Annotated in this window: 49 protein-coding genes (1 of these 49 running past the window's edge); 28 read left to right on the forward strand and 21 right to left on the reverse strand. The window is 68.2% G+C overall.

Annotation, left to right across the window (positions count from 1 at the left end):
• Window positions 1-759: 759 nt before the first annotated feature.
• The 3 genes from ACTU3I_RS04595 to ACTU3I_RS04605 are packed head-to-tail and all read right to left on the reverse strand — an operon-like array spanning window position 760 to window position 3,452.
• Entirely contained in the window at window positions 760-1,230 is a 471-nt protein-coding gene (locus ACTU3I_RS04595) for an HtaA domain-containing protein (protein WP_442924454.1), read from the reverse strand.
• A 39-nt stretch (window positions 1,231-1,269) separates the two neighbouring features.
• The gene (locus ACTU3I_RS04600; protein ID WP_442924455.1) at window positions 1,270-2,259 is read right to left on the reverse strand and encodes a PDR/VanB family oxidoreductase; all 990 of its coding nucleotides are present in this window, start codon (window positions 2,257-2,259) and stop codon (window positions 1,270-1,272) included.
• Window positions 2,256-3,452: a cytochrome P450 gene (locus ACTU3I_RS04605; RefSeq protein ID WP_442924456.1), complete on the reverse strand. Its 1,197-nt coding sequence runs from the start codon at window positions 3,450-3,452 to the stop codon at window positions 2,256-2,258. The genes ACTU3I_RS04600 and ACTU3I_RS04605 overlap by 4 nt, the downstream gene beginning before the upstream one ends.
• Window positions 3,453-3,754: 302 nt before the next feature.
• On the opposite strand from ACTU3I_RS04605, the gene ACTU3I_RS04610 reads away from it, so the two are divergent.
• From ACTU3I_RS04610 to ACTU3I_RS04620, 3 genes are read left to right on the forward strand one after another with little or no spacing between them, the layout of a single operon-like run.
• A complete protein-coding gene (locus tag ACTU3I_RS04610) occupies window positions 3,755-4,888 on the forward strand; it encodes an NAD(P)-dependent alcohol dehydrogenase (protein ID WP_442924457.1) in 1,134 nt (377 codons plus the stop codon).
• A 24-nt stretch (window positions 4,889-4,912) separates the two neighbouring features.
• Entirely contained in the window at window positions 4,913-6,373 is a 1,461-nt protein-coding gene (locus ACTU3I_RS04615; RefSeq protein WP_442924458.1) for an aldehyde dehydrogenase family protein, read from the forward strand.
• Window positions 6,374-6,405: 32 nt separating this feature from the next.
• Entirely contained in the window at window positions 6,406-7,389 is a 984-nt protein-coding gene (locus ACTU3I_RS04620) for an amidohydrolase family protein (protein ID WP_442924459.1), read from the forward strand.
• 17 nt (window positions 7,390-7,406) lie between these two features.
• On the opposite strand, the gene ACTU3I_RS04625 is transcribed toward ACTU3I_RS04620, so the two are convergent.
• Together ACTU3I_RS04625 and ACTU3I_RS04630 are read right to left on the reverse strand one after the other, a co-directional pair.
• Window positions 7,407-8,195, reverse strand: coding sequence for an IclR family transcriptional regulator (locus ACTU3I_RS04625; RefSeq protein WP_442924460.1), 789 nt, complete (start codon window positions 8,193-8,195; stop codon window positions 7,407-7,409).
• Window positions 8,196-8,274: 79 nt separating this feature from the next.
• The gene (locus tag ACTU3I_RS04630) at window positions 8,275-10,353 is read right to left on the reverse strand and encodes an alpha/beta hydrolase fold domain-containing protein (RefSeq protein ID WP_442924461.1); all 2,079 of its coding nucleotides are present in this window, start codon (window positions 10,351-10,353) and stop codon (window positions 8,275-8,277) included.
• 166 nt (window positions 10,354-10,519) lie between these two features.
• On the opposite strand from ACTU3I_RS04630, the gene ACTU3I_RS04635 reads away from it, so the two are divergent.
• Both ACTU3I_RS04635 and ACTU3I_RS04640 read left to right on the forward strand, forming a co-directional pair.
• A complete protein-coding gene (locus tag ACTU3I_RS04635; protein ID WP_442924462.1) occupies window positions 10,520-11,266 on the forward strand; it encodes a FadR/GntR family transcriptional regulator in 747 nt (248 codons plus the stop codon).
• 43 nt (window positions 11,267-11,309) lie between these two features.
• A complete protein-coding gene (locus ACTU3I_RS04640) occupies window positions 11,310-12,335 on the forward strand; it encodes a zinc-dependent alcohol dehydrogenase (protein WP_442924463.1) in 1,026 nt (341 codons plus the stop codon).
• A 19-nt stretch (window positions 12,336-12,354) separates the two neighbouring features.
• On the opposite strand, the gene ACTU3I_RS04645 is transcribed toward ACTU3I_RS04640, so the two are convergent.
• From ACTU3I_RS04645 to ACTU3I_RS04660, 4 genes are read right to left on the reverse strand one after another with little or no spacing between them, the layout of a single operon-like run.
• Window positions 12,355-14,160 (reverse strand): thiamine pyrophosphate-binding protein, encoded by a 1,806-nt coding sequence (locus ACTU3I_RS04645; protein ID WP_442924464.1) that lies wholly within the window; start codon window positions 14,158-14,160, stop codon window positions 12,355-12,357.
• On the reverse strand, window positions 14,157-15,056 hold the full coding sequence (locus ACTU3I_RS04650) for a fumarylacetoacetate hydrolase family protein (protein ID WP_442924465.1): 900 nt from the start codon (window positions 15,054-15,056) through the stop codon (window positions 14,157-14,159). The genes ACTU3I_RS04645 and ACTU3I_RS04650 overlap by 4 nt, the downstream gene beginning before the upstream one ends.
• 31 nt (window positions 15,057-15,087) lie before the next feature.
• Entirely contained in the window at window positions 15,088-15,867 is a 780-nt protein-coding gene (locus tag ACTU3I_RS04655; protein ID WP_442924466.1) for a cupin domain-containing protein, read from the reverse strand.
• Entirely contained in the window at window positions 15,864-17,108 is a 1,245-nt protein-coding gene (locus ACTU3I_RS04660) for a DUF3500 domain-containing protein (protein WP_442924467.1), read from the reverse strand. The genes ACTU3I_RS04655 and ACTU3I_RS04660 overlap by 4 nt, the downstream gene beginning before the upstream one ends.
• A 187-nt stretch (window positions 17,109-17,295) precedes the next feature.
• Here ACTU3I_RS04660 and ACTU3I_RS04665 point away from each other — a divergent pair, with 187 nt between their 5' ends.
• Both ACTU3I_RS04665 and ACTU3I_RS04670 read left to right on the forward strand, forming a co-directional pair.
• Window positions 17,296-19,425 (forward strand): alpha/beta hydrolase fold domain-containing protein, encoded by a 2,130-nt coding sequence (locus ACTU3I_RS04665; protein ID WP_442924468.1) that lies wholly within the window; start codon window positions 17,296-17,298, stop codon window positions 19,423-19,425.
• 167 nt (window positions 19,426-19,592) lie between these two features.
• Window positions 19,593-20,909 (forward strand): MFS transporter, encoded by a 1,317-nt coding sequence (locus ACTU3I_RS04670; protein ID WP_442924469.1) that lies wholly within the window; start codon window positions 19,593-19,595, stop codon window positions 20,907-20,909.
• A gap of 75 nt (window positions 20,910-20,984) precedes the next feature.
• On the opposite strand, the gene ACTU3I_RS04675 is transcribed toward ACTU3I_RS04670, so the two are convergent.
• Window positions 20,985-21,794 carry an alpha/beta fold hydrolase gene (locus ACTU3I_RS04675; RefSeq protein WP_442924470.1) on the reverse strand — a complete coding sequence of 270 codons (810 nt, stop codon included), beginning with the start codon at window positions 21,792-21,794 and terminating at the stop codon, window positions 20,985-20,987.
• A gap of 416 nt (window positions 21,795-22,210) precedes the next feature.
• Here ACTU3I_RS04675 and ACTU3I_RS04680 point away from each other — a divergent pair, with 416 nt between their 5' ends.
• The gene (locus tag ACTU3I_RS04680; protein WP_442924471.1) at window positions 22,211-22,582 is read left to right on the forward strand and encodes a hypothetical protein; all 372 of its coding nucleotides are present in this window, start codon (window positions 22,211-22,213) and stop codon (window positions 22,580-22,582) included.
• A 192-nt stretch (window positions 22,583-22,774) separates the two neighbouring features.
• On the opposite strand, the gene ACTU3I_RS04685 is transcribed toward ACTU3I_RS04680, so the two are convergent.
• Genes ACTU3I_RS04685 through ACTU3I_RS04695 form a run of 3 tightly spaced genes read right to left on the reverse strand, consistent with a single transcriptional unit; the run spans window position 22,775 to window position 25,407 of the window.
• Complete coding sequence (locus ACTU3I_RS04685) at window positions 22,775-23,815, reverse strand: FAD-binding oxidoreductase (RefSeq protein ID WP_442924472.1); 1,041 nt, start codon at window positions 23,813-23,815, stop codon at window positions 22,775-22,777.
• The gene (locus ACTU3I_RS04690; RefSeq protein ID WP_442924473.1) at window positions 23,812-24,738 is read right to left on the reverse strand and encodes an ABC transporter substrate-binding protein; all 927 of its coding nucleotides are present in this window, start codon (window positions 24,736-24,738) and stop codon (window positions 23,812-23,814) included. The genes ACTU3I_RS04685 and ACTU3I_RS04690 overlap by 4 nt, the downstream gene beginning before the upstream one ends.
• A 21-nt stretch (window positions 24,739-24,759) precedes the next feature.
• On the reverse strand, window positions 24,760-25,407 hold the full coding sequence (locus tag ACTU3I_RS04695; protein ID WP_442924474.1) for an NAD(P)-dependent oxidoreductase: 648 nt from the start codon (window positions 25,405-25,407) through the stop codon (window positions 24,760-24,762).
• Window positions 25,408-25,498: 91 nt separating this feature from the next.
• On the opposite strand from ACTU3I_RS04695, the gene ACTU3I_RS04700 reads away from it, so the two are divergent.
• Both ACTU3I_RS04700 and ACTU3I_RS04705 read left to right on the forward strand, forming a co-directional pair.
• Entirely contained in the window at window positions 25,499-25,888 is a 390-nt protein-coding gene (locus ACTU3I_RS04700; RefSeq protein WP_442924475.1) for a winged helix-turn-helix transcriptional regulator, read from the forward strand.
• A 50-nt stretch (window positions 25,889-25,938) separates the two neighbouring features.
• A complete protein-coding gene (locus ACTU3I_RS04705; RefSeq protein WP_442924476.1) occupies window positions 25,939-26,535 on the forward strand; it encodes a TetR/AcrR family transcriptional regulator in 597 nt (198 codons plus the stop codon).
• Here the strand turns inward: ACTU3I_RS04705 and ACTU3I_RS04710 are convergent.
• From ACTU3I_RS04710 to ACTU3I_RS04730, 5 genes are all read right to left on the reverse strand, one after another.
• Entirely contained in the window at window positions 26,528-27,316 is a 789-nt protein-coding gene (locus tag ACTU3I_RS04710; protein ID WP_442924477.1) for an HpcH/HpaI aldolase/citrate lyase family protein, read from the reverse strand. The genes ACTU3I_RS04705 and ACTU3I_RS04710 overlap by 8 nt on opposite strands.
• Window positions 27,316-27,813 (reverse strand): MaoC family dehydratase, encoded by a 498-nt coding sequence (locus ACTU3I_RS04715; protein ID WP_442924478.1) that lies wholly within the window; start codon window positions 27,811-27,813, stop codon window positions 27,316-27,318. Before ACTU3I_RS04715 ends, ACTU3I_RS04710 begins: the two co-directional genes overlap by 1 nt.
• Window positions 27,810-29,825, reverse strand: a complete 2,016-nt coding sequence (locus ACTU3I_RS04720; protein WP_442924479.1) for an acetyl/propionyl/methylcrotonyl-CoA carboxylase subunit alpha — start codon at window positions 29,823-29,825, stop codon at window positions 27,810-27,812. Before ACTU3I_RS04720 ends, ACTU3I_RS04715 begins: the two co-directional genes overlap by 4 nt.
• 5 nt (window positions 29,826-29,830) lie before the next feature.
• Window positions 29,831-31,396 (reverse strand): carboxyl transferase domain-containing protein, encoded by a 1,566-nt coding sequence (locus ACTU3I_RS04725; protein WP_442924480.1) that lies wholly within the window; start codon window positions 31,394-31,396, stop codon window positions 29,831-29,833.
• Window positions 31,397-31,512: 116 nt separating this feature from the next.
• Window positions 31,513-32,568 (reverse strand): alpha/beta fold hydrolase, encoded by a 1,056-nt coding sequence (locus ACTU3I_RS04730; protein ID WP_442924481.1) that lies wholly within the window; start codon window positions 32,566-32,568, stop codon window positions 31,513-31,515.
• Window positions 32,569-32,802: 234 nt separating this feature from the next.
• Between ACTU3I_RS04730 and ACTU3I_RS04735 the strand changes: the two genes are divergently transcribed.
• A complete protein-coding gene (locus tag ACTU3I_RS04735; protein ID WP_442924482.1) occupies window positions 32,803-34,014 on the forward strand; it encodes a sugar ABC transporter substrate-binding protein in 1,212 nt (403 codons plus the stop codon).
• 77 nt (window positions 34,015-34,091) lie between these two features.
• Here the strand turns inward: ACTU3I_RS04735 and ACTU3I_RS04740 are convergent, their stop codons facing one another.
• Window positions 34,092-35,438, reverse strand: a complete 1,347-nt coding sequence (locus ACTU3I_RS04740) for an amidohydrolase family protein (RefSeq protein WP_442924483.1) — start codon at window positions 35,436-35,438, stop codon at window positions 34,092-34,094.
• Window positions 35,435-37,192 (reverse strand): CocE/NonD family hydrolase, encoded by a 1,758-nt coding sequence (locus tag ACTU3I_RS04745; protein ID WP_442924484.1) that lies wholly within the window; start codon window positions 37,190-37,192, stop codon window positions 35,435-35,437. Before ACTU3I_RS04745 ends, ACTU3I_RS04740 begins: the two co-directional genes overlap by 4 nt.
• A gap of 159 nt (window positions 37,193-37,351) precedes the next feature.
• On the opposite strand from ACTU3I_RS04745, the gene ACTU3I_RS04750 reads away from it, so the two are divergent.
• From ACTU3I_RS04750 to ACTU3I_RS04830, 17 genes are all read left to right on the forward strand, one after another.
• A complete protein-coding gene (locus ACTU3I_RS04750) occupies window positions 37,352-39,280 on the forward strand; it encodes a helix-turn-helix domain-containing protein (RefSeq protein ID WP_442924485.1) in 1,929 nt (642 codons plus the stop codon).
• A 94-nt stretch (window positions 39,281-39,374) separates the two neighbouring features.
• A complete protein-coding gene (locus tag ACTU3I_RS04755; protein ID WP_442924486.1) occupies window positions 39,375-41,069 on the forward strand; it encodes a class I adenylate-forming enzyme family protein in 1,695 nt (564 codons plus the stop codon).
• Window positions 41,066-42,622, forward strand: coding sequence for a sugar ABC transporter ATP-binding protein (locus ACTU3I_RS04760; RefSeq protein ID WP_442924488.1), 1,557 nt, complete (start codon window positions 41,066-41,068; stop codon window positions 42,620-42,622). The genes ACTU3I_RS04755 and ACTU3I_RS04760 overlap by 4 nt, the downstream gene beginning before the upstream one ends.
• A complete protein-coding gene (locus ACTU3I_RS04765) occupies window positions 42,622-43,746 on the forward strand; it encodes an ABC transporter permease (protein WP_442924489.1) in 1,125 nt (374 codons plus the stop codon). Before ACTU3I_RS04760 ends, ACTU3I_RS04765 begins: the two co-directional genes overlap by 1 nt.
• Window positions 43,743-44,753 (forward strand): zinc-dependent alcohol dehydrogenase, encoded by a 1,011-nt coding sequence (locus ACTU3I_RS04770; protein ID WP_442924490.1) that lies wholly within the window; start codon window positions 43,743-43,745, stop codon window positions 44,751-44,753. Before ACTU3I_RS04765 ends, ACTU3I_RS04770 begins: the two co-directional genes overlap by 4 nt.
• Window positions 44,754-44,772: 19 nt before the next feature.
• The gene (locus ACTU3I_RS04775) at window positions 44,773-45,834 is read left to right on the forward strand and encodes a zinc-binding dehydrogenase (protein WP_442924491.1); all 1,062 of its coding nucleotides are present in this window, start codon (window positions 44,773-44,775) and stop codon (window positions 45,832-45,834) included.
• A complete protein-coding gene (locus ACTU3I_RS04780; RefSeq protein ID WP_442924492.1) occupies window positions 45,831-46,634 on the forward strand; it encodes an enoyl-CoA hydratase/isomerase family protein in 804 nt (267 codons plus the stop codon). Before ACTU3I_RS04775 ends, ACTU3I_RS04780 begins: the two co-directional genes overlap by 4 nt.
• Complete coding sequence (locus ACTU3I_RS04785) at window positions 46,631-46,927, forward strand: Dabb family protein (protein ID WP_442924493.1); 297 nt, start codon at window positions 46,631-46,633, stop codon at window positions 46,925-46,927. The genes ACTU3I_RS04780 and ACTU3I_RS04785 overlap by 4 nt, the downstream gene beginning before the upstream one ends.
• Before the next feature lie 16 nt (window positions 46,928-46,943).
• Window positions 46,944-47,984, forward strand: coding sequence for a ketopantoate reductase family protein (locus ACTU3I_RS04790; protein ID WP_442924494.1), 1,041 nt, complete (start codon window positions 46,944-46,946; stop codon window positions 47,982-47,984).
• Between the two features lie 18 nt (window positions 47,985-48,002).
• Window positions 48,003-48,905, forward strand: coding sequence for an NAD(P)-dependent oxidoreductase (locus ACTU3I_RS04795; protein WP_442924495.1), 903 nt, complete (start codon window positions 48,003-48,005; stop codon window positions 48,903-48,905).
• The gene (locus ACTU3I_RS04800; RefSeq protein ID WP_442924496.1) at window positions 48,902-50,017 is read left to right on the forward strand and encodes a zinc-dependent alcohol dehydrogenase; all 1,116 of its coding nucleotides are present in this window, start codon (window positions 48,902-48,904) and stop codon (window positions 50,015-50,017) included. Before ACTU3I_RS04795 ends, ACTU3I_RS04800 begins: the two co-directional genes overlap by 4 nt.
• A gap of 67 nt (window positions 50,018-50,084) precedes the next feature.
• On the forward strand, window positions 50,085-50,516 hold the full coding sequence (locus ACTU3I_RS04805) for an Rrf2 family transcriptional regulator (protein ID WP_442924497.1): 432 nt from the start codon (window positions 50,085-50,087) through the stop codon (window positions 50,514-50,516).
• A 78-nt stretch (window positions 50,517-50,594) separates the two neighbouring features.
• Complete coding sequence (locus tag ACTU3I_RS04810; RefSeq protein WP_442924499.1) at window positions 50,595-51,596, forward strand: alcohol dehydrogenase catalytic domain-containing protein; 1,002 nt, start codon at window positions 50,595-50,597, stop codon at window positions 51,594-51,596.
• A 4-nt stretch (window positions 51,597-51,600) separates the two neighbouring features.
• Window positions 51,601-52,212, forward strand: coding sequence for an NADPH-dependent F420 reductase (locus ACTU3I_RS04815; RefSeq protein ID WP_442924500.1), 612 nt, complete (start codon window positions 51,601-51,603; stop codon window positions 52,210-52,212).
• A gap of 52 nt (window positions 52,213-52,264) precedes the next feature.
• Window positions 52,265-52,681: a nuclear transport factor 2 family protein gene (locus ACTU3I_RS04820; RefSeq protein ID WP_442924501.1), complete on the forward strand. Its 417-nt coding sequence runs from the start codon at window positions 52,265-52,267 to the stop codon at window positions 52,679-52,681.
• 179 nt (window positions 52,682-52,860) lie between these two features.
• Window positions 52,861-54,114: a M24 family metallopeptidase gene (locus ACTU3I_RS04825; RefSeq protein ID WP_442924502.1), complete on the forward strand. Its 1,254-nt coding sequence runs from the start codon at window positions 52,861-52,863 to the stop codon at window positions 54,112-54,114.
• Between the two features lie 19 nt (window positions 54,115-54,133).
• Window positions 54,134-55,177: a ketopantoate reductase family protein gene (locus ACTU3I_RS04830; RefSeq protein ID WP_442924504.1), complete on the forward strand. Its 1,044-nt coding sequence runs from the start codon at window positions 54,134-54,136 to the stop codon at window positions 55,175-55,177.
• 1,147 nt (window positions 55,178-56,324) lie between these two features.
• On the opposite strand, the gene ACTU3I_RS04835 is transcribed toward ACTU3I_RS04830, so the two are convergent.
• On the reverse strand, window positions 56,325-56,826 hold the 3' portion of the coding sequence (locus tag ACTU3I_RS04835) for an MFS transporter (protein ID WP_442924505.1). It continues 782 nt past the right edge of the window; 502 of the gene's 1,284 nt are visible here — the last part of the coding sequence; its start codon lies off the right edge, out of view; its stop codon occupies window positions 56,325-56,327.

Genomic DNA, 56,826 nt, shown 5'->3' on the forward strand with positions numbered 1-56,826 from the left:
GGTCTTCGTAAACGAGCTCGTGACTGCATGATCGGGTGTAACGCGGTTTGACGGACACTCCTGATTTCCGGTCAGAACGAGACTCTGCAACGCCGCCTTAGTAGGTGAACTCTAGAACGTGGCAGCTGTTGTCGTAGGCTCGCTCTAGGTTGGTGCACTAGGCGGTTGGGCGTGCGCGCGACGATCGTCAATATCGCGGACATTCCCGCTCAGGGACCCGGCTTGGTAACCTTCCTCCGGTCGGTTGAGGAATCGAGATCGTGCGCGCAGTCCGTGTGAATGACCTGACCACGGCGCTCCCTGTCCCTTCTGGTGGGAGACGGTCGCCGCAGCGAGGGACGACGCGATGCTAGCTTCGCGACTCGCGGCGGACGCAAAGTAAGGGGCGACGCGAGATTCCAGCAGCTCTTCGATTACCAGCATGGCCAAGTCGTTGACGTGCTTTCGGACGACAACTTTTCCTCAGGAACTCGGACCAAGTAGCGCACCACCAGCTGAGAAGCCCTGCGAACCTCTGGGACCCCAGGATCGCGGGGTTGTCATCTTGGGTCGTGCGGCCCGCCGGGGAAGATGTGCACAAGGACGACTTCGCGGACTGCCGTGCGCGGAACCGACCCTCGCAGACCGCATACCGGTTCGCCGGGGAGCCGGCGAAGGCATTGGAAGCATTGCTGCTGACGACATGTCGGCGATCCCGCGTTTCGCGTCCCGTCAGCTCATGTAGAGCACGCTGGCGAAGCTATTGCGTGGTGCGTACGTCTACGGGCTCGCGACGTCTAGCTCGATGGACATCTGGTCGAGTTGCGAGCCGCGCTCATACGCATTGTTGAACAGTGATGCACCTTCCGAAGACAGACTCACCGATTCGCTGCTGGCGTGCGTCGATGCCAAGCGGTTCCACCGGACCTCCGCCACAGGTATGCGGGGAAGAGAACCGTCGACGGACCACGGGTGGTCGATCGTGAGGCGATGCCCGCCGGCCGTCCGCTCGAGGCGAAGTTCGCTGAAAAGAATGGCGAGACGCCCGCCGTGGCCTTCGAACTGCACGTCGCCGGCGAATCGGATCTCGGACGGCAGTGGCTCGCCTGGGGTCAGGGGCGTTTCGAGCGGGAAGTGGATGGTCGTGGCGAGCAACCGCGCGCCGGAGTCAACGCTCACAACGCCGTCAGGCATGGCCTCGACGTAACGTCGAAAGCTCGTCTTTATCGGCCAGGACAAATGACCGGTCATCGACTCATCTCCGTCATCATGGCCAGGGCCGAACCACCACTACAGATCGAGGAGCAGACGTTTCCCGCGCGCGCGAGACACGCAGATGTACATGATGTCGTTCGCCGCGCGCTCCTCCGCGGTCAGGATGGAGTCTCGGTGCGCGACCTCGCCTTCCAGCACGACCGTCTCGCACGTTCCACACGTGCCCTCGGAGCAGGAGGAGAGGACGCTCACCCCCGCGGACCGCACAACCTCCAGCACGCTCCGGTCTTCGGGGACGTGCAGGGTCAGGCCGCTTCGCTCCAACTCGACGTCGAATGAGCCCGCGGGCGCGAGGTCCACATCCTCGCGGGGGGTGAACCGTTCAGAATGCACGACCTCCTCGCCCCACTGCGCCTCGAGAGCAGTGAGAAGGGGCCCCGGCCCGCACGCATAGATATGTGCACCGGCGCGGTCGGATGTGATGAGAGCGGCGAGATCCATGCGCTCGACTTCATCCCTAGGGTGCACGCGCACGCGATCGCCGTAACGCTCCTGCAGTTCGCTCACGAAGGCCATGGACGATCGCGAGCGTCCGGCATAGTGCAGCTGCCAGTCCACTCCGGCCGCGTCGGCCTCGCGCAACATCGGAAGGAGCGGGGTGATGCCGATGCCACCTGCGACGAAGGCGAGGGGGCCGTCGGCGTGCAGACGGAAGTGGTTGCGCGGTCCGCGCACCCGCAGCGGGCTCCCCTCGGAGACAGAGCGGTGGAGGTACGAAGAGCCGCCGCGGCTCGGCGTCTCCAGGAGGACGGCGATCTCCCACGCCGACCGGTCCTCGGGGTCGCCGCACAACGAGTACTGCCGCGTGACCCCCGTGTCGAGGATCACGTCGATGTGCGCGCCCGGTTCCCACGCGGGCAGATCCTCACCGTCGGGATGGGTCAGGGTGAGCCCGATGACCCCGTCCGCCAGCTCCCGGCGGCGGTGCACGTGCAGAGTGAGTTCCACCTCGTCAGCCGGCGTGCTCGATGGTGCCTCACGCACCTGCGTAGCCACCCCCGTCATGCCGCATGCATCCTCACCGGCATCGAGACGAACCCGCGGAGCCAGTTGTGCTCCAACGGCTCGGCCGAAAAGCACTCGAAGCTGTCCACGCGAGCGGCGAGCGCCGTCAGCAGCGCCCGCAGTTCGAGGCGTGCCAGGGGCTGCCCGGCGCAACTGTGCGCTCCGTGCCCGAATGCCAGGTGGTCACCGGCCTTGCGCGTGATGTCGAACCGATCTGGGTCCGAGTATTTGCGCTCGTCGCGGTTCGCCGACCCGTACATCACCATGACGCGATCTCCGGCAGGGATCATCTGCCCGTCGATCTCGCGATCGCGCGTCGCGACGCGCGTGAAGTAGGAGATCGGCGAGACGAGGCGGAGGGTTTCGTCGATGGCCCCGATCACGAGAGTGGGGTCCTCGCGCAGCAACTGCCACTGATCCGGGTTCTGAGAGAAGAACCAGATCGCACTCGCGGTCGCACTGATCGTCGTGTCGAGGCTCGGGCCCCAGTAGTCGGTGACCATGAGGGGGCACTGCTCGGGAGCGAGTTCTCCGTTCGCGGCGGCCTCCCAGAGGGCCGCAGCCCAGCCGCCAGGCTTCAGCTGGCTCTCGAGATCGGCTCCGTGACCCCAGGCGTAGGCCTCGGTGAGCGTGTCGGCGGCAGCAATGGTGCGCGGCGCGTCGGCGGGGCCGAAGCTGTTGAAGGCCGCGAGCCCCCACTCGAGCATGCGGTCCTTCACGTCGTCGGGGAGGCCCACGCGCTCGGCGACGATCGTCACGGGGAGGTGCTGAGCCAAGTCGGTGACGGCGTCGAACGTTCCTCGCTCCAGAAGCCGCTCCACGAGCGTCTCGGCCTCCGTCTGCACGTCGGGGGCGAGCTTGCGCAACTCCCTCGGGGACATCGGGCGGCGCAGGATGCCGCGGAGGTGCTCGTGGAAAGGACCGTCGCTGGCGATGGTCGTTCCGGCCATCGCCTCATTGAGCATGGGGTTCAGCCCCACGCCCTGCGACGACGAGAAGGATTCGTCGTCGCCCAGCACCTCGCGCACGCCGTCGTAGCGCGGGATCGCCCAGACGTCGCGCCCGCGCAGCCAAACGGCCGATCCGGTCTCACGCAGTTCCCGCCACGCCTCCAGAGGGTTGTGAACGGCGGCTTCCTCCCAGAGGTCGACGTCGCTTTCGGGTCGGGTCGGCGACAGTACTTCTGAAGTCATCAGGACACCCTCCTTCGGGTCTCGGTATCGGTCGCTTCTCTGCGGACACGGCCGTGGCTTGCTGGTTCCGGAGTATTCCACATTCCGGAACTGGAAACAATATCTGAATAGTCTGACAGGCCTTGGTGGAGTTCAACTATTTGACACGCATTTCGAATAGTCGATTAGGATGGGGCTATCGCCGCTGATCATCCAAAGGAGGATGTGGTGCCCGGAACGCTACAGGACGCAAATCGCTCGACGCCCCCGGAGGGAGCCGCACGGCCTTCCCGAGGCAGCTCTGCCGCCGTGGAGGGAATCAGATGAGCACGCGCGCGCGAAGCGCGCTCACGCCCTCGCTCGATGAGCCCTTCCACTTCATCGACGTCGACATCGACGACCCGGGCCCCGGCGAGATCCTCGTGCAGATCCTCGCCTCCGGCGTCTGTCACACGGATGCAGCGGCCCGCCACGGTGACCTGCCTTTCTCGTTCCCCGGCGTGCTGGGCCATGAGGGCTCGGGCATTGTGGCGGCCGTCGGCTCCGGCGTGACCACCCCCGCGGTCGGCGACCACGTCGTCCTCGGCTGGCCCTTCTGCGGGGAGTGCCGACGTTGCCTCGACGGGGAGCCGCGCTACTGCGACGTGGTCGAGTACGAGCTGCTCGCCGGGACCCGACTCCGCGGAGATAAGGCAGGCCGCAGCGCCTACTCAGGCACTGACGGTGAGACGGTGTCGGGTCACTTCTTCGGGCAGTCCTCCTTCGCGACATACTCGCTGGCGACCGCGCGACAGGCCGTCGTCATCCCACAGGACGTGCCCCTGGAACTCGCCGCGACACTCGCGTGCGGCATCCAGACAGGAGCCGGGGCGGTGTTCAACACTGCCAAACCCACGGCGGGACAAAGTCTCGTGGTGTTCGGGGCGGGAGCGGTCGGTCTGTCCGTCGTCATGGCAGCGACGAACACCCCGGCCACGCGCATCGTCGCGGTCGACATGCACGCATCTCGACTCGAGCTCGCCCGGCGCTTCGGCGCCACGGACGTCATCGACGCCTCCGCGTCCGGGGATGTCGTGGCAGACCTGCAGGTGATCCTCGGAGGACCTGCGGACTTCGCCTTCGAGTGCACCGGCTCCATCCGGGTGACGGAACAGGCCACGCGCTCGGTCGGCAAACTCGGCACGACGATCCTCATCGGAGGGGCACCCCTCGGGGCGACCTTCGAGGTCGACCACGGTCGCGCACTCAACGGCGCCCGTATCGTCGGCACGCTGGGGGGCAGCGGACGGGCCCACGTGCTGATCCCCGCTCTCCTGCAGCTGTGGAAACAGGGCCGGTTCCCGTTCGACCAGCTCGTGCAGACGTTCCCCTTCGACGACATCGCCGACGCCTTCGAGGCCAGTCGCACCGGTGCCGTCATCAAACCTGTCCTGACGATGAGCGCTGCGCAGCGCTGACCGACGACAACGAGTGGAGCAATCATGAGCATCACAGCCGAGCCCATCTGGCACGAGCGTCTGTTCTCCGGAGGGTGGACCCGTGGATCGGGTGACATCCTCGAAATCCGCGCGCCGGGAACCGGCGACCTCGTCGGACGCATCTCATCGGCGACGGCGGCCGACCTCGACGAAGCCGTGCGCTCGGCCACCGCGGCCCAGCGCGCGTGGGCATCGGCACCGTACACACAGCGCTCGGCGGTGATGCTGACCGCCGCCGATCGGCTGGAGAAGAATGCGGCGGCGCTGACTCCGATGCTCGCGGCCGAGTCGGGGTCGAGCCAGTTCAAGGCCGGCATCGAGATCGCCGTCGCGGTCGCGGAGCTTCGCGAAGCCGCAGCGCTCGCCTCGCACCCCGACGGCGAGCTGCTCCGCTCGGCGAAGCCGCGCCTGTCGTTCGCCCGTCGCATTCCCATCGGCGTGGTGGGGGTCATCGCACCGTTCAACATGCCGCTCGTCCTGGCTATGCGATCGGTCGCGCCCGCTCTGGCTCTCGGCAATGCCGTCGTGCTCAAGCCCGACGCTCGCACCTCCATCGGAGGCGGCCTCCTCATCGCCGATGTGCTGTCGGAGGCGGGTCTGCCGGAGGGTGTCCTTCACGTGCTTCCTGGTGACGGCGCGTTGGGTGCGGCACTGGTCACCCACCCGGGTGTGCCGTGCATCTCCTTCACCGGCTCGACGGCGGCCGGACGCAACATCGCGGCGGCGGCCGCGCCGCTTCTGAAGCGGCTCCATCTCGAGCTGGGCGGCAACAACGCCCTCCTCGTTCTCCCCGACGCCGACGTCGAGGCGGCGGCATCGGTGGCGGCATGGGGAACCTACTTCCACCAGGGCCAGGTGTGCATGACGAGCGGTCGGCACCTCGTCCACCGCTCGGTCGCCGAGCAGTACGTGCAAGCGCTGGTGCGTCGCGCCCAGGCCATACCGCTGGGTGAGAGCTCGGACCCCGCCAACATGATCGGACCCCTGATCGACGAGCGGCAGCGCGATCGCGTGCACGGCCTGGTCACCCAGGCGGTGGAGCACGGTGCCGCCGTCGCGACCGGGGGAGCCTTCGAGGGCCTGTACTACCAGCCGACCGTTCTCACCGAGGTGGCCGGGGACAACCCCGCGTGGACGGAGGAGATCTTCGGTCCGGTGGCGCCGGTCTACATCTACGACGACATCGACGAGGCGATCGACCTCATCAACGACAGCGAGTACGGGCTGTCGGTGTCGATTCTCACAGCCGACGCGCTCGCCGCATACGAGCTGTCCTCGCGCCTGGAGGTGGGCGCCGTGCACATCAACGACTCGACCATCGACGACGAGCCGAACATACCCTTCGGCGGTATCAAAGCCTCCGGTGTGGGCGGCCGCTTCGGCGGACCTCACGCCAATCTCGAGACCTTCACCGAGCTGCAATGGGTGACCATGCAGAGCCAGACCGAACGGTACCCGTTCTGAGACCCGACCCGCCCGAAGAATCGAGAGCCATCATGTCCCCGACACCGTCGCCGTCCGCAGAGCCGGGCCTGATCGACGTCCACGCGCACTTCGTTACCGACCAGTACGTGACCGCCGCACTGGAGAGGGGGCTGAACCGCCCCGACGGGATGCCGGGGTGGCCCAGCTGGGATGTCGACGACAACCTCCGGCTCATGGATGCCACGGGTGTCGAGCGGTCCATCCTGTCGATCTCGTCTCCCGGGGTGCACTTCGGCGACGACGCGCAGGCGCGCGCACTGGCTCTGCACGTGAACCAGTTCGCCAGCGAGATCTCGCGGCTGCATCCGGATCGCTTCGGCTTCTTCGCGGCGCTCCCGGTTCCCGACATCGCGGGCGCTCTCGAACAGGTCGCCCTGGCGACGGAGATGGGGGCCAGCGGCTTCGTCGTGGAGAGTTCTCCGCGGGGGGTGTATCTGTCCCACCCGCGCTACGACCCGCTGTGGGCGGCGCTGGACGAGCAGAGGGCGGTCGTGTTCGTCCATCCGACCTCGCCGCCGGGGACCGAGCTTGTCGACCAGGGCTTGCCGCGGCCGATGCTGGAGTTCCTCTTCGACACCACGCGCACCTTCGCCGGACTCATCGCGGCGGGAGTCCTCGATCGGTTCCCCGGCATCCGGTGGATCGTCCCCCATTCGGGGGCGGTCCTTCCGCTGCTCGCCGACCGGATGCAGTTCATCTTCGGCATCATGGAGCAGACTCAGCTCGAGTTCACCGCACCCGACGTGCGCGGGAGCCTTCGCAAGCTGTGGTTTGATGTCGCAGGCTTCCCCGTCCCGGGGCAGCTACCGCTTCTGACCGACATCGTCGGCACCGAGCAGATCGTCTACGGCAGCGACTCGGGTGCCACCGGACTGGCCGTCGTGCAGCGGCATGTGGAACTGCTGGGGGAGTTCGCCGACCTCAGTGTCCCCGACTGGCGAGGCGCCTTCGCCCGCAATGCGGCGCGTCTGCTCTCGGCACCCGCGCGCGTCTGACCGCCCGGAGACGGCTCTCAGTCGCCCCGACCGAATAGGCGGGTGGCCTCGTTGGCCGCGGCCACGACTTTGTCCGTCAGATCGTCGAGGAGGGCGCGGCCGCGTTCGGCCGGAGCCCAGATTCCCACGGCGCCGAGGATCGAGGCGTCGGCGGAGAAATAGGGCGCGGCGATTCCGAGCACTCCGGGGTTGAACTCGCCGTCGTCGATCGCCCAGCCTCGTTCGGCGATTCGCGGGAGCTCCTGATCGAGCATGGCTCGTACTGACTTGCGGTCGGCCTTCGGGAGCGACTCTAGGAGCTTGGCGATCATCGCCTCACGCAGCTCGTCGTCGGCGAACGCGAGCACCGCGCGCCCCGAGGACCGCCGATGGGTCTGGCCGCTGAGGCCGACGTACAGGCCCGCGGCGCGCACGGCCTGCGGACCGTCCGAGAACGCGGTCAGCACCACATCGAGTCCGACCACGTTCGATATCCAGGCGGTCTCGGCGGTGTCCGCGGCGAGGTGCTGGACGAAATCTGCCATGAGCCGCTGTGTGGACAAGCTTCGACGGTATCCGTCGTAGAGGAGGCCGGCGCGATGACCGATCCGCAGCGTGAGGTCGGGCTGGCGCACGACATACTCGCGGAACACCAGCGTGTTGTAGAGGTGGTAGCACGTGGTGATGTTCAGTCCCAGGCGCTCGGCGACCTCTTTCACTGTGACCGGGGTCGGAGACTCCGCGACCACCTCGAGGAAGGACAGCGCCCGCTCGACGGTCTGCAGCGTGCTCGGAGTCGACGCCTCGGCGCCCGCTGCCTGCCTCATCGCTCCACGCACCTTCCCTCGCATGCCGTGCGCATTCCACCTTATGACATGCATGTCAAAAGGTGCAGTAACGCGCAGGTCAGATGCGGCTGAGGAAGGCGGCGAACCGCCGCAGCACCTCCTCGGATTCCGGCAGCGACGGGAAGAGGACGAAGGAGTGCACCGAGTCGGGCACGAAGTACGTGTCGTGTTCGACCCCGCTGCCTGCGAGTGAGCGCGCCAGCGCGCGGGCATCGGATGCGAGGGACTCGTCGTCGGCGGCGGCGACGAACGTGGGCGGTAACCCGGCCGTCGAGCCCCGCAGGGGGGAGACTCCCGGGGAGCGCGGATCGGCGGTCTGCGCGTATGCGGCGGCCAGGGCCGTTGCGAACTCCTTCGGAAGCCACGGGTCGGCCGGTCCGGTCGGAGAGCTTCCCACATCGGCAACCGTGAGGTCGGCGAAGGGGGAAACGAGCAGAAGCGCGTCGGGGATCGCGCGGCCCTCGTCGCGGAGAGAGGCGGTCAGGGCCAGGGCAAGACCAGCGCCGGCATCCTCGCCGGCGACGACGATCATCGCATCCGGGTGATCCGCTCGCACCTGGTCGTACGCCGCGCGCACATCCTCCAGTGCCGCGGGGTACGGGTGCTCCGGCGCCAATCGGTAGTCCGGCATGAAGACCGTCGCCGTGCACGCCGCGCCCACCCGAGCGCCCCAGCCGGTGGCCGCCTCCGCGGAGCCGAACTGGTAGCCGCCGCCGTGCAGGAGGACGACGATGCGTTCGCCGGGTGAACCGTCGCCCACGCGGTAGGCAGGGACTCCGCCCAGCTCGACCGACCGGCGGGAGGGGGCAGGGGCCTCCAGTGAACGAACGAAGCGCTCGTACCCCTGTCGCCGCCCGCGCCAGGCGGTCGAATGATCGGCGAACGTGAGCGCGGTGCGCCACTGGTCGGCAGCCGCGGCGGACTCGGGTCTGCTCCGCTCCAACGCCCGGACGTCGGGTCCTGCCTCGGCTGCCGCGACGGGGTCATGGCCGTACAGCCATCCGTATTCGGCCTCGCTGAAGGGGTCGATCTGCATCGTGCCCGCCCAGATCCCGGCGCGGATCCGGGGTGTCTGAAGGTCGGGATCGCTGAGGGTGTACATGCGTGCCCGGGCGTCGGTCTGCAGTTTGGTGGCGCGAGGCCGTCGCAGTGCCTCGTACTCGCGGAGGGCGCGTGCGGCACTCGCGGCGTCGCTCACGCCGCGAAGGCGGATGGCGAGGGTGACCGCATCTTCCAGGGCGAGACCTCCGCCGTTGCCCGAGAACGGACCCATGGAGTGCGCGGCGTCGCCGATGAGAGCGGTGCGCTCGGTGACCCAGGTCGGAAGCGGGTCGCGGACGTAGATGCCCGTGAGGAGCGGATTGCTCATGGCGTCGAGTGCCTTTTCGACCTCTCCGCACGCCTCGGCGAAGTGCTCACGGAGCTCGGAGATGTCACCGGCTGCGGTCCACGACTCACGGGCGGCTTCGTCAGCGGGCACATAGGCCGACACATTCACGAGGTCGTCACGGATGGGATACAGCACGAAGAACTTCTGGCTGGCTGACCACAGCCGCAGCTGCTGGCGCTCTGCCGTCTCCGGCGCGGCGGAGGCCGGAAGGGCCGCACGCCATGTGACAAATTTCGCGAACGTCGAGTCGTCGGCGCCGAACAGCCGGTCGCGTACGACGGACTTGACGCCGTCGGCGCCCACGAGCAGGTCGCCGGTGACGGTCGCGCCGTCGGCCAGAACGACCTCGACTCCGTTCTCATCGGTGCGGAAGTCCGCCACGCGGCTGTTCAACCGGAGGTCGGCGGGGTCGAGCCGGGCGACCAGAGCGTCGAGGAGGTCGGCGCGGTGCGTCGACAGGTACCACTCGTCGCCGTACCGGTTCCCGATGGGGATCTCCAGCTGGACGGCTCCTGACTCGAGGTCGTGGTAAGCCCACCCGCTCGTACGGACCGCCCGCTGGGCGACAGCATCCGCGGCTCCCAGGTATCGGAGCGCCTTGACGGCGTTGGCCCCGAGGTTGATGCCCTGGCCGACGAACCCCAGCTTCGGCGCCTGCTCGAGGACGAGTGGATCGTGTCCTTCGTGCCGCAGGGCGATGGCCAGGGCCATGCCCCCGATGCCGCCGCCGGCGATGAGTACCTTCATGTTATCCGTCCTCGTTGACTGTCAGGTCATTATAGACAGACTATAACGCCCATAGCGAAGGAGATCCGGAGATAACTCGCTATTCAGACTGACCGTAATGCCACGCTGTGGCGCTAGAGTGGCACGCGAGCGGTTTACGGCCGCGGAACGAGTCGGAGGGGTCTGCGTGCCGAAGCGTCCGGACAGCGAGGGGGCCTCCGCCACGGCGGGGGTGCGGGACAGGCCGGCCTACGCCGAGCTGGCAGAGGCGATCCGCGACCGCATCGACCGCGGCGAACTGCGGATCGGCCAGCGCATCCCCTCTGAGCAGGCACTTGCCGAGCGGGAGCGCGTGAGCCGTCCGACGGTGCGCGAGGCGCTGCGGATGCTGCAGGAGGCCGGACATCTCGAGCGGGTCAGCCCGCGCATCCTCGTCGTGGCTCGCACGAGCGAGCAACAGGCCGAGCGGGCCCTGCGCCGCGCCTTCCGCCAGCAGCAGGTCTCCCTCGAGCAGGTGTGTGAGGCGCTGCTCGCCCTCGACCCCGAGATCCATCGCCTCGCGACGCTCCGGGCGACCGACGAAGAGCTCGCCACCCTTCGCGGCATCGTCGAGGCACAGGATCGGGCGGTGGGCGACCCGGGGGAGTGGAATCGACTGTCGCGCGCCATGCATCTGCGCGTGGCGGAGCTCGCGCACAACCCCGTCCTCGAGATCGCGCGGGGATCGATGAGTGAGCTGATCTACCCGTTCGCGCTGGCGATCTACGACCGCACTGAGCGGATCGAGCGCGTGCAACGGTTCAACCGGCTGACGGTCGCCGATATGGTGGCCCGAGACGCCGACAGCGCGGCCTTCTCGTCGCGTCGCGCCATCCTCGACTTCCAACGCGAGGGGGCGCTGCTCGAGGTCTCGCCCGGATCCGGAATGTCATAGTCTGCAACTGGTTTCACATAAAGAAAACTGTTAGCCTCGCCGGATGAGAGCGATGCGGTTCACCGGTGTCGGGCGAGCGCTGGCGGAGGCCGAGGTCGCAGCGCCGGTGCCAGGTCGGGGGGAAGCCCTCATACGCGTTCGGGCCGTGGGCCTGTGCGGCTCCGACCTCCACATCCTGGAGGGGCATACCCCCACGGCATCGACGCCGCTCACACTCGGACATGAGATCGCCGGCTCCCTCGAGCGGCTGACGGGCGATGCGCCGCGGGCGAACGAGGGAGACCGCGTGTTCGTCAACCCGATGGTCGGGTGCGGGACATGCCGCCTCTGCCGGGTGGGGGATCGAGCACTGTGTCCTCGCAAGCGCATCCTCGGGATTCACCTGGACGGCGGTCTCGCAGAGTACGTGGTCGCACCCCTGGGAAACCTGTGGGCGCTTCCGGCGAGCATGGATTTCGCCGCGATCGCCATGATCGAGTCGGCCAGCACGGCCCATCGAGCTCTCCGGACCGCCGGGGTGAGCGCGGGGGAGGCGGTGATGGTCATCGGTGCCGGCGGACTCGGCATCCAGGCGGTCCGCATGGCGAAGGCCGCGGGCGCACGCGTGATCGCGGTCGACACTGATGAGCGAAAGCGCGCCCTCAGCGTGGCGGCGGGGGCGGATGCAGCGCTGGCTCCCGCCGACGGCGACATCGCCGAGCGAGCGCGTGCCGCGGGGATCGAGGGGGACGGCATGGACGCCGTGCTCGACTGCGTCGGCATCCCTCAGACGTTTGCTCTTGCTCTGGAGGTCCTCGCCCCCGGTGGCCGGGCAGCCGTCGTCGGCATCGGCGAGCAGCCGCTGCCCCTGACCCCGCCCGCTCACTTCGTACGACGGGGGCTGCAGGTCGGTGCGGTGTACGGCTACACCGACGAGGACATCGAGGGCGTGATCGCGCTCGCCGTCTCCGGCCGTCTCGATCTCTCCGCGTCCGTCAGCGCGACAGTGCCGCTCGGTGAGGTCAACCGCGGACTGGACATGTTCGCATCGCGGACCTCTCCCCTCACGCGTGTCGTCGTCGAGGTGTGATGCCCCGGGAGGGCGCCCCTCAGACGAGCGCGGGGCGGGCTCTGTCGACTGGCTCCTCGTCGTCGTCGCCGGCCACCGCGTAGACGTCATCGCGATTGAGCGCCGACATGAGGTGCTGGTAGCGGTCGTCGGTGCTGGTGCGCGCAACGATCAGTGACACTCCTGAGCGCTCACGTGCGCCGCGGAGGGCGTCCCGTACGGCATCCAGGTCGGACACCGTCGCCACATGAGCGCCCATGGCCTCCGCGATCGCCGCGTAGTCGAACCGCTGCAGTTCTGACGCGATGACCCGCCCGCGTTGCCCGCTGAATACCCAGCCCAGCACGCCGTTGTCGAGCACGAGCACGGTGAGGTCGAGCTTCAGCTCGATCGCCGACATCAGCGCCGTCAGCGTCATGGAGAACCCGCCGTCGCCGCACACGGCGATAGCCGACTGGTGCGGCCGCGTCACCGCGGCCGCCATGGCCGCGGGCACGGCGTACCCCATACCTCCACCGCCATTGGGCTGCAGGACCGTTCCGCCCTCCCTGGACTGGAACTCCCGCAGGACGAAGAGGCGGTTCTCGCCGGCGTCGCACGTGATGATCGCGGTGCGCGGCGCCTCCTGCGACAGCACTGCGACGACATCCCGTCCGCTCAGCGCTCCGGGCGACGAGCGGAGCTCGCGGTCGAACACCGGCGCGGTGCTTCGGGCCTCGGCGACGCGGGCCACTCCATCCGAGGAGAACCCGGGAAGGGCGCGCGCCAGCGCAGGGATCACGTCGCGCGCGTCGCCGAGGACGTCGACATCCGAGGGGAGCGTCCAGGAGAGGTTGAGCGATTCCACGTCGACGTGGATGAGGCTCTGGCGACCCACATCGATCAGCGCCGGGTGGGCGTTCGCGGTGTCCGAGGCGCCGAGCTTGGTGCCGATCGCGAGGAGGAGGTCGGCGTCCCCGACCAGCGCGTTCGCGCAGTCGTGCCCGAACGACCCGATCACGCCGGCCGCGAGCGGGTCGTCCTCGGGAAAAGTGCCCTTGCCCGCCGGCGTCGTGGCCACCGGTATGCCCGTGCGTCGCACGAACTCCCGCAGCTCACGCTCCGCCGCTGCGAGGCGGATGCCGTTGCCGGCGATGATGACGGGACGCTGCGCCGACCCGATCAGAGCGGCCGCACGCGAGATCGCGGTGGCGGAGGGAGTGGGGCGCTCGATCGGCGGAGCCGCCGAGAGGTAGGAAGGGGGCTGCGCGCTCCGATCGATCCGGCCGAACAGCGCGCGACTGTGGAAGACGACCGCGACCGGTCCCGGCTCGCCGGTGGTCGCGTGCTTGATGGCCAGTTGCGTCATCTGCAGTGCCTGCGTCGCGTCTGTGGCGACGAACGTGCGCTTGGTGATGGCGCTGAGAGCTGCCGGCAGATCGTATGCCCCGTATCCGCCGTAGCCGGCCTGGTAGGGGCCATGGTGAGAGAAGCCGCCCCCGTCGGTCGCGTCGATGAGGAGCACCATCGGCGAGGCGCCCAGATGTGCCTCCATGATGCCGATGCTGGCATTGCCGAGGACCCATGCCCCTTGCCCGATCACGAAGGTGGGCGTGCCGGTGAGGCGTCCACGGGCTTCGGCCATGACCGTCGCGACCGACTCCTGGCGCACCAGGAGGGTGCGGACCCGGTCTTGCTGCGAGTACAGCGCGTCGTAGATCTGCATCGTATGCCCGCCCGGCATGCCGATGACGGTCGCATCCTCCTGGCAGGCGATCACCTCGGCGACGGCGCGTGCGCCGGTGAGAGGACGGCTGATCTCCTGAGGGCGCATGCCAGGTGCGCGCAGTTCTTCGACGCGTGTCATGAACGCTGGGCCTTTCCGTTACGGGTGGTGACCGCCGCGGATGCGAGCGGCGATCGGATCTCGTTGCGCAGGGTTCCGACGCCGGAGACGTCCACCTCGACGACGTCGCCTGCCCGGAGGAACACCGGGGGATCGGCCACAACTCCCACGCCGCCGGGGGTGCCGGTGACGATGACGTCGCCAGGGCTCAGCGGGGTGAAACCAGCGAGGTACCGCAGAATCGCGGACAGGTCGAAGATGAGGTCGGCCAGCGTCGCGGACTGCACCACCGTGCCGTTCACCCGTGTCTGCAGGCGCGTCGCGTCGAGGTCGTCGAACGCCTCCATCGTGGTGATCCACGGACCGAAGGATCCGACGCCGGCGAAGTTCTTTCCCGGCGTCCACTGCGAGTTGTGCACCTGCCAGTCACGGATGCTGGCGTCGTTGTAGCAGCTGAAACCCGCGATGGCGCCCATGAGGGCGTCCGCGTCCTCTTCGTACTGGGCGATCGAGTGCCCGAGGACCACGGCGACCTCGCCCTCGTAGTCGAGCTCTGTGGAATTTCGAGGGAGGTAGATCGGGTGGTCGTGAGCGACGTGGGTGTCGGCGAACCGGGTGAAGACCGTCGGATGCTGTGGCGCGATCGAGAGACCCGACTCCTCGCGATGGTCGCGGTAGTTCACCCCGATGCACAGGATCTTCCCCGGGTCGGGAACGGGAGGGAGGAGAGTGACGTCGGCGAGCGGGTACACGGTACGCCGCGCGTCGACGGCTTGTCGCACGTGCTCGAGGTCGTTGGCCAACGCCAAGCGGAGGGTGGGGCGATCCGGATCGGCAGAGCCGATGTCGATCACCTCATCGTCGGCGACGACCCCGTAAGACGAGCGGCCGTCCGCGACGTACGATGCGAGCTTCATGTGCGATCCTTCCGCCAGACGGTCATCGGCGTCATCCGGAGTGGTGGACGCCGGTGAAGCGGAAGTCCACACCCCGGTCCCACGGCGCATCGGGGAGCGGTGCCGGCGCCAGGAGTGCGAGGTGGACCTCCACGACGTCCCCGCCGTTCCACTGACGGTGGGGCACCCCGGCGGGCAGGAGCACGGCGCTTCCGGCCGGCGCCGAGTGCCGCTGGAGCGCGACTTCCACCTCGAGCACTCCCTCGAGAACGAAGTAGTACTGGTCGAACTCGTGGATATGGGTACCCGGCCCCTCCCCGCCCGGTGCCATGCGGAAGGCGTTGACCACCGAGTTGTCGTTGTGCAGGATCTGCCGGTAAGCCAGACCGGGGAGGCCAGGAGGCTCCGTGAAGTCGCCGTGGAGCACCGTCGTGACGAAACCGCTGTGCGCAGATCCGGGTGCGTCCTCGGGGCGCGCGACCGGATGAAGCAATGGGGAACCGGGTGTGGGCGCCGGAACGATCAGTTCAATGTGGAACTCTGCGCTGTCCGAATCATTCCAGTTTCGGTGCGCCACTCCGGCGGGGATGTGCACGAAGGATCCCGCAGGCACCGCGTGCGTGTCATGCCCGATCTGCACGGTCATGTCGCCGGCGACGAGATAGTACGACTGGTCGCTGTCGTGGTAGTGAAGGCTCGGTCCGCATCCGCCCGCCTCGATCCAGCTGCCGATGACCAGCGCACTCTCCAGATGTGACACGAACTGCGCGGAGTACCCCGGGTGCCCGGTCGGGGACGCCTCGGCAGAGTCGAAAGTGCGGACGAACTTCATGATGCGCTCCCCGCCCGAGCCGTCGCCGGCTCGGATGCTGTGGCCCGGATCGCGGCCAGATAGGCTCGTCCGTAGTCGTTCCCGTTCGGCACACGAACGATGTTGTGGATGTGGAAGGGCTCCGCCTCATCGTTGGCGATGAAGATGCCCGCATGAGCATCGAGCTCGATGAAGATGACGGGGCTGTGCACCTTGTAATAGAACGGTCGGTCCACGTCGACGTCGCCGACCCAGGCGAACCAGGTGTCATCCAGATGCTCGAGCACCTGCGCGAGCCGCCGCTCTGCGTGACCCTCGGGAAGACGACCGACATACCACGACAGCAGAGCGACCAGCCGCTCGCGCGAGGCCTCATCCATCTCGCCACCGCTGACCCCTTCGTACGGGATCACGGCGTTGTCCTTCGTGGCGGATCCGCGCATCCGCCCCTCGGTGGGATGGGCCAACTCGGGCGGAAGCTCGGCTCTAATCATCGAGGCCGCCAGGAGGGCACGCTCCTGCAGGGGCGCGGCAAGCCCCGCCATGAGGTCCACCCCCAGGGCCAGCTCCTCGTCGAAGGCCCGGATGCCCGCCCAAGGGCCGTCGAGCACCACACGCGGCTCGGCGCCGAGGAACTGGGGTCCGATCGTGATGTGGCCGTCGTACACGAAGATCTGCAGGCACGAGTGATGGCCGAACATCTGCACGCCCCACGGCGAACCGGGTTCGGGGTCGCCGAAGATCGCGAACCAGTAGAGGTACTCCCGCAGGGTGTCGTCGTAGCCGCCGGCGACATCGGCGAGGGCGGCATTGATGCGCATCATGTCGCGAACCTGCTGGAAGCCCCGGTCTGACAGAAGCGCGCCGAGCACGTCCATCGCGCCCGCGCGCTGCTCGGGGTCCAGGTCTTCCAGGAGCACGCCGTGCGGCTGCTCCGGAGGGAAAGCGTTGATCCAGGCGCGGAACTGCTCCGAGTCGATAGGAAGGCGGGCACGCTGGTGCTGGTCGGGCGAGAGAGTGGTCAAGAACGCCCGCGCGGCGTCCGCGGCATCCGTCGTGTCCAGCTCCGACGGTTCCAGCGGATACAGCTCCGGCCGTGGCCGGCCGTCGCTGGTGAGGCCGACGAAAGGATCCGCGATGTTGCGGGCCAGCTCTTCGAGCAACTCCTCGTGGCGCTCGGGGACGCCGGAGAAGTCGACGATTCCGCGTTGGATCGGGTAGAGATCCGCGGGCCGAGCCGGGTAGCCGCCATATCCGCTCATGGTGTTGTCCTCTTCGACGCGAGCTGGTCCAATTTCACTATATGGGGTGAATCCACATAATGAAACCATGTCAGACTAAAATGGACAAATCGCGCTCGATCTTGCGCGCGATACCATTATAGTCTTACTCAAACTGGCGCAGTACGCGCTTCGTCGCAACGGCGCACGGAGAGGGGAGCGGTCCGAAATGGACATCATCATCATCGGGGGCGGAGTCGGGGGCCTAGCCGCCGCCATCGCGCTGCATCGCGGGGGCGCGAGGGTCACGGTCCTGGAGCAGGCTCCCGAGCTCTCATCCGTGGGGGCCGGAATCAACATCTCCGCAAACGGCATGAAGGCGTTGCGCTGGCTGGGCGCGGATGCAGACATCCGCGCCTCGAGCGTCTACAGCCAGGGCGCGACGTTCCGATCCCTGGGCACCGGCGAGCAGATTTCCTCTCTCGAGTTCGGAGCGAGGGGGGAGTCGCTGTGGGGAGAGTCGTTCTACCACGCGATGCGCGCCGACATCATCGACGCGCTCCTGCGCCAACTGCCGCCCGGCGCGCTCCGGCTCAACGCCCGGGTCGTCGCCGTGACGGATCGGGGCGATACCGTGGACGTCCGATTGGACAGCGGAGACGTCCTCACCGCGGACGCCGTCGTGGGGGCAGACGGGCTTCGCTCCGGCGTCCGGGCGGCTCTGTTCGGCGAGAGCGACGCCGAGCCGACGGGATATGTGGCCTGGCGGGCGCTCATCGACCTGGAACGTGCGCCCGACCTGGGGGTCACCCCCGCGTCGCGCAACTGGGTCGGACCCTCCCGACACATCATCACGTACCCCGTGGCCAACGCGCGGTACCTGAACTTCGTGGGCTTCGTCCCGGACGACGAGCTCGGCACGCGCGAGTCGTGGATGGCATCGGGTGACACCGCCGATCTGCGGCGGTCGTTCTCGGATGCATGTGCCGATGTGACCGCCATCATCGATGCGATCGACACCGCGTTCATCACGGCAATCCACTACCGTGCGCCGTTACCGACGTGGAGCCGAGGGAACCTGGCTCTCCTGGGCGATGCCGCTCACCCCGTGCCCCCGTCCGCAGCGCAAGGGGCGTGCATGGCGCTCGAGGACGCCGTCGTGCTGGGGCTGTCGTACGCGCGCCACGCCGAGGAGGGCTTCGCTGCTGTCGTCTCCGCATACGAGGCGCGTCGACAGCCTCGCACCAACCGCCTCTTCGGCACGGCCATGCAGAACTTCCGCACCTTCAATCAGGGCGACCCCGCCGAGGTTCACGGCCGGAACGGTCGACTTCGCGGCCTGCAGACACTGGACCCGGAGAGCACCTCGACCTGGGGCTGGATCTACGGCTACGACGTCGCCGCAGACCTCGACGGCTTCGAACGGCTGGACGGCCTCATGGCGACCTCACAGGTGAACACACGCGAGCGGCCAGCGGCGCGGGCAGCATTCGAATCCTGGGCCCACGCGCTGTCGCCTGCCGACTTCATCGAGGGAGACACCGGCCTGCGCGCCGGGTACCGCCGCTTCCTCGCGGCGGTCGATGCGCTGCCGGGAGCGCTCGACCGGGTTGTGCTGGCCGGCCCCGACAGCGAGATGCCGGCGGAGATTCTGGCATCGGGCGACCCCGTGCTGGTGCACCTGCACGGCGGGCTGTTCTCCCTCGGTTCGGCGGCCAGCAGCGCCGCACATGCTCAGCGCCTGGCCGAGGCGGTCGGGGGCGTCGCGGTCGTGGCGGAGTACCGGCTGGCGCCGGAGAACCCTTTCCCTGCCGCATCGGACGACGTGCTGGCGGTCTACCGCCGCGTGCGCGCCCATGCCACGGGGCCCGTTCTCCTCAGCGGCGTCGACGCGGGAGCCGGCCTCGCGCTCGGTCTCGCCGTCGCGGCCCGGGACGAAGGTCTCGCGATGCCCGACGGTATCCTCGCAGTGTCGCCGTTCGTCGACCTCTCGCTTTCATCGCCTTCCATCGACGCGAATGCCGGGTACGACCCGTGGGTGAGCCGTCAGTTCCTGGCGCTGCAGGCGGCGGGTTATCTGCACGCGCATGACCCGCGCGATCCCCGCATCAGTCCCCTGTTCGCCGACCTGCACGCCCTTCCGCCGTTGGTGATCCTGGCAGCCGACGATGAGGCACTCGCCGATGACGCCCGACGCCTGGCCGCCGCCGCGCAGGAGGCGGGAGTCGACGTCCGGTTGACCCTCGTCGCCGACAGCGTGCACGCCCTCTCTCATTTCCCGGCACTGCCCGAGAGTGCAGCGGCACTCGACGCGGTGCGCCAACTGACTGCGAGGAAGGGGGTCGCCGCGCGCCCATAGCGCGATGTCTCCCGTCGGGACTCACCCGACGGTCCGAAACGACGTCCGGAGTTCGACCGACGCTGCATCCGCGCTCCGACGTCACCTGCTCAGATAAGGGAATCTCAATGGAGAGAAATTCATCGTTGCCGACCGCGCAACCCGCGGTCGTGTCCGACAGGCGTCCGGTGTCCGCATCCGAGGTGCGGCGAGTCACGCTTTCGTCGTACCTGGGCAACACCGTCGAGATGTACGACTTCATCCTCTACGGCGCAGCCGCAGCCATCTTCTTCGGGCCGTTGTTCTTCTCCGATCTCGACCCGGCACTGGCCACGATCGCTTCGTTCGCGACGTTCGCGGCGGGGTTCATCGCGCGCCCGCTCGGCGGTCTGGTGTTCGGAAGGCTCGGCGACCGTGTCGGCCGCAAGCCTGTTCTGCTGACCACCCTGCTGATCATGTGCCTTTCCAGCGGCGCGATCGGGCTGCTTCCCACGGGTGAGGCGGTGGGCGGCTGGGCAGCCCTCATCCTGGTCACCCTCCGGGTTCTCCAGGGGCTCGCCGTGGGAGGCGAATGGGGTGGCGCCTCGCTTATGACGGCCGAGTTCGCGCCGCCCAAGTGGCGCGGGCTCGTCACCTCGATCGGGCAGGCGGGCCTCGCGAGCGGGGGTGCGCTGTCATCGGCGGCTCTCGCGCTGGTGGCGCTTCTTCCGGTTGAAGCGCAGATGGCTTGGGGGTGGCGTATCCCGTTCCTCGCAAGCTTCGTGCTGCTCCTCCTCGCGCTGTATGTGCGACTGCGTATCAACGAGAGCCCCTTGTTTCAGCAAATGGAGGAGGAATCGCGCCGACGTCGGGAGCAGCGCACGCCCGTGCGTGACGTACTGCGTTCTCACAAGCGCGCGGTCCTGATCGCGATTGCCATCGCCTTACCGCCGCCGGTGATCACGGCTATCGTCGGGTCATTCGCCGTGGCATATGCGACCGGAGCCGGGCAGGATCGCGGCACGGTGCTGGGCGCGCTGACGACCTCGTACTTCTTCGCCATCGTCCTGGCGCCGGTCTACGGATACCTCTCCGACAGATTCGGCCGCAAGCTGATCTACCTGGTCGGCTCGATCGCCTTCGCTCTGTTCGTCTTCCCGCTGTTCTGGATGGTCACGGCTGGGCCTGCCGTGCTGGTGTACCTGGCCTTCATCCTCGCCTTCGGGCTGATGTCGCAGGCCATGTCGGCGCCGTTGGCGGCGATCCTGAGCGAGATCTTCCCCACCGCCGTGCGCTACACCGGAATCTCGCTCGGTTTCCAGTTCGCGTCGGTTCTCGCGGGAGTCTTCCCGCTGATCGCGGCCACTCTCGTCGCCGCGGGGAGCGGCTCGACCTTCTGGGTCAGCGTGGCCATGCTCCCCGTCGCCCTGCTGGCGACCGTCGTCATGTTCCTCGCCCGCAGCAACCGCGGGGTGGACCTTGCGCGCGTCGGCGTGCGTGGAGACGTGGACATGACAGCATCGTGAGACTTTGAGCTCTCCTCACCAACACAGCGACGCCAGCCCGAGCGGGCTGGCGTCGCTGTGTTGGTGACGCGATGCTCACGCGAGTTCGCGCAGGCTTCCGCGGAGCTGGTCGGCGAATGCCGTGGGGCTGCTGTAGTACGGTGCGTGTCCGTCGACGACCTCCCGGTATGGCGCCCCCAGGGCATCGGCAAGCCACTGCGAGCCCTCCACGAGGTAGGCGCGGTGCAGAGCGGTGGGCTCCTCAACGCCGGCCATGACGATCGCAGGAACGGTCACCCGGCGGAGCTCGTCGGGGTCGGGCCGCCAGGCGAAGGCGGGGGATTCGATGGTGAGGAAGACCTCGGCGTTCTGGCGGAATCGCGAGTAGTGCTCTTCAGGGATGGCCGCGAATCCCGCTTCGCCCATCGCGAAGGGGAAAAAGTTGTTCAGCGCCCCGTCCGGACCGCCTGCAGCGAATCCTTCGCCGATCATCTGGCCGATGTGTGCGAGCACCGCTTCAGACTCAGGTGAGGTCCAAAACAGCGGCGGCTCGTGGAGGATCGCACCTCGCAGCACGTCCGGGCGGGTAAGCATCAGATTACCGACAATGATGGCGCCCGCGCTCGTCCCCACGGCGATCCCCGGTGCGCTCCCGGTCGCTTCGAGGAGGGAAGCCACATCGTCGGATTGCTCGTCGAGGCTCGTAGCGGTCCAGTCGTCCGGCCGGGGGCTCCGAGAATTGCCGCGGCGGTCGTAGACGATGGTCGTGAACTCGTCGGAGAGCAACTCGGCCACTTCTGCGAAGTGCGAGGCGTCGCCGGTCGCACCTGCGACGAAGACCACCGACGGTCCGTTCCCCCGCTTCTCGTAATAGAGCTGTGTGTCGTTCGCGTCGATGAGAGTCATGGCGGCGCGCCTTTCGTTGTCGTGTCGGGCTGAGACGCAGAGCCAACCGAATCTCGCGACGATGGGCCTGCGGTGGTGGGCTCCAGCGTCCATGCTGAATCCACGTTCATTGAGCATAGCGCGCGTCCGTTATATGGAACAGATTTCTATAGTTGGAAGACCTCCGTCGATTGCGGGCCGATGCGCGTCGACAGAGTCTCTTGGGCGATGAATCCGAACGACTAGACCGAAGAATCCTCACTGCCATCCGGCGTGCGCTGACGGCACCTGTGTGCGTTCCCATGCTTCATCCCCGTGGCGCTCGCCAGCTTCGCGGTCGGGCCGCTCTCGCGTGCTCACAGCACGCAGCCAGGTAATCTGGGATCACTCGTAACGGTGGGGCCGGCGACGTTGTCAGCCCTGTTCCACTCTGAGGTGTGGCCACTCATCTTGGCCGCCATTGTCTTCGGTTCGGCGTCGGTCTGGTACTGGCCGCGCTCACGACTGTCGTCGTACAGAATGTCCCGCCCACTCAGACGGCTGTGATGACCGGCGTGAACCCGAACATCCGTGCCATCGGCAGCGGCAGTGGCGTGGCCCTCATGACCGCCATCATCACGCGCGTGGGTGAGAGCGGCTCAATCGACAGTCCGGCGACGATGCAGAGCTACATCGTGGGCTTCCTGGTCATGGCCTGCATCGGCTTGGCAGCGACCGTCGTCATGATGGCGGGCCGCCGCCAGGTCTCTCACGTCGCCGAGAGTGCGAACGCCGTTGAGCCTATTCCTCGGGAAGCGATCACTGACTGACTTGCTGCCCTGGGCGGGGGCGTCCTCCCCACGGGTGAGAACACCCCCGCTTCGCAGCGCGCAGATTCCGTCATAATCCCCGGCACCGCGTCCTCGATCATCTCCGTCGCCCCGACCCTAACCGGCTGTGAGCACCTGTGAGCCCTCGCGACGGAGGTCTCCACTCGGAACGAATCCCAGGGCCCCGCGGAGTCACGGTCGCGGAATCAGCAGCCCATCAGCGATGACGGCGAGAATCGGCTCGAGGTCGGCGTTCCCGCGGGCCATGCCGAAGCCGGTGGCGCGGAGGGTGCGCGTGCCCTGCTGATCCATCGCGAGTGTGAACAGCTCGGGATAGGGGCGTGTGCCCAGCAGGTCCACGACCACCTGGCCCGCGCTGCGTAACGGCGCCAGCGCTGTAGCGGCGTCGGCGGGGTTGCCGCAATGGCACACGTGCGCGGTGATGATTGGCTTCCCGTGTCGCTCCGGCGGGAGGAAGGGTGCCGGGGGGGCCTTCATGAGGTTGATCATCACCGTCACCTCGTCCGGCGCCGTGCGGGCGGCCTCGAACAGCGCCTCGACGGTGGCCGGGTCGGGCTCGAAGGCGATGAACCCGCCCGTGATGCGGGCGACCTCGACGAGCCGCATCCGCGCCTGGACGACCACCCCGAAGTTGCCGCCGCCGCCGCGGAGGGCCCAGAAGAGCTCAGGATGCTGCGCCTCGGAGGCTGTCACGACCGCGCCGTCGGCGAGGACGACGCGCGCGTCGAGGAGGTTGTCGATGGTCAGCCCGTCGCGGCGGCTCAGATAGCCGAAGCCGCCGCCGAGCACGAGCCCGGGAATGCCGACGTCGGGGTGGTCCCCGAAGCCCGTAGCGAGGCCGAAGGCGCTGGCCGCGGTTGTGTAGGCGCCCGTCGTGGTGCTTGCAGAGGAAGTGCCCACGCGTGCGAGCGGGTCAATGTGGCAGGCGCCCATGAGCCGGAGATCGATTACGAGACCATCGTCGATGATGCCGTGGCGGGCGAAGCTGTGGCCGCGGCCTCGCACCGCGAACGGCACGTCGGCATCGACCGCCACGGCGACGATGCGGGCGACCTCGCTCTCCCTGGTCGGGCGGGCAAGCAGCCGTGGTATGTGAAGGTCACCCGTGTACACGACTTCGGCGAACCTCTCGAACCCCGCGTCTGCCGGTAAGAGCAGGCGCTCGCCGAGCAGACCGTGAAGCTGCTGGGCGAGCCGGCCGGCGGCGCTCATCGGACGGCGCTCGAGTCCGCGGTCAGCGCCGCGAGAAATCGGCGGTCGACGGCGGTATCCGCCCGCTCCGCCTCGGCGGCGGAGAGGAGCCCCGCGCGGGTCATGAGCAATGCGGAGGTGGCCAGCGCGGCGGCCGGGATCTCCAGCTCCGCCGCGAACGCCCGCTTGCCGCGCAGGTAGTCCACCGCCAGGCGCGCGTACTCCTCGGTGGCTTCGCCGAGCTCCACGAGGATCGTCGCGAGCAGGCTGTCGGCCGCGCCCGCGTAGATGTCGACGGTCGCCAGGCGCACCGCGCGCAAGAATGTGGTGATCGTCTGATCGCGACCCTCGATCCTGGCGAGGTTCGCGATCACCGAGGTGAACAGGATGGCGCGGACGTAGTCCGAGACCTCGCCGAGGTCGTGGTAGCCAGCATCGATCGCCACGAAGCTCAGCGGGGGAGGCTGCACCGCGGCATCGATGTCGCCGGCCTGCAGCGCGGCCCAGCGCGCGGGGTGCACCCCCACCACCGCGAACTCGTAGTCGCCGGGGTACTCCAGGCCGTGCGCTCTCAGCATCTCCATGGTGTACAGGGCCGTGCCCTCCGTCAGTGAGGAGGTGCCGAGTCGCGCGCCGCGCAGCGACGCAATGCTCGGACGCTCAGGGCGCGACACGAGCGTCAGCGGCAGCGTGTCGGTGTTGCCGGCGACGATCCGCAGTGGGCCGCCGTCCAGCGCATTGCGGATCGCGCCCTCGGGCGGAGTGATCGCCAGATCGATCCTACCCTCGAGCACTGCGCGCGTGGCCTTGTCGACCGCTCCGGTGCGCACCACCTCCAGGTCGATACCGGCTTCGGCCAGGTAGCCGAGGCGTTCGGCCGCGAACACCGGAAGCCAATTGAACCGCGCCGCGCCGGCGCCGACCTTCAGGACCTCATTCGACACGACCGCCCGCTCCTCCCGGGATCAGTACGCCAGGTTCAGGTGCTCGCGGCGGCGCTCACCCTGCTCGATGAGGTCGACGAACCCGAGCGCGTAGTCGGCACCGGATATCGCCCCGCCACCGGCGGGGGTGAGAGCGACGTCGCCGCCCACGCGGTACTGGCCGAGACGCTCTCCGGGGGCGAACGAGCCGAAGCGGCCGGCGGGGCTCACGAAGACCCAGGCCAAGGAGTCGGGTGTGGCGGGAAGGTCGTCCGTGATGACCGCGGAGACCGTCACCACCTCCTCGTGGAACTCGACGGGGGCATGGCTGAGGTCCTCGACGAAGCGCGGTGCCCCTTCGGCGGGTCGCAGCGACGAGAACCCGCCGACGACGTATAGGGGCACCCCCGCCTCATCCGCGAGGCGGGCGATGGTGCGGTAGGTATCGCGATATACCTCGGCGATGGGGCCACGCGGGGAGAGGGCGCCGACGACGACGTCGGCGCCGGAGACGACCTCGGCCAAGGTGGCCTCGTCGGTGGCGTTGCCCTGCACGTACGTCACACCCGGGAGGGGGGCGGGGGGCGAGGTGCGGCTGAGCGCGACGACCTCGTGACCGCGGCCGGCGGCCTCGGCCACGATCGCGGAGCCGGCGTAGCCCGTTCCTCCGATGACAGCAATGCGCGACATGGGAACTCCTTCTGGTTAGCGAAACCCTGGTCGATTCGGTCGACCGTGATTACCATAGGAGAGCAGCCCTCCATCGGGAAGAAGGCACTTCATGGTAACCACTGCACTGTCAGAGACCACGGATACCCGGGGGAACCCGTATGCGGCGGACTGCGCCACGCGACGCATCCTCGATCGCGTCGGCGATCGGTGGACCATGCTCGTCGTCGGCATCCTCAGCGAGGGCGACGCGCGGTTCTCGGCGCTGCGGCGTCGCATCGAGGGTGTCTCCCAGAAGATGCTCACGCAGACACTGCGCGGGCTGGAGCGCGACGGCCTCGTGCGGCGCACTGTCTACCCGGAGGTGCCGGTGCGCGTCGAGTACGCGCTTACCGACCTCGGGCTCACCCTGTGCGCGCCGCTGCGCGCCCTGCAGCTGTGGTCGATCGAGCACGAGGATGATATCGCGGCGGCGCAGGAGGCCTACGACGCCGTGGAATAACGCGTTAGCCGACGGATGTGCCCCGGCGGCTGGGCCGTAGCATGAGAAGCGTGGCACCTACCTGGCGGGCGATCCAGAAGGCGAATCGCCGGGAATCGATCCTTCGCGCCGCAGCACGGCTATTCGCCGCGCGCGGCTTCGCCGCGGTCTCCACTGTCGAGATCGGTGAAGCGGTGGGGATGAGCGGCCCGGCGCTGTACAACTACTTCCCCAGCAAGGAGGCCCTGCTAGCCGCCGTGCTCGTCGAGGCGAGCACGCGGCTGCTGGACGGGTGCCGCGAGATCGTGGCGCCTGGGCGGCCGGCGGGGGAGACGCTGGACGACTTGATCTCGTTCCACCTGGACTTTGCAACGTCCGACCCCGACATCATCCGGATCCAGGACCGCGAACTTGCCCAGCTTCCCGTCGACGTCAATCATCAGGTGCGCGAGCTCCAGCGCCGATATGTGCAGGAGTGGGATCACATCTTCGCGCAGGTGCGCGCGGACATGCCCGAGTCCGAGCGCCAGACGCGCCTGCTGGCTGTGTTCGGCCTGCTCAACTCGACGCCGTACAGCGCCGTCCCGACCGGCCACGGCGCGCGCGCCATCCTGCAGGCGATGGCCGTGGACGCGCTTCTGGGTGCAGCCGACGTGCGGGTCAGCTGAGGTAGGCGCGAGCCTGCCGCAGCACGGGCTCGTCGATCATCTGGCCGCGGAAGCGGAACACGCCGCCCTGCTGCCCCGCCTCCGCCAGCACAGCGCGGGCCCACTCCATCTGCTTCGGGGTCGGCGCGTAGGCCTCGCGGATCGCGCGGACCTGCGACGGGTGTATGCAGGCGGTCGCCGAGAACCCGGATGTGGCGGCATCCTCCGCTTCCGCGCGGAGCCCGTTCAGGTCGGGGATGTCCAGGTGCACCCCGTCGATCGCGGCGACGCCCGCCGCACCCGCGGCCAGCAGGACGTTCGCGCGGGCTGTGCGCGCCACGTCGCGATAGGTTCCGTCCGCGGCTCTGCTAGAGCGACCGCCGAGACTCGCGAGCAGATCCTCCGCCCCCCACATGAGCGCCACGGTCGCCGAATGCGCGGCGATCGTGCCGGCGTGCGCTACCCCGCGCGCCGTCTCGCACAGGGCGATCACCCGATACCCGGCGAGCGCGTCGAGCTGTCGCGGATCCTCCGCCTTGGCCAGTATCACGGTGCGATACGGCGTATCAGCCAGGGCGGCGAGATCCTGCTCTTGATCAGGCGAACCGGCCGGGTTGATCCGCACGATGGTGCGGTCGGGGTCCAAGGGGTTCTCGACGAACGCGCGGCGCGCACCGGCCTTGTCGGCGGGGGCGACGGCGTCTTCGAGATCCAGGATCACCGAGTCCGCCATATCGGCGGCCTTGCGGTAGCGTTCGGGTCGATCACCCGGGCAAAACAGAAGGGACGGTCCGTGGATCATCAGGCCTCCGTGTGGCCGTCGCGGGCCTCGGGCGAGACCAGCATCAGGGCTTGACGCGTCGCCTCGGCCACAACGCTGCCGGTCGCGTTGCGCATGGTGTGGGCGAACTCGACGACTCCTTGCCCCGGGCGGGAGGAGGACAGTCGCTTGGAGAGGACGAGCGTCTCGGCGTATAGGGTGTCGCCGAGCCGCACTGGCGCCGGGAATCGCACGGCGCTGAATCCGAGGTTCGCCACGATCGTGCCTTGCGTGAGTTGGGCGACGGACAGACCGACGAGGGTGGACAGTGTGAACATGCTGTTCACCAGCCGCTCGCCGAACTCCGTGTCTGCCGCCCACGCGGCATCAAGATGGAGCGACTGCGTGTTCATGGTGAGCGTCGTGAACAGGACGTTGTCGGCCTCTGTCACCGTCCGGCCCGGGCTGTGCGCGTATATCGCACCCTCGACGAGCTCGTCGAAGTACAGCCCGCGCTGAACGAACCGTTGTCCACTCATGCCGGCACGTCCTCCGGCGCCTCGGCGTGCGTATCGATCACGGCGAGGGCCTGGCCGCGGGCGACCCGATCGCCGACCACGGCCCGCATCCGCACCGTGCCGGCCACCGGGGAGGTGAGAACGTGTTCCATCTTCATTGCCTCCACGACGAGCACCGGATCGCCGGCATCCACGTGGGCGCCGTCAGCGGCCCGCAGGAGCACGACTGTCCCGGGCATGGGGGACGCGATCACCGGATCGCTCGCCGTCTCCGACTCGGCGCGGTGGCTCTGCGCCTCCTCCACAAAGACGAAGCGAGCGCCGTCAACGGTCAGCTCCACGCCGGGGCCGGACACCCACGCCGCCACACGCCGCACCCAGCCGTCGATGCCGATCGTGAACGAGCTCCCGTCGCCGGGTGTCAGACGGGCTGGCAGCGTGGTGCCATCGCGGACGACGGCGGTCCCGCCGTCGTCCTGCGTGACGAGTTCGACGATGTGCGTTCCGGTGGAGGTGGCGAGCCGGTACCGGCGGACGGCGCGCAGGCCTCCCATCCGCCAACCGTCCCGGCGGCTCCACGCCGCGGCGTCCCGGCGCGAGTGCGCGTCGAGCACGAGCGCGGCTTCGAGTAGCTCCCGCTCGGATGCCTCGGCAAAGGAGAGCTGCCCGACGGTGCGAGCGATGAGCCCCGTGTCCAGATCCCCCGCGCGGACCTCGGGGATCTCCAGCAGCAACCGGAGGAACTCGAGGTTGGTCGCGAACCCGAAGACGGCGGTGTCGCGCAGCGCCTGCACGAGGCGCTGGAGCGCGACCTCCCGCGTCGGCCCCGTCGCGATGATCTTGGCGAGCATCGGGTCGTAGTCGATGGAGACCTGCAACCCCGCGTAAAGCGAGGTGTCCACCCGGACCCCGGTGCCCGCCGGATGCCGGACGGCGCCGACGCGTCCGCCGGTGGGCAGGAAGCCTTCCTGCGGATCCTCGGCGTATACGCGGGCTTCGATCGAGTGCCCCTCGATCCGGACATCCGACTGCGTCCATCTCAGAGGCTCGCCGGCCGCGATGCGCACCTGCTCCTCGACGAGGTCGATGCCGGTGACCTCCTCGGTCACGGGGTGCTCGACCTGCAGGCGGGTGTTCATTTCCATGAAGAAGAACTCGTCCGGGTGCTCCGCGGACACGATGAACTCGACGGTGCCGGCGCCCTCGTAGGCGACGCTGCGCGCGGTCTCGCATGCGGCCTGTCCGATCCGCTCCCGAGTTGCGGCGTCCAGCAGCGGCGACGGTGCCTCTTCGATGACCTTCTGGTGCCGGCGCTGCAGCGAGCACTCCCGCTCGCCCAGGTGGATGACGTTGCCGTGCTGGTCGGCGAGGACCTGTACCTCGATGTGGCGCGGGTTGCTGACGTACCGCTCGAGAAACAGCGTGTCGTCGCCGAAGCTCGCCGCGGCCTCACGGCGGGCGGCCTGCAGCCCCGGAACGAGCTCGGCCGGCTGCTCGACGACGTGCATGCCCTTGCCGCCGCCGCCGGCTGACGGCTTGATGAGGAGCGGGTAACCGACGGACTCCGCGGCCTCGAGCAGTTCGGCGTCGCTCATTCCGGGGCGCGCGACGCCCGGCACGGTGGGGACGTCGCGCTGCTGCACCGCGAGCTTGGCGGCGATCTTGTCGCCCATGGTCCGGATGGCTTCCACTCCCGGGCCGACGAAGACGATCCCCGCCTCGGCGCAGGCTTCGGCGAAGGCGGCGCTCTCGGCGAGGAAGCCGTAACCCGGATGGATGGCTTGCGCGCCGGTCGCGCGCGCCGCCGCGATGATCGCCGCCATGTCGAGGTAGCTCTCGGCGGCGGGGGCCGGACCGAGGCGCACAGCGGCGTCGGCGAGCCGCACGTGCAGCGCGTCGGCGTCGGCGTCGCTGAAGACGGCGACGGCCCGGATGCCGAGGGAGTGGAGGGTGCGGATGACCCGGCACGCGATCTCGCCTCGGTTGGCAACGAGGACGGTGGCGAACGAAATGCTGTCGGAGGAACTGTTCATGGCACTCACATCCGGAACACGCCGTACCCGGAACGTTCCACGGGCGTGCGCGCGCAGACGTCCAGAGCCAGGGCGAGGACCTGTCTCGTCTCGTCGGGTTCGATGATCCCGTCGTCCCACAGTCGGGCGGTGGAGTAGTACGGGTTGCCCTGCGTTTCGTACTGAGCGCGGATCGGGGCTTCGAACTCGGCCTGCTCCTCCGCGCTCCAGATGCCCCCGGCGGCTTCGATCTGATCGCGTCGGACGGTGGACAGCACGGAGGCGGCTTGCGGGCCGCCCATGACGGACACACGCGCGCCGGGCCAGATCCAGAGGAACCGGGGAGAGTAGGCGCGACCGCACATCGAGTACGTCCCGGCGCCGAAGGAGCCGCCGACGACAACGGTGAGCTTGGGCACGGAGGCGCACGCGACGGCGTTGACCATCTTCGCGCCGTGCTTGGCGATCCCACCGCGCTCGTACTCCTCACCCACCATGAAGCCGGTGATGTTCTGCAGGAACACCAACGGCACTGCACGCTGGTCGCACAGTTCGATGAAATGCGCGCCCTTCAACGCCGATTCTCCGAAGAGCACGCCGTTGTTCGCCACAATCCCGACGCGGTGGCCCTCGATGCGCGCGAAGCCGGTGATGAGGGTCGTGCCGTAGTCGGGCTTGAACTCGTGGAAGGATCCCTCGTCCACGATCCGGTCGATGATCTGGTGGGCGTCGTACGGGACGGTGAGCTCGACCGGGACGACCTCGCGCAGCGGCGGGTCCACAACCGCCGGTGGCCGGGACTGCGCCGGCGCCTCGCGAGGATCGGGGCTCTCGGGAAGCGTCGCGACGATTTCCCGCACGATCTGCAGCGCGTGCTCGTCGTTCTCGGCGAGGTGATCGGCGACGCCGGAGACCCGCGTGTGGACGAGACCTCCGCCGAGATCTTCCGCCGACACGACCTCTCCCGTGGCCGCCTTCACCAGCGGCGGGCCGCCGAGGAAGATCGTCCCTTGGTTGCGCACGATGACGGTCTCGTCACTCATCGCCGGCACGTATGCGCCGCCCGCCGTGCTGGAGCCGAGAACCGCGGCGATCTGAGGGATCCCGTCCCGCGACATCCGCGCCTGGTTGTAGAAGATGCGTCCGAAGTGATCCCGGTCGGGGAACACCTCGTCTTGCAGCGGGAGGAAGGCGCCGCCGGAGTCCACCAGGTACACGCACGGCAGTCGGTTCTCCGCCGCGATCTCCTGCGCGCGCAGGTGCTTCTTCACGGTGATCGGATAGTAGGTGCCACCCTTGACAGTGGCGTCGTTGGCGACCACCATCACCTGGCGCCCGTGGACGAGACCGATCCCCGCGATGACGCCGCCGGCCGGCGCGTCACCGCCGTACATGCCGAATGCGGCGAGCGGCGCCACCTCGAGGAAGGGGCTGCCCCGGTCCAGCAGCACATCGACCCGTTCGCGTGCGAGGAGCTTGCCGCGCGCGCCGTGCCGGTGCCGGGCCGCCTCGGGTCCGCCGGCTGCGATCTGAGCGCGCCGCTCGCGCAGTTCGCGGATCAGACCGTCGTAGGTTGCGACCGTCTCGGGCATTGTGCCCCCTCGGGTATCCATGAGATGCAGTTCGGTTACTGGTCAGTAATCAACGCAAGGTTACTGATCAGTAATCCAAATGACAAGACGGCATGACCCCCGCCCTGAAGCGCGGCTCAATCGAGGGAGGAGAGGAAGTCGAGCAGGGTCGCGGTGAACTCCTCAGACTTTTCCTGGGCGATCCAGTGCCCGCAGTCGCTCATGATGCGGATGCCGCGCAACTGCGGCACGTTGACGGGGAGATCGGCGATGGCCTTCCGGGCCCACATCGTGGGCGCGTCGCGGTCGGCGCCGACGAAGAAGGCGGGGACACTGACCGGTGTACCCGCATAGGGCCCGAGCAGCTCCCAGTCGAGGTCGAGCGCGCGGTAGTAGCCGTACGCCCCGCTCATCCCGGAGTGCTCGAACTCCGCGACGTAATGATCGAGATCCTCGGCGGTCAGCCAGGCAGGCAGGCGCTCCGGGGTCTCGCAGCGATCGCGCAGCCTCTCGCCGGGCTGAAGGCACAGCCCCGTCGTACGCAGGAGCGGGACGATGGACTCCGGATGGCGGTCGAAAAAGCTGAGGTCGGGGGGTGGCGTACCGTGGTCGAGGCCGCGAGTGCCGGAGAAGCCGTAGTACACGTCCGTCAGGAAGCCTCGCGGGTCCTCGTCGAACTCTCGCTCGGCCACCCCGGGCTCCTGGAAGTACTCGGCGTACCACACCAGGTCGTCTCCGGCGATCGCGCGCCCCACCTCGCTGGGCCGCCGCTCGCCGAGAGTGTTTCCCGGAAGGGCGAAGATTCCCCTGCCCCCGAAAGGATTGCCCACCGCCATCACCGCGCGGAATACTTCCGGTCTCGTCCAGGCGCAGGTCCATGCGATGGGTGCGCCCCAGTCGTGACCGACCACGACGGCGTTCTCCGCGCCGAGCGCGGTGACGAGCCCGGCCAGCGCGTCGACGATCTCCGTGATCGCGTACCCGGTCACCTCCTCCGGGATGTAGGAATGTCCATATCCGGGGAGGTCCGGAGCGACCGCGCGATAGCCGGCGTCCGCAAGCGGCGTCAGTTGCCGGCGCCAGGAATACCCGACCTCGGGAAATCCGTGCAGAAGGAGCACGAGTGGTCCGCTCCCCTTCTCGTAGACGTGAATCGGGCCCTGGCGGACGGTCAGAGTTCGGGTGAATATCATCGGGGCGACACCTCCATCGGTTGAGGCCATCCTCCGCATCCGCGGTCGTCCACTCAATGTGCAACTTCCTATGGCGGCCACTGAAATTATGGTGGAAGACACATGGTGCCCGGCGGGGACTGGGCACACCATGGAGTCACTGAAGGGCCGATTAAAGACGATCGGCCATGCGTGAGGCCACTTGCACCAGTCCGCAACGCAATCAGTGACCTGCAGTTAGACGGGAGAGAAACAATGACGTTCTTCATAGCACGACGCTCGAGGGCGGTCGTCGCGGCCGGGGGAGCGCTCGCGCTCGCCGCGCTCCTGCTCGCTGGGTGTTCGGGGGGATCGAGCTCGGCCAGCCCGTCCACGGGCGGCACGATCACCGCGGCCGACCCCGACAAGGAGTACGCACCTGGGGTCCCGACTCTGAACGAGCTGTACGCCTCGACCGAGGGCGAGCCGCCCACCAGCGGCCCCCCGCTCGCGGAGGCGAAGAAGGTGGTGTTCGTCTCGTGCGGCCAGGCTTCTCCGGGTTGCGCGGGTCCGCCGAACGAGATGGCGAACATCGCCGAGCAGATCGGCTGGGACTACCAGATCGTGGACGGCGCGCTCAACGCGAACAACGGGTGGGCCAACGGCATCCGGCAGGCGATCGCCCTGAAACCGGACGCGATCGTCAGCCACGGTGTGGACTGCGCCTCGATCCTGCAGCCGCTGGAGGAGGCCAAGGCTGCGGGCATCCCGGTTTTCAACATCCAGGCCGCGGACTGCGACGACCCGAAGAACACCGATGGGCCGGGCGAGCCGCTCTTCGTGAACCTGCAGTTCAACGAGGACGCCAAGACTGCTGGCGCGTTCTTCTATCAGTGGGGGCAGATGCAGGCCGCCTACGTCATCAACGCGACGCAGGGCGACGCCAAGATCATTCAGACCAAGCACACCGGACTCTTCGGGCAGTACCAGTACGAAGGGCAGATGGACATGCTCGAGAAGTGCCGCGGATGCGAGGTCGTAGCCGTCGTGGAGACTACCGGCGCCGACTCGGCCGCCGGCGGCGCGTTCGAGCAGCGCTTCCGCACGACTCTCGCTCAGCACCCTGAGGCCAACGCCGCGATCCTCAATTTCGACAGCTCTGCAACGCAGTCCGGGCTCTCGAAGGCGATCGTCGACGCCGGTCGTCAGGACTCGATGGTCGTCGTCGCCGGTGAGGGGTACGCCCCCGCGCTGCAGCTCATCCGCGAGAACGGGGGTCTGACCGCCGACCCCGCCTCCAGCGCGCGGTGGCTCGCCTGGGGAACCGTTGACACGATCAACCGCTTCTTCAACGGTGAGGACCCGGTCCCCCAGGGCATCGGGTTTCGCATGGTCGACAAGGACCACAACATGATGCCGGACGGCGAGGACTACGACCCGCCGATCGACTTCCAGGAGGTCTACCTCAAGAGCTGGGGCGTGCAGTAGGCCCCACCGACGAACGGAGGGCCGGGTCCGTCATGGACCCGGCCCTTTGCGGTTCTGTGCCAGTGAGAGCGTTGGTGTCAGGGTCGATCGTCGCGGAGCATCGAGTTGCGCGCGAGGCGCAGGCCTGCGGTGATCTCCTCGCGGTCGATCCCGACGAGCCGCTTCCGCTCCTTGACGATCTTCCCGTCGACGAGAACCGCGTTGACGTTCGACCCGTGAGCGGTGGACACGATCCACGGGATCACCTCGTCGGGCAGCAGGTCGTCGTCGGGGAGCTGCACCAGGATGACGTCCGCTCGCATCCCGACCCGGAGCTGACCCACCTCCTCCGAGAGCCCCGCAGCCGCGGCGCCGCGCGAGGTGATGCTCGCCAGCGCGTCGTACGTGCTCATAGGGATGTCAGCAGCGACGCCTGCTGGTCGTCCGGTGGCGTTGACCTCCTGAATAGAAACGAGCCGCGAGGCCAGCAGGCCCGCCCGCGCCTCCTCGAACAGGTCTCCGCTCGAGCTGCATACGGCATCCGCGCCGACCGACGGCGCCAGGCCGGCGTTCTGCATGCGTCGTATCGGCGGGACGGCGATTCCTAGCCAGGACTCCGCCATCGGCGAGACGGTGACGCTCGTCCCCGCCTCCCGCATCAGCTCCAACTCGGTCGTCGTCGACGCGCAGCAGTGCGAGAAGTGGAGGTCCGCCCCGAGCAGACCCCACTCGTGGATCTGCTGCACCTCCCGCTCCGGCTTGCCGCCGCCGCGAGAGGCGATGTGGGTGATCACGGGGATGCCCCATTCGCGCGCGGTGTGCACGTCGGTCTCGAAGCGAGACCGCGTGGATGCAGCAGGGTTCTGGATCGCGAGGGCGAAGGAGATCCGGTCGGGCATTGTTCCGCGCGCGGAGGCGATGAGGTCGGCGGCGTGCGACCAGTCCGAGGGGCGGGCCGGATCGGCGAACTTCTCGGTGATGGCCGGTCCGTAGCCGAACAGGGCGCGTCCCGGCAGTTCCGCGTGCGCACGCACGGCAGCGATCGCATGGTCCGGAGTGTTCACGGCATGGCAGTAGTCGACGACGGTGGTGATGCCGTGGTCGAGCGCGTCCAGGATGCCGGCCCGGGTCGCCGCGTACATGTCGGTGGCCGTGATGCGCGGCCCGACCTGCTCCCACAGGATCTCGGACAGATCGAGGATGCCGTGGTCCATCGCGGTCGCCCGCAGCGGCGTGTACCAGAGGTGCCGATGACCGTCGACGAGGCCGGGGAGGACTGCGGTGCCCGTTGCGTCTATGACGCGCTGATCGCCCCCGACCGGAAGGTCCGGGGCGATCTGCGCGATGCGGCCGTCGACGACGAGGATGTCGGCGACGGCCGGGACGTCGTCCGGCGACGTCATGGGGACGACGACGCCCCCACGGATGAGGACGGTGCCCATCATTCGCCGTTCTTCGGCGGGATCTTCGGCAGAATGACACGCGAGGGATGCTCCGACCCGCCGTACACGGTCACGTGGTTGTCATACTTGTCCCCGCGATCGGGGTGTAGGAAGAACGCGCTGCCCCGCATCCGGGGACCGATGTGGGAGCCGACCGGCTCTTTGCCGTTGTCGTAGTCGCGACCGAGCACCGAGAAGCCGATGCTGTAGCCCGGCGGCACCACGATCGACGTGGGCCAGATCTCCACCTCGAGCTCGTAGATCTCACCCGGCGTGAGCGGCTCCTCCTCCAGGTGGGGGTGGAATGGCTGCCACGGCAGCGACTTATCCGGGTCGACCCGGCGATGCGATGCGCGCAGCCACCCCTGACCGATCGGAGCGTTCGGCTCGTTGGCGCCCTGGAAATGCACCTCGGCCCCTGACGGATCGAACAGGTGCAGCACCGCGAAGATATCGGCATCCGTCGTGTCCGACGAGATGAAAAGAGTCGCCGTCACCGGTCCGGTGAACTCCAGCTCCTGCGTGAACGGCTCCGAACGCAACGTGAGGCCCTCGCCTAGCGCTTCGTAGGTGGCGCTGGTCTCCTCGCCCGGCGCACTCCATTGCAGCTGCCGTGTTCCGGGCACGAGATACAGCGGCGTCCACTCGGTGCGGGCGATCGGCCACTCGCTCTCGGCGCGCTTGACGAACTTCTCGCCCGGGTGACGGACCTGCAGCTGCACCGGGGGCTGCGTGCTGTCGAAGTCGCCTTCGCCCTTCAGGTAGAAGTCGAAGAAGCGCTTCTGGATGTCTAGGCCGTAGTCGGAGTAGTAGAGGGTCCAGTGATCGCCGCCGTGCATCTCGAGGTACTTGGACTCGGATGCGGCGAGCGCGAACCCCCGCGGATTACTGCGTCCATGCAGACCGGCGCCGCCCCAGTTGCCGGCTGAGAGGAGGGGCGTGTGCACGAGGGAGTGGTCAGTCGAACGCAGCCGCCAGAACTCGCCGTCGAAGGGATGACTGCGGATCGACTCGGCGACCTCCATGCGGTTCGCGGCGAGCTCCTCGTCCGTGAGTTCCACGTCGCCGGCGATGTTCATCCCGTTGTAAGGGTTGCGCGGTCCGCGCGAGCCGAGACCGTGCTGCACGATGCGCGCCTGAGCCGAGAACCAGTTGCCGAGGAAATCCGTGGGGATCCCTCCGTGGTAGTTGGTCTCTCGGTACCAGTCGGAAGCTCCCTCCCAGATGCACAGCGCCGCCAGGCCCTCCGGCTGCATCGTCGAGACCAGCCATTGGTTCACCGCGAAGTAGGAGATTCCGGATAGCCCGACCTTGCCGTTGCTCCACGGCTGGCGCGCGGCCCACTCGATCCACTCCTTGTAGTCGACGGACTCCTGGTGCGAGTGGGTGTTCATGAACCCTTCGGACCAGCCGGCTCCACGGGAGTCGATGCGCAGCACGGCGTAGCCGAACTGCACCCAGCGCTCGGGGTCGGGCACCTCCCACGACATGTGGCGGCCCGTGGACGAAGCGAGCACCTCCGGGTATTTCTCGATCAGCTGGTTCCACAGCTCGGTGTACGGCGGGTCCTGGAACGGATGGTTCTTGCCGTAGGCGCCCAGGCTCGCGATCACGGGATAGCGGCCGTCCTCGATGGGCAAGTACAGGTCGGCGCGTTGCACCGCGCCGTCGGCCATGGCCAACGACACGTTGTAGATGATGCGCATCCCGTCCTCGACCACCGTCTTGGGCCAGGCGCTGTCGCGGGCTTCCGTCATGAAAAGAGTCCTTTCCTCGCCGTCTCGATCCACATCGCTCGAACGCGGGAGCCGCCAGCGACACCGCTGCCGGCTCATCCCTTCCATACTTGGGGGGATCAGGGAAGATATCCATGTGCATTTCTCCAATGCGCGCAGCTCAATCGAAGGTGATTCTCCATGGCAGCGGAAACGTCAGTCTTCTCCGTCGCGAGCTTGATCGCGCGGATCGTCGCGGCGGCATCCGAAGACCGGTGGTCTGGTGACCTCGTCGCGGACCTGGATCAACTCGCGCGTCTCCTCTCGCTCGACGAGCTGGGGCGGACGGAGATCGAGGGGGCGATGCGGCGGTCCTATCAGGCAGTGCGCCGCCTGCGCACGCACGAGCGCCAGCTGGCTGCGCTGTTCGCCACTGCGAGCGAGATTGCGCTCCAATCCGACCTCGACGAAGCGCTCGTGGCGATCGTGCATCGCGCGCGTCAGTTACTAGGCAGCGACGTGACGTACCTGATGATGCTCAATGCCGAGGCGGGCGAAACATATATGCGCGCCACTGAGGGTGCGGTGACCGCCGACTTCCGCTCGATCCGTCTCCCGGTCGGGTTCGGCCTCGGCGGAGTCGTCGTCGCGGAGGGAGCCCCCCACTGGACCGCCGACTACGCCGCCGACGATCGCTTCCTGCACCCGATCGACGAGGTCGTGCGGGCCGAGAACATCGTCGCCATCCTCGGCGTCCCGCTCCGCGTGGGAAGCCGGGTGATCGGCGTGCTGTTCGCCGCGGACCGCTACGTTCGCGAGTTCACGCCGGATGAGGTCTCGCTGCTGTGCTCGCTCGCCGATCATGCCGCCATCGCGATCGAGGCGAAGTCCTATCTCGCCGAGAAGGAGGAGGCGGTGAACGAACTCGCTGATGCGCAGCAGGAGCTTCGCGAGTACGCGCACGCGATCGCCCGCTCGGCCGACGTGCACGAGCAGCTGGTGCGTCTGGTCACTGTCGGCGGGAGCGCGACGGAGGTTCTGGACCTGCTCGCAGAGAAGCTCGATCGCACCGTGATCCTGTGCGACCGAGCGGGAGAGATTCGCGAGAGCGGCTCCGCGCTGGCATCCGAGTCCGCCGCACCTGAGCTGCGTCCGATCCTCGACGAGGTGGCCACGACGATGAGGCCCGTGACGGTCGAGATCTCGCGCGAATCTCGGATCGAGGCCTTCCCCGTGGCCGTCCACGGGGAGCTGCAGGCCTTCCTCGTGGTGCTGGGGGAGCCGCTGCCCGACCTCGACCGACGAACCGCTGAGCGGGCGGCGCTTGTGGTGGCCTTCCTCGAGATGTTCGATGAAGCCCACCGCGCCGCCGAGGAGCGTGTGAAGAGCTCGTTCCTGCTGGATCTCATCGCGTCTGGAGTGCCGGAGGCCGATCTGGAGACGCGGGCACGATTGCTCGGGCTGACCGAGGACAAACCCTACCGGATCGTCGTGGCCGATGTCGGCACGGACCTCGTGCTGGGCGACGGCGGATGGGCGTTCGCCTCGGTGCGCCCGCTGATCATGTCGCGCTGGCACGGCCGGATCGTCATGCTGGTGGACGGCGGGCCCGAGGGTGGGGACATCCGCGCCCTCCACGGGAGCCTGCAACGGATGGCGACCTGCCGAGTCACGATGGGGTACTCCCGGGACTGCCGGACGGTCAAAGAACTGCGCGCCGCGTACGAACAGGCGGTGCGGTGCGTCGATGCCCTCCTCGCCTTCGGCCGTGTCGGCGATGTCAGCGCCGCCGACGACCTGGGCGCCCTCGGATTCCTCCTGCGTGCGGCCAGCCCCGGTGCTATCGGCGAGTTCGTGAATGAGCGGCTCGAACCGCTCATTGCGCACGACGACAAGCGTGGGACCAATCTCCTGGCCACCGCGCAGACCTACCTCGAACTCGCTTCGAGCCCGGGCGAGGCCGCTCGCCGACTCGGGATCCACGTCAACACGCTCTATCAGCGCCTCGATCGCGTATCCCAGCTCCTGGGCGAGGACTGGCGAGTGGGAGATCGTGCGCTGGAACTGCAGCTCGCGCTCACGCTGCGCCGGTCGCTCGTGGGCGAGGCGTCTGCCCTGCCGACTCCGTGACGCGCGCTCGGTACGGAGAGATCTCTCGCAATCGGGCTGCAAGTGTAGGAGATCACACATGGTGTGAGGCATCCGCACGCCTCACGATGGACCCATGCAGAACGCGGTCAATGCTGACCTGGACGGGTACTCGCCCCTCTGGCGGTCGTTCGCGGAGTTCTTCTACGCGCAGGACGATGCCGACACGGTCTTCCTCATGGCGCCCGCGTCGGATCGGCGGGTGACCTGGACCCGTGCACAGTGGAAAGCCACTGTGGCGCACAACGCCCGGCTGCTGCGCGACGAGGGCGTCGGCGCCGGAGATGCGGTCGCGACGGCCCTGGGGAACTCGGCCGAGGCGTTGATCGTGGCCTACTCCGCCTGGACGATCGGCGCCTGCCTGGTGCCCCTCAACCCGGCGGACGCCCCGCAGCGCAAGGCCGACATCCTCGCGGACTCCGCCGTGAAACTGCTGGTGTGCGACGACGAATCCTTCCCCGACGCCCGCGCGATCATCGCCGGGTTCGGCGGGCGCGTCTGGCTGAGGCGTCAGGTGGCGGTGGACGTCCCCGACCTCGCCTGCGACGCGCCCGTGGAGATCGAGCCTCGCCTGGACCAACCCGCCCTGCTGGTCTACACCAGCGGTACGACCGGAGAACCCAAGGGTGTGCAGATCACGGCGCGCAGCATGCTCATCGACTGCGACGCGATCGCCGAGCGGCTGCAGTGGGATGCGGACACCCGCATCATCACCGTGCTCCCGATCCACCACGTCAACGGCCTCATAATCAGCAGTCTGCTGCCCTGGTTCCAGCGGTGGTCGACCGTCCTGCAGCCGCGCTTCGATGCGCAGGGGTTCTGGCAGAACGTGCGGGAGACCGAGGCCACCGCGTGCAGTGTGGTCCCGACAGTCATGGAGTTGCTCCTGCGAGCCGAGGTCGAGCCCACGCTGCGCCTGCGCGAGGTGCTGTGCGGCGCGGGGCCGTTGCTGCCGGCGACCGTCAGCGCCTTCGAGGACCGGTTCGGCATTCCGGTGCGTCACCTCTACGGCCTGTCGGAGACGACCGCGGTCGCGACCATGATGCCCCGGGTGACGGATGCCGAGCGACGCTCCTGGTACACCCGCTACGGCTTCCCCAGCATCGGTTCCGCCGTGGCCCACGTGGAGGTGCGGGTCGCCGATGGCGAGGGTCGCCCGGTGGCGGCCGGAGAGCGCGGCGAGATCGAGGTCCGCGGCGCCACCGTCATGCAGGGCTACGCCGGCAAGCCGGCCGCCACGGCCGCGGTGTTCCGCGGCCGGTGGTTCCGCACCGGCGACGAGGGCTTCTGGCACGCTGGCCCGGGCGGTGAGAGGTTCTTCTTCGTGGCCGGCAGGATCAAGGAGGTCATCATCAGAGGTGGAGCGAATATCTCCCCGGTGGAGGTGGACGCGGCGCTGGCCGGCTTCCCCGGGCTCGAGCACGCGCTGACGTTCGGGTTCGCACACTCGGTGTTCGGGGAGGAGGTGGCGGCGTACGTCGTGGCGGACGCCGGCATCGACCCCGTCGAGCTCGCGCGCCACGCTCGCTCGATCCTCCCCTATGAGCGCGCACCCAAGGTGCTCGTCTTCGGCGACTCGGTGCCCTTCACGGCCACCGGCAAGCCCAAGCGCAAGCAATTGGAAGCGGAGATGGCCTCCGCACTCAGCGCCTACCGGGAATACCGATTCTCCACCGACCCGGAGGAGACTGTCATCCTCCAACTGCGCACCGGTTCCCAGGCGGAGCCGGCATCCAGCGATCGCAACGACAAGGAGGTCGATGCGCCATGACCGAACTCGTAGAGACGACGGGCGATCCGAACCGCTCGATGCGGCTCGGAGTCGAGCACCTCACCAAGACGTTCCCGGGCAACCGCGCGTTGGACGACGTCAGCCTGTCGGTCCGGTCGGGCGAGATTCACGCGCTGGTCGGTGGGAACGGCTCGGGGAAGTCTACGCTCATCAAGGTGCTCTCCGGGGTGTATCAGGGAGACAGTGGCCGGTTGGACTTCGCCGGGAGATCGGTCGACACGCAGACCATCACGCCAGAGATCTCCCGCGCCCACGGCGTGCGCGTCGTCCACCAGGATCTCGGCGTCTTCCTCGGGATGTCCGTCGCGGAGAACCTCGCGCTCGGTTCGGTCTACGAGCGCCACCCCCTCGGCGGCATCCGGTGGCGAGCGCTCAAGCGCCGCGCCCGCGAGCTCATCGAGCGGTTCGAGATCGACGCCGACCCCGACACCCAGCTGGGCGCCCTCGGCAAGGCGACCCACACGCAGGTCGCGATCGCCCGGGCGATGCAGGACCAGGACGACGCGAGCTCGGGGCTGCTCATTCTCGACGAGGCCACCGCCGCGCTGCCCGCCCATGAGGTCGAGATGCTCCTGAACCAGCTGCGGCGGTATGCCGCGGCCGGGCAGTCGATCCTGTACGTGAGCCACCGGCTGGATGAGATCCTCTCGATCGCCGACCGGGTGACGGCGCTGCGCGACGGGAAGTTCATCGGCACCTACCCGCGGGAGGAGCTGGACGAGAAGAAGCTCGTCGACCTCATCCTGGGCCGCCAGGTCGAATCGGCGCTGGCACTGCCTCCGGCGGCCGCGCGGACCGACACCCTCTTGGAGATGCAGGGCGTGTCCTCCGGGCCCCTCCGCGACGTCGACCTGCAGGTGTCGCGCGGAGAGATCGTCGGCCTGGCCGGGCTGCTCGGCAGCGGTCACACCCAACTGCTCCGGGTGGCGTTCGGAGATCTCCGCCTCTCCTCCGGGAGGATGACGCTGAACGGCCATGACTATCAGCCCCAGTCGCCCGCAGACGCCATCCGGGCAGGTGTGGCCTACGTCCCGGAGGACCGCTTTCACGAATCGGTCTTCCTGGATGCGACCGTCGGAGCGAACATCGCCATGCCGGCCCTCGCCGGCTACTTCCGGGGTGGGCGGGTCTCGGACCGCAGCATCGGCAAGGATGCCGCCGAAGACATGCAAGCGTTCTCGGTTCGTGCCAAGAGCCCCAGCGCCCTGCTGTCATCGCTGTCCGGAGGCAATCAGCAGAAGGTCGTCATGGCGAGGTGGCTGCGGCTGCATCCGGACCTGCTTCTGCTCGACGAGCCCACGCACGGTGTCGACGTCGGGGCGCGCGCCGACATCTACCGCATCATCCGCGACGCCACCGACCGCGGTGCTGGAGCGATCGTCATCGCCTCGGACTTCGAGGAGCTCGCCGCGGTTTCGGACCGCGTGATCGTCTTCCACTCGGGCCGCGTCGTGGCAGAGCTTCGAGGAGACGAAGTGACCGTGCATGCCGTCACCCAGGCTGCGCACCAGTTGAAAGCGAAGGAACAGTGATGAACACCTCTGTCGCGCAGAAGGCGCGAGACGACCGCGAAGCGCGTGGACGGGCGGGCAGCCGGACCATGCAGCTCCTGGAGCAGCTCGGTCTGCCGCTGCTCATGCTGATCATGATCCTGTTGTTCTCTCTGAACCCCCTCACGGGGCCGGTGTTCACCAGCTCGGCGAACATCAACAACATCCTCGCCAACCAGGCCGTGACCGCGCTCGTGGCGCTGGCGATGGTGGTACCCCTGACGGGGAACTACTTCGACCTGTCCGTGGGCGCGGTCACGGGTGTCAGCAACATCGTCGTCGCTGCCGCCATCGGCCCGTACGGGCTGCCCGTCTGGGTGGGTATCCTGCTCGGACTCGGAGCGGGGGCCGTCATCGGGTTCATCAACGGGTTCCTCGTCGCCGGACTCCGGCTCAACGGGTTCGTGGTCACCCTCGGCACGTACACCGCGCTGCTCGGTCTCATCATCTGGTACACCAACGGACAGTTGATCACGCAGGGGATTCCGCGGGAGTTCGGGCAGTGGAGCTCGGAGAGCTGGCTCGGGATCCCCCGCCCGTTCTACATCCTGATCGTCGTCGGCCTGGTGGTCTGGTACTTCCTCACGCAGATCCCGTTCGGACGTCGCCTGGAGGCGATCGGCATCAATGAGAACGCCGCCCGGCTCGTCGGCATCAACACGCGTCGCACGATCTGGATCAGCTTCGTGATCTCCGCGACCCTCGCCGCTGCCGCCGGGGCGCTGCAGACGTCCCGCGGCGGCGCCGGGGACCCGACCATCGGCACCGCCTTCCTGTTTCCGGCGCTGGCGGCCGTCTTCCTCGGCGCCACGACCATCCGGCCCGGTAAGTACAACGTCTGGGGCACCATCATCGGCGTCTTCTTCGTCGCCATCAGCGTGAGCGGTTTCACCCTCCTCGGCGCGGACGTGTGGGTGCAGCCGGTCTTCAACGGTATTTCGCTGGTCGTGGCGGTGATGCTGTCGACGCTCATCGCCCGGCGGCGGGACCTCTCGGCAGCCCGGGCGGCGGAGGGCGCGATCGTCGCACCGCCCCGAACCGGGAAGGACGCGGAGCAGCGCTCCGAGCCGGACGCGGCGGGCGAGAGAGGGATGAGCATCCGATGAAGGCGGTCGTCTACGACGAGGAGCATTCCGTCTCGGTGCGCGAGATCCCCACACCGTCGCCCGGCGACGGCGAGGTGCTCGTCAAAGTGGGGGCCGGCGGGATCTGCGGGACCGACCTGCACGCATCGGTATTGCCGGACGTCTTCACGCCCGGGGTCGTCATGGGGCACGAGTTCGCCGGTACCGTCGTCGCGCTCGGTCCGGGCGTCGACGGGGTGGGCGTGGGGACGCGTGTGTCGGTCAACCCGGTGAGCATCTCCTGCGGCACCTGCTCCGCCTGTCTGCGCGGGCACTTCAACCAGTGCCTGTGGGCCAGCACGGCCGGCGGGGTGGGACTCGGCGTCGACGGCGGACTGGCGGAGTACGTCGCCGTCGACGTGAGGCGGGTATGGGCCCTCCCCGAGACGGTGTCCACGCGCGAGGGTGCCCTGGTCGAGCCGCTCGCTGTCGCCGTGCGCGGCGTGCGGCGGGCAGGAGTGACGGCGGGGTCGACCGTGGCCATCCTGGGGGCCGGGCCCGTGGGCCTGCTCGTCGGCGCCGTATCGCGCGTACGCGCAGCGGCACGGATCGCGATCGTCGAGCCCTCCGCGGGTCGCCGTGCGCTAGCGGCGCAGCAGGGGTTCGGCGAAGTGCTCGACCCGTCCGAGGTCCCTGAGCATCGAGACGCGTTCGACATCGTCATCGACTGCGCCGGCGCTCCGGCCGCTGTGGACTCCGCGGTGCAACTGGCCGCTCCCGGCGGCACGGTCATGACGGTGGGGTGGCACACGGAGCCCATCGTCATCTCCGACCCCGCCACCGCGCATTCCAAGGAGCTCACCCTCGGGTTCAGCCTGGCGCACGAGCCGGAGGTCGATTTCGCCGGTGCGATCGAGCTTCTGCGCACCGGCGCGGTGGACGTTCGCCCGCTCATCAGCGACGTCGTTCCCCTCGAGCGCGCATTGGACGCCTTCGACCGCATGCGCGGCGCGAACGACGTCGCCAAGATCTTGATCGACTGCTCATAGGAATCGGGAGGAAGAGACGATGAACGCAGGGCATTCCGCGTCGGCCGTCTGGTTCGCGCAGCCGCGCCGCGCAGAGCTGCGACCCGAGCGCATCGCCGCGCCCCTGCCCGACGAGGTGCAGGTGCAGGCGGAGGTCTCGCTCGTCAGCGCCGGAACCGAGATGACCGTGTACCGGGGTCAGACGGTGAGCCCGGGCGAGGTCGAGCTGGAGACCATGGCGGGAACGCACCCGTTCCCGGTGAAGTACGGCTACCAGGTGGTCGGTCGTGTCGTGGCGACCGGGGACCGCTCCGGCTTCGGCATCGGGGATCGGGTGTTCTGCTATCACCCGCATCAGAACCTGTTCAACTGCTGGATCCGGACCCGGGGCGTCGACTTCATGGTGGGGTCGGCACCGCTGGTGTTCCCCATCCCCGACACGGTGAGCTTCGACCAGGCGGCCTTCGCGAACCTCTTCGCCGTCGCGTTCAATGCGACGCTCGATGCGCCGGTGCGCTACGGGGACGTCGTCGTCGTCTCAGGCCTCGGGGTCATCGGCCACTTCCTCGCCGGCCTTGTGCGTCCGATCGTCGGCAAGCTCGTGCTCATCGACCCACTCGAGTCGCGCCGGGAGCGCGCACGCTATCTCGGCGCGGATGCGGTGGTTCCTCCGCAGGACGCGGCCGCCGCGGTCGCTGAGCTGTCCTCCGGCCGTGGTGCCGATCAGTCCTACGAGGTGAGCGGCGCGGCCGCGGCACTTCAGACCATGATCGACGTGACCGGCCAGGAAGGCACCATCGTCGTGGTGTCGTACTACGGTTCCCGGGAGGTGAGGCTGCGCCTGGCCCCCGAGTTCCACTTCCGGCGCCACCGCGTGATCAGCTCCTTCGTTGGCGCGATCGGATCCGGCCTGCAGGCGCGCTGGGACGACGAGCGGCGGATGAGCGCAGTCATGGACTTGCTCGCCGGCGTCGACGTCTCCCGTCTCCTCAGCCATCGCGAGCCGTTCGCGAACGCGCCCGCGGCCTACGAGCGGATCGATCAGCACCCGGAGGAGACGCTGGCGATCCTTCTGGACTACCGCGGAGGGGATCTCCGATGACGGTCGCGTATGACGCCTCCGCCGGCGACGTGGCGGTCCTCACGCTCGATCGGCCCCAGGCGCGCAACGCCATCGACTCCCGGACCGCGAGCGAACTGTCGGACGCGATCGACCGGGCGCTGGCCGACGACGAAGTCGGCGTACTCGTTCTGACCGGCCGGGGCGATGCGTTCTGCGCGGGGATGGATCTGAAGGAGTTCGCTGGCGTGTCGGCTCCCACCGTGGTTGGCGCACCGCAGCATCCGGAGTGGGGCTTCGCGGGGATCGCCCGTCGCTACGTCGACAAGCCGGTGATCGCGGCCGTCCGCGGCCCCGCCATGGGCGGCGGAGCCGAGATCGCCCTCGCCTGCGACCTGATCGTGGCGGATGACAGCGCCTCGTTCGGGTTTCCGGAGGTGACCCGCGGGATCATCGCCGCCGGCGGCGGGACGCTGCGCGCACCCACCGCCATCCCGCAGAAGATCGCGATGGAGCTGCTCCTCACCGGCAGGCCGGTTCGCGCGCGTGAGGCCTACGAGTGGGGCCTGGTCAATGCGGTCGTCCCCGAGGGCACGCATCTGGATCGGGCCATCGCCCTGGCCAGACGGATATGTGCGAACTCGCCCGCCGCGGTGCGCGCCACGAAGCGGCTGGTCCACACCGTGTGGGGCATGCCCGCTCGCGACGAGCATGCCTGGGCGCACATCGCCGATGCGTGGGATGAAGTGATCGCGTCCCGCGATCTCGACGAGGGCGTCGAAGCCTTCGTACAGAAGCGGTCGCCGGTGTGGCGGCCGGCCCCCCGAAAGGACGTCCTGTGATCCGCCATATCGTCGTGTTCAAGCTCGAAGGGGAATCCGCCGACGTCCGCGCCGGTCGGGTCGCCACCCTCAAGTCGACTCTCGAGCCGCTGGTGGCACTGCCCGGCGTGCGCTCCCTGCGCGTCGACGCGGACACGACGGGTATCGACAGCCATTGGGATGCCGTCCTGCTCTCCGAGCACGACGACTGGGACGCCCTCGCGGCCTACCAGACACACTCCGACCACAAGAAGGCGCTCGACGTCGTCGCCGCCATCGCCTCGGCCAAGGCCGTCGCCGACTACGTCGTCTGATCAGGAAGAGCTCACCGTGTCACACCCTCGCATCGCCGTGCTCGGCGCGGGCGCGAACGGCGCCTCCATCGGCGCAGACCTCACCCGTGCCGGTCACGACGTCACGCTCATCGAGCAGTGGCCCGAACATGTGCGCGTCATGGCCCGCGACGGCGCCACCATCGTCATGCCCACCGAGACGCTCACCGTGCCGGTGACCGTGTACGACCTGTGCAATGTCGCCACGTTCACCGAGCCGTTCGACATCGTCCTGCTGCTCATGAAGGCGTACGACACCCGGTGGGCCGCTGAACTGATCAAGCCGCATCTGACCGAAGACGGTCTCGTCGTCGGCGTACAGAACGGAATGACGGTGGCCGACGTCGCGGCCGTCGTCGGAGAGTCGCGAACCATGGGCTGCGTCATCGAGATCACCTCGATGATGTTCGATCCCGGCATCATCGAACGGCATTCGCCCAGCGACCGATCCTGGTTCGCCGTCGGCAGCGCCTACCCGCAGACGCGGGGACGGGAGGAGGAGGTCGCAGAGCTGCTGCGCGCAGTCGGAACCGTCGAGGTGGTCGACGACATCCTGTCGGCCAAATGGATGAAGCTCGTCAGCAACGCCACGACTCTCGTCACCACCGCCCTGCTGGGGCTCCCGATGACCGAGGCGGCGGCGATCCCCGAGATGCGTGAGCTCATGCTGCGCTCGGGGAACGAAGCTCTGGCGGCGGGTCGAGCACAGGGATACCGCATCCTCCCGATCTTCGGGCTGCGCCCGGAGGACGTCGCCGATCCTGACACGGTCGTCGAGGTGCTGCTGGAGACCCTGCTCGGCGGCTTCGTCCTGCCTTCGTCGAAGACGACGATCCTCCAGGACTGGATCAAAGGGCGCCACAGCGAGGTCGACGATCTCAACGGACGGGTCGTGGATCTTTCGCTGAGGCACGGACTGTCCGCCCCCGTCAACGCGGCGGTGGTGGAAATCGCACGGCGGATCGAGCGCCACGAGCTCGAACCCGGTATCGACAATCTCGCCTTGCTCAGGCAGCTGGCGGCAGAACCCTCTCGATAGAAGGCAGGCAGAACAACAATGAGCGAGACAATCGCGTGGATCGGGCTCGGACGGATGGGCACGGCGATGGTGGAGCGGCTCCTGGCCGCCGGCAGGGACGTCGGAGTCTGGAACCGGACCGCCAGCAAGGCCGATGTGCTTGTGGCGGCGGGTGCGACGCGGCTGGATGCCGTCGCCGACGCCGCCCGGTACGACGTGATCGTCACCATGGTCTCCGACGACGCGGCGCTGCGCACGATCCACTCCGAGTCGGGCCTGCTGAACGGGCCGGTTGCCGGGCGTGTCTGGATCGACTGCTCCACGGTCTCGGTGGAGGCCGCGCTGGCCGCGGCGGCGGCCGCCCGCGCGGCCGGTGCCGCGTACGTGTCGGCGCCGGTGAGCGGCAATCCGGGTGTCGTGCACACCGGCAACGCCATCTTCGCGATCTCCGGGGATGATGAGGCGGCGGTGGACGCCGCCGAACGGGTGATGTCGGACATCGGCCGCAAGGTGTACCGCGTCGGCCCGGGCGCATCCGCCAACGTCGTCAAGCTGTGCACGAACGCCGTCCTGTCGGTCATCATGCAGTCCCTCGCCGAGGTGGCTGTGCTCGCCGACGGGCTCGGGGTGCGTCGGGCGCAACTGATGGAATTCATCAACGACAGCGCGGTGGGATCGCCGCTCACGCGCTACAAGACGCCGAACATCGTCGAACTGGAGTTCCCGCAGACCTTCTCGCCGTTCGGGCAGCGCAAGGACATCCGTCTGGCCCTCGCAGCGGCGTCCGACAAGGAGATCCCGATGCCGGTGCTCTCGGCGACCGAGGTGGAGTATTCGCGGTTGGTGGCCTCGGGACTCGGGGAAGGGCTCGACTACGCTGCCCTCGTACTTCAGGTGGCACGAGATGCCGGCATGCAGCTGCGCCCGGAGCGCGCGGCATGAGCGCGGCGATCACCGCGGCGGTGTACCACGGCATCCGCGACGTGCGTGTCGAGGAGCACCCGATGCCCCGCGTGCGACCCGGTGAGCTGCTTCTCAAGGTGGGGACAGTCGGCGTCTGCGGGTCCGATTCCAACGAGTGGGCTTACGGGCCGCACCAGTACCCGTTCGAGGTGCCTCACCCCGCCACAGGCCATGTCGGACCGATCGTCCCCGGTCACGAGTTCTCCGGCACGGTAGTCGAGATCGGGGACGGGGTCGATTCGGCGTGGCTCGGCCGGCGAGTTGCATCCTGCGGCTCTGTCGCCTGTGGGGAATGCGCTGCGTGCCTGCGCGGGGAGACCAATATGTGCGCGCGCTACGCCGGGGTGGGATTGCATCGGGACGGCGCTCTGGCGCACTACGTCACGACGCCGGTCGAGAGCTGCGTGTCCATCGACGGCCGCGGGATCTCTCTGGACGAGGCCGCGCTCTGCCAGCCGATGGCGATCGCCGTGCACTGCGTCGCCCGCGCCGGGGACGTGGCCGGCCAGACGGTGCTCGTCCAGGGCGTGGGAGGGATCGGGGCGTTCCTTACCTACGCGCTGGCGAGTGCCGGCGCGGATGTGGTCGCCGCCGACGTAGACGAGGAGCGCCTCGACATCGCCGCGGAGTTGGGCGCCGCGCGCACCGTGCGGGTGGCGGGCTCGCCCGAGGACGGAGCCCGCATCCTCGAGGCCACCCACGGCAGCGAGATCCGGGTGATCTTCGAGGTCAGTGGTTCTGCTGGCGGCATGAAGACCGCATTGCAGATCGCGCCAAAGGGCGCACGGATCGTCGTCGTCGGGATGCAGAAGGGCCCGATCGACATCGATCTGCGCCCCGTCACGCTCTACGAGCGGTCCCTCATCGGTACGAATGCGCAGATCCGGGAGCGCGACTTCCCGCGTGCGGTCGACCTCATCGCGAGCCGACCGGGCGGATGGTCGCGCATTGCGCCTCGCGTGATCCCGCTGCAGGACATCGTGGGGTCGGCCCTGCAGCCCATGAGCGAAGGACGTGCCCCGGCCATCAAGATGCTCATCGACCCCTGGGCCGAGAAAGCGCGACCCACGCGGGTGGGCGAGTCCCCCTGACTCGCTGCGGGTTGCCCAGTCTGGTTGTAACTGTTATGGTTACAGTCAGATAGGGAGGATGGGTGACATGAGCGCGAACAGCCGGCTCACGATCGCTGCGCACGCGCTGACGTGGATCGGACTGTACCAGCGCCGCGGACACTCCGTCGCCACGTCCGAACAGGTGGCCAAGAGCGTCAACACCAACCCCGTCGTCATCCGCCGCCTGCTCACCGAGATGCGCACGGCGGGCCTCGCTGAGTCGCGGCGTGGTGCCGGTGCGGGATGGACCCTCTCGAGAGACATGGCCGACATCACGCTGCTCGATGTCTATCGGGCGATCGAACCGGGGCCGCTGTTCGCGCTCCACCGCTCCACGCCCGACCCGGACTGCGTCGTGGGCTCGGGCATCGGCTCGGCAATGACGGCGGTGTACTCCCAGGTCGAGGACGTGCTCCATCAGCAGCTCGGCAAGGTGACGCTCGAGGATGTCCTCCGCGACGTTCTGAACGCCGCCTGACCGGGGCCTCCCGGGTCGGGATTTTCCAGGCCACAGTCGTAACAGCAATGGTTACAACAGAAAGGAAACGTGAGCGTCATGAAAGCTGTCATCCAGCGTGAAGCAGGCGACGCGGCCACCGTCGCGCACGTCGAGGACGTTGCTGACGCACCATCTCCGCGGACCCGCGATGTGCAGGTGCGGATCTCGGTCGCCCCCATGCACCGCGGCGACCTCGTGGGCACCCAGGCCCCGCTCGGTGAGGGTGTTCCCATCCGGCGGCTGGGCACCGAGGGTGCCGGCACCGTGGTCGCGGTGGGCGAGGCGGTGCACAACCTGAGCGTGGGTGATCGCGTCGCGGTCTTCCCCGCGGCCGGGACGTGGTCCGAGCGCGTGAACGTGCGCGCCGAGTTCGCGGTGCCGATCCCCGATGGCGTCTCCGACGAGACAGCGAGTATCGTGCTCGTGAACACCATCACCTCACGCGAGGTGCTGCGAGCGGTAGAAGAGGCCCGCGCCGAAGCCGGGGCAGCCGACGACGTGCCGCTCATCGTCTCGGCGGCCGCGTCCGCGGTGGGCAAGCTGATCGTCAAGCAGGCCCTGGACCGTCATTGGCCCGTGGTCGCTGTCGTGCGCAGCGAGCGGTCGGCACGCACCGTGCGCGAGGTCTTTCCTGAAGTCGCGGTGGTGATCACCGAGCGCGATTCCTGGCGAGCAGACCTGCGGGACGCGGTCGGCGGGCGCGTACCGGCGATCACGGATGCGCACGGCGGCACCTTCGTCCAGGAGATCCTGCCCTTCCTCCGCGACGCCGGCACGCTCGTGGTGTGGGGCGACCTCGCGGCCCAGCCATGGACCCTCACCACCTCGGACCTGCTCGTGCGCGAGCTGCAGATCCGGGCCGTGAGCATCTCCCGCTGGACGACTCGTCCCGAAGCGGTCCGCATCGCCGATCAGAAGGTCGCCGTCGAGATTGCGCTGCAGCATCCTGAACTGCTCGCGGTGCAGCACCCCGCCGCGCTCGACGACCTCGCCGAGGCGGTGGCCGCGACACGAGCGAACGCGGCGGGGATGACCCTGTTGCGGTTCGGAAAGGAGTAGGACGATGGAATTCACCACGATCGGAACGATCGGCGCCGGCGCCCCGGCGCGCGCCGTGGCCGCGCACGCCGCCAAGGCGGGCTACCCGGTGCTGCTCAGCAACAGCCGCGGCCCTCAGACACTCGAGGCGGCCGTGACGGCGGTCGGTCCGGGTGCGACCGCCGCCACGTTCGAGCAGGCCGCTGCGGCAGACCTGGTGCTGGTCGCGGTCCCCTTCATCAACGTGCCCGCGGTGGGCGAGCGCCTCGACGACTGGTCGGGACGCGTCGTGGTCGACATGACGAACCAGTTCGCCGAGGCCAACCCCTATCGCGGATTCGCGGACGTGTCGCCACTGACCGGCACTGAGTGGGTGGCCCAGCACTTCCCCGGCGCCACCGTCATCAAGGCCTTCAACGCCATGTTCTCCACCTTCATCGCGCCCGACCCGCGGCACGAGGAAGGTTCACAGGTCGTGTTCTTCGCCGGCGACGACACGGAGGCGAAGGCCGCTTTCGCCCGCTGGGGAGAGGGCCTCGGATTCGCTCCCGTCGACCTCGGGTCGCTGCGCGATGGCGGCGCCCTAATGCAGCTGGGCGGCGCCCTGAACGGCAAGCACTTCATCCAGCAAGGCTGACCCTGCGCATCTCGCACGGAATCGACCCGCACCACCTAGGAAAGGATCCCTCATGACCACCGACACCACCACCACCCGCACCGTCGCCGGGAAGTTCCTCGACGCCCTCGGACGCCAGGATCAGGACGCCATCCAGGACCTCTTCGCGGAGAGCATCGACTGGTACGTCCCCGGGAGCGGGACGCTGCCGTGGACGGGGCGGCGCAGCCGCCGAGACGAGGTGGCCGCCTACTTCTCCTTGATGTGGCCGCGCTACGTCCACGGCAAGAGCGAGGTCTCCCTGGAAAAGACCCTCATCGACAACGGGGACGTGGTCTTCCTCGGCACCTTCGGCCACACCATCGCGGCATCTGGCCGGCAGTTCACCACGCCGGTGGCGATGCATCTGGTCGTCGAGGACGGCGAGATCACGGTGCTCCACCTGTACGAGGACACGCTGACCGTCGCAGAGGCGTTCGAGCTCGCGTGAGGCACACGCAGCACCACGTGTGCGATCGGGGCCGGCGTCGGACGACGCCGGCCCCATCCGCTGGTAGGCGATCTCCTATGGATGCCTGTCCAACTGTGGTCGAAGCCACATGGTGTGCGGAACGGAATGCGCTCACGATGGTTCGGTAGCTATTGCTGTCCCGCACTGGAGGGCGACTCATGGATGAGACAACACCGGCTCGACCGCTCCTCACCCCGGGCCAGATGGCGGTGGATTACGAGGTGCGCGTCGACTTCGATCGACTCCGGCGGTACCGTATCGAGCGCGCGCAGGCGGCGCTGGATGCCAGCGAGTGCGGAGCGTTCCTGCTCTTCGACTTCTACAACATCCGCTACACGACCCAGTCGTGGGTCGGTGGAGCCCTCGGCGACAAGATGATCCGTTACGCGCTGCTGACACGCCGCGACGACCCGCACCTGTGGGACTTCGGTTCGGCAGTTCGCCACCATCAGCTGTACTCTCCCTGGCTGAAGCATGACCATAACCACCCCGGCTTTCTGGGCTTCCGGGGTGCGGTCTCACCGGGCGCCGGGTTGATGGCGGATGCCGTCACGCAGATAAAGGGCATCCTGACCGATCTGGGTCTGGCCGACGCACCCGTCGGGATCGACATCGTGGAGCCGCCGTTGCTGTTCGAGTTGCAGCGGCAGGGTGTCCGCGTCGTGGACGCCCAGCAGCACATGCTCGATGCGCGCGAGATCAAGAGCGCGGACGAGATCATGCTGCTCAATCAGGCGGCGGCGATGGTCGACGGCGTATATCAGGACATCGTCGAGGCGCTGAAGCCTGGGGTGCGGGAGAACGAGATCGTCGCCCTCGCTGCCAAGAAGCTTTACGAGTACGGCTCCGACCAGGTCGAGGCGGTCAACGCGATCTCGGGTGAGCGGTGCAACCCGCATCCGCACAACTTCACCGACCGCATCATCCGGCCCGGCGATCAGGCGTTCTTCGACATCATCCACTCGTTCAACGGCTACCGGACCTGCTACTACCGCACGTTCTCGGTCGGTCGCGCCACCGGGCCGCAGCGCTCGGCGTACTCCCGCGCACGCGAGTGGATGGACAACGCGATCGGCGCCATCCGGCCCGGAGTGGGTTCGGACGAGATCGCGTCACTTTTCCCGACCGCCGAGTCGCTGGGCTTCGACGACGAGCTGTCCGCATTCGGGCTGCAGTTCTGCCACGGCTTGGGGCTGGGCCTGCATGAGCGGCCGATCATCTCGCGACTGAACAGCTACCGGGAGCCGGTCGAGTTGCGGGCTGGCATGGTGTTCGCAGTGGAGACATACTGCCCGGCGAGTGACGGCTACTCCGCCGCGCGCATCGAGGAGGAGGTCGTGGTGACCGAGGACGGCCCGGTGATCCTCACCAAGTACCCCGCAGAAGACCTCGTCGTCGCCAACCCCTACTGATCGCCGCAGGAGGTGAACGGTGCACAGGAGCCGGATTGCGATCCTCGGGTCGGGCGCGCAGGGGTCGGGCATCGCCGCCGACCTGATCTCGGCGGATCTGAACGTGACGCTCATTGAGCAGTGGCCCGCGCACGTGGAGGCGATGCGCTCCAGAGGCCTCGTGGTGCACGAGCCGACCGGAGTCAAGCACGTCGCGCCGCGCGTGCATCACCTGTGCGAGGTGGCAGAGCTGCGCACGCGGTTCGACATCGTCTTCCTCGTGGTGAAAGCGTACGACACCCGTTGGAGCACCGAGCTGATCGCTCCGTTGCTCTCGGAGGAGGGGGTCGTCGTCGGCGTGCAGAACGGTATGACCTACGACGCCATCGCCGACATCGTTGGCGCCGACCGTGCGGTCGGCGCGGTCATCGAGATGGCCTCGAACATGTTCGATCCCGGCATTGTGATCCGCCAGAACGCGGCGGACAGCGCCTGGTTCGCCATCGGCGGCGATGTCGACCCCGGACAGCTGGAGTCCGTCCGATCGGCCCTCGCGCACGCCGGCACTGTCGAGGTGCGTGAAGACATCCGCTCGGCGAAGTGGATGAAGCTCGTCGCCAACGCGGGCGAGCTCGTGCCGTCGGCGATCCTGGACCTGCCGCTCGCCGAGGCTGCAGCATTGCCTGGCGTGCACGAGTTCATGGTCGCGTGCGGGCGCGAGGCGGCGCAGGCGGCGGTCGCGGACGGCGCTAGGCTCGTTCCGATCTTCGGTCTGCCCTCCGAGGACCAGGATCCAGGCCGTTACGCCCGAGTCCTCCTCGGCGAGGTGCTGCAGCGGTTCTCACGTCCCGACACCCTCACGACGGTGCTGCAGGACTGGGCGAAGGGCCGGCGCTCCGAGTACCGGGAACTTAACGGCCACGTCGCGGAGGTCCTCCTCAGAGCCGGCCACAGGGCTCCATTCAACGCACGGGTGGCTGAGATCGCGGCGCGCGTCGAAAGCGGCGATCTGCAGCGCGGCGTGCACAACATTGACCACTTGCTCCGCGGGCAGCGTCGCCGTGCGGTGGGTGCAGAGCCGTAATCGTGGCGGTCACATGGCATTCGACGAACGTCGGCAGGCACAACCACGCCGCAGCACAGGAATTGCTGGCAGGCGGCAAATGGGTCGAGCCGTCCATCAGAGGAGGTCTGGGACTCGGCCTGAACCGGCTCGGCACGATGCTGAGCTGTTGCGCCCCATCCGGGCGCTCAAGAAGTCGATGACCTGGGCCGATCATGGCCCTTTCGGCAGCCAGTGTGAACAGCTTCGCCTCCGGGTAATCGCCTGTGGATCGATTGAGGCGCCTCGCACGCCAATCGCCAGAGCGACGCCCCGCTGGCTTGCTACCTGAGCGGCTGGGTTACGACATCTATAAGCACCGGGAACCCCTGGAAACAGTGAGATACCGGTGCTCTCGACTTGGGTCGTTCGCGCGGGGAGAGATCTGGAAGCCGCATCAAGGGCGCGTTGTGTGAGGAGTCGGCGTCACCGCCGTTGATCGACGCGCCCACTGAGCCCTTCCAGTTCGGCACAATGGTGAGATGCCTCGTTACGCGCGCCCGGCGGCCACGACGGGTTTGCAGGACCCGATCGCGGCACTCGGGTCGATGCTTCACGCGGGTGTGATCGGGTATCTCAGGACGAATGGTCCGGCTGGGCGGGCGGAGATCGCGCGTGCACTGGACCTTCCCGTAATGACGGTGGCTAACGCGCTCAGCTCGTTATATGCCGGGGGCCTGCTACTTTCGGACCCGCCCCTGAACGAAGCGCGTCAGGGGCAGCGGGTTGTGTACCGGGTGAACAATCCCGCGGTTTCAGAGATGTACCTTCAACTCGGACAGGCCATCGCCGAGCTCTAGGCAGTGCTCATTCCGGCCCCCACGTGCCCGCGCCTTGTCGCGTGTCGTGCCACGTTTCTGCCACGAATCGAGCGGGTCTGGTGGTGCCCGAGGAGTGCTCCTGACCACGCCGGGAGGCGGAATGACGCGGTTGATTCCGGTTCGATCCACCCCGACGCTAGTTCAAATCCCTCCGTCTCCGCCGAATCGCCCCGGTATCCGGGAGATGAGTTCCTCGGCATCGGCTACCGAGCCGCCGCTCGGCTGACCGACGTTGCCGCAGCAGGCGCCAATACGGCCGAACCAAAATAGGCCCGAAGCCGTGCAGCTGGCCCTCATCGCTAGTCGGATTAGGCGCGTGAGACGGCTGGATCGTCGACCTGTCGCTGGTCCAGGGAACGCATGGCGACGAGCTCCTTCTCACGCAGGAGCAGCACGGCGATGAAGCTGATCACAGCGACCACTGTCATATAGCCAGAGACGGCGAACACGGTGCCGCTGTCAGCGAGCAGTGCTGTCGCGATGACGGGCGCGAAGGCACCGCCGAGGATCGATCCGATCGCGGTCGCCAACGACGCACCGCTGTAACGGAAGGCGGCGGGGAAGAGCTCGGCGAACAGAGCGCACTGCGGGCCGTAGGTGAGTCCGAGGCCGGTGCACAGAATCACCACTGATAGCCCCATGAGCCATATGTCGCCGGTGTTGATAAGGAGGAAGAAGGGGAACGCCCACGCGATGAAGAGTGCGTATCCGACGAGGTACGTGTTGCGTCGTCCGAACCGGTCGGCGCACACACCGCCGACGAGATTCGATACGCACCATGTCGCGGCGCCTACCAGAGACAGGGTCAGC

It is taken from the genome of Microbacterium sp. RD1, assembly GCF_052220165.1.
Taxonomy (GTDB): Bacteria; Actinomycetota; Actinomycetes; order Actinomycetales; family Microbacteriaceae; genus Microbacterium.

Bases quoted from the DNA above. Each gene is read 5' to 3' on its own strand.
- ACTU3I_RS04595 (WP_442924454.1), bottom strand. From the start codon at position 1,230: ATGACCGGTCATTTGTCCTGGCCGATAAAGACGAGCTTTCGACGTTAC.
- ACTU3I_RS04600 (WP_442924455.1), bottom strand. From the start codon at position 2,259: ATGACGGGGGTGGCTACGCAGGTGCGTGAGGCACCATCGAGCACGCCG.
- ACTU3I_RS04605 (WP_442924456.1), bottom strand. From the start codon at position 3,452: ATGACTTCAGAAGTACTGTCGCCGACCCGACCCGAAAGCGACGTCGAC.
- ACTU3I_RS04610 (WP_442924457.1), top strand. From the start codon at position 3,755: ATGAGCACGCGCGCGCGAAGCGCGCTCACGCCCTCGCTCGATGAGCCC.
- ACTU3I_RS04615 (WP_442924458.1), top strand. From the start codon at position 4,913: ATGAGCATCACAGCCGAGCCCATCTGGCACGAGCGTCTGTTCTCCGGA.
- ACTU3I_RS04620 (WP_442924459.1), top strand. From the start codon at position 6,406: ATGTCCCCGACACCGTCGCCGTCCGCAGAGCCGGGCCTGATCGACGTC.
- ACTU3I_RS04625 (WP_442924460.1), bottom strand. From the start codon at position 8,195: ATGAGGCAGGCAGCGGGCGCCGAGGCGTCGACTCCGAGCACGCTGCAG.
- ACTU3I_RS04630 (WP_442924461.1), bottom strand. From the start codon at position 10,353: ATGAAGGTACTCATCGCCGGCGGCGGCATCGGGGGCATGGCCCTGGCC.
- ACTU3I_RS04640 (WP_442924463.1), top strand. From the start codon at position 11,310: ATGAGAGCGATGCGGTTCACCGGTGTCGGGCGAGCGCTGGCGGAGGCC.
- ACTU3I_RS04645 (WP_442924464.1), bottom strand. From the start codon at position 14,160: ATGACACGCGTCGAAGAACTGCGCGCACCTGGCATGCGCCCTCAGGAG.
- ACTU3I_RS04650 (WP_442924465.1), bottom strand. From the start codon at position 15,056: ATGAAGCTCGCATCGTACGTCGCGGACGGCCGCTCGTCTTACGGGGTC.
- ACTU3I_RS04655 (WP_442924466.1), bottom strand. From the start codon at position 15,867: ATGAAGTTCGTCCGCACTTTCGACTCTGCCGAGGCGTCCCCGACCGGG.
- ACTU3I_RS04660 (WP_442924467.1), bottom strand. From the start codon at position 17,108: ATGAGCGGATATGGCGGCTACCCGGCTCGGCCCGCGGATCTCTACCCG.
- ACTU3I_RS04665 (WP_442924468.1), top strand. From the start codon at position 17,296: ATGGACATCATCATCATCGGGGGCGGAGTCGGGGGCCTAGCCGCCGCC.
- ACTU3I_RS04675 (WP_442924470.1), bottom strand. From the start codon at position 21,794: ATGACTCTCATCGACGCGAACGACACACAGCTCTATTACGAGAAGCGG.
- ACTU3I_RS04685 (WP_442924472.1), bottom strand. From the start codon at position 23,815: ATGAGCGCCGCCGGCCGGCTCGCCCAGCAGCTTCACGGTCTGCTCGGC.
- ACTU3I_RS04695 (WP_442924474.1), bottom strand. From the start codon at position 25,407: ATGTCGCGCATTGCTGTCATCGGAGGAACGGGCTACGCCGGCTCCGCG.
- ACTU3I_RS04700 (WP_442924475.1), top strand. From the start codon at position 25,499: ATGGTAACCACTGCACTGTCAGAGACCACGGATACCCGGGGGAACCCG.
- ACTU3I_RS04710 (WP_442924477.1), bottom strand. From the start codon at position 27,316: ATGATCCACGGACCGTCCCTTCTGTTTTGCCCGGGTGATCGACCCGAA.
- ACTU3I_RS04715 (WP_442924478.1), bottom strand. From the start codon at position 27,813: ATGAGTGGACAACGGTTCGTTCAGCGCGGGCTGTACTTCGACGAGCTC.
- ACTU3I_RS04720 (WP_442924479.1), bottom strand. From the start codon at position 29,825: ATGAACAGTTCCTCCGACAGCATTTCGTTCGCCACCGTCCTCGTTGCC.
- ACTU3I_RS04725 (WP_442924480.1), bottom strand. From the start codon at position 31,396: ATGCCCGAGACGGTCGCAACCTACGACGGTCTGATCCGCGAACTGCGC.
- ACTU3I_RS04730 (WP_442924481.1), bottom strand. From the start codon at position 32,568: ATGATATTCACCCGAACTCTGACCGTCCGCCAGGGCCCGATTCACGTC.
- ACTU3I_RS04735 (WP_442924482.1), top strand. From the start codon at position 32,803: ATGACGTTCTTCATAGCACGACGCTCGAGGGCGGTCGTCGCGGCCGGG.
- ACTU3I_RS04740 (WP_442924483.1), bottom strand. From the start codon at position 35,438: ATGATGGGCACCGTCCTCATCCGTGGGGGCGTCGTCGTCCCCATGACG.
- ACTU3I_RS04745 (WP_442924484.1), bottom strand. From the start codon at position 37,192: ATGACGGAAGCCCGCGACAGCGCCTGGCCCAAGACGGTGGTCGAGGAC.
- ACTU3I_RS04750 (WP_442924485.1), top strand. From the start codon at position 37,352: ATGGCAGCGGAAACGTCAGTCTTCTCCGTCGCGAGCTTGATCGCGCGG.
- ACTU3I_RS04755 (WP_442924486.1), top strand. From the start codon at position 39,375: ATGCAGAACGCGGTCAATGCTGACCTGGACGGGTACTCGCCCCTCTGG.
- ACTU3I_RS04760 (WP_442924488.1), top strand. From the start codon at position 41,066: ATGACCGAACTCGTAGAGACGACGGGCGATCCGAACCGCTCGATGCGG.
- ACTU3I_RS04765 (WP_442924489.1), top strand. From the start codon at position 42,622: ATGAACACCTCTGTCGCGCAGAAGGCGCGAGACGACCGCGAAGCGCGT.
- ACTU3I_RS04770 (WP_442924490.1), top strand. From the start codon at position 43,743: ATGAAGGCGGTCGTCTACGACGAGGAGCATTCCGTCTCGGTGCGCGAG.
- ACTU3I_RS04775 (WP_442924491.1), top strand. From the start codon at position 44,773: ATGAACGCAGGGCATTCCGCGTCGGCCGTCTGGTTCGCGCAGCCGCGC.
- ACTU3I_RS04780 (WP_442924492.1), top strand. From the start codon at position 45,831: ATGACGGTCGCGTATGACGCCTCCGCCGGCGACGTGGCGGTCCTCACG.
- ACTU3I_RS04795 (WP_442924495.1), top strand. From the start codon at position 48,003: ATGAGCGAGACAATCGCGTGGATCGGGCTCGGACGGATGGGCACGGCG.
- ACTU3I_RS04800 (WP_442924496.1), top strand. From the start codon at position 48,902: ATGAGCGCGGCGATCACCGCGGCGGTGTACCACGGCATCCGCGACGTG.
- ACTU3I_RS04805 (WP_442924497.1), top strand. From the start codon at position 50,085: ATGAGCGCGAACAGCCGGCTCACGATCGCTGCGCACGCGCTGACGTGG.
- ACTU3I_RS04810 (WP_442924499.1), top strand. From the start codon at position 50,595: ATGAAAGCTGTCATCCAGCGTGAAGCAGGCGACGCGGCCACCGTCGCG.
- ACTU3I_RS04815 (WP_442924500.1), top strand. From the start codon at position 51,601: ATGGAATTCACCACGATCGGAACGATCGGCGCCGGCGCCCCGGCGCGC.
- ACTU3I_RS04820 (WP_442924501.1), top strand. From the start codon at position 52,265: ATGACCACCGACACCACCACCACCCGCACCGTCGCCGGGAAGTTCCTC.
- ACTU3I_RS04825 (WP_442924502.1), top strand. From the start codon at position 52,861: ATGGATGAGACAACACCGGCTCGACCGCTCCTCACCCCGGGCCAGATG.